The sequence below is a fragment of the Caulobacter sp. GW821-FHT09B08 genome (assembly GCF_059418225.1).
This window is the reverse complement of sequence record NZ_JBWKPL010000012.1, coordinates 1-54,762: the sequence shown is the minus strand read 5'-3', so window position 1 is coordinate 54,762 and position 54,762 is coordinate 1. Positions and strand designations below refer to the sequence as shown.

Genomic DNA, 54,762 nt, shown 5'->3' with positions numbered 1-54,762 from the left:
TGAACGAGCGTCAGCTTGAATATTTCAAGCAAAAGCTGAACGCCTGGAAAGATGAGATCCTTCGCGAATCTCGCGAAACGGTCGCCCATCTCCAGAAAGAAACAGAAAACCATGCCGACCTCGCCGACCGGGCGTCGTCGGAAACTGATCGGGCGCTGGAGCTTCGCACCCGGGATCGTCAGAGAAAACTCATCTCGAAAATCGACCAGGCGTTGCGCCGAGTCGAAGACGGTTCCTACGGCTACTGCGAAGAGACCGGTGAGCCCATCGGTTTGGCTCGACTGGACGCGCGGCCCACCGCGACGCTCAGCCTGGAAGCCCAGGAACGTCACGAGCGTCGCGAGCGGGTTCACCGCGACGACTGAGGTTTAGGGACCTCGACTACATGTGTTTCGAACGGCCTCGCCCCTGACAGGGCGGGGCCGTTTTCGTTTGCTCACCAGAGGCTGGCCGCCGCCCGTTCGGGCCAGGCCTTGTCGTAGGTTTCGCCGCCGACCTCGCCGGCGCTCATCGCCGCCAGCATGGCGCCGGGCGAGGGCAGGGCTCGGGGATCCACCTGGTTTTCGGCCTTCCACAGGCCCGAGCGCACGACGGCCCGGGCGCACTGGAAATAGGCCTCGACCACGGTGACCACCAGGCAGGTGCGCGGCGCCTTGCCGTCGACCGCGAAGCTTTCCAGCAGGTCGGGATCGGCGCTGACCACCGCCCGGCCGTTGACGCGGAAGGTCGTGCCGGAGCCCGGGATCAGGAACATCAGGGCCACGCGCGGATCGCGGACCACGTTGCGCAGGCTGTCGATGCGGTTGTTGCCCCGGCGGTCGGGCAGGATCAGCGTGCGGTCGTCGGCGATGCGGACGAAGCCGGGCTGATCGCCGCGCGGGCTGCAGTCCAGGCCTTCGGGGCCCACTGTGGCCAGGGCCAGGAACGGCGAGGCCTCGATCAGGGCGCGATAGTGCGGGGTGATGCGGTCGGCCACCTTGACGGTCGAGGCCGGCACGGGAGCGGGCGTGTAGAGGGCTTCCAGCGCCTCCAGGCTGTCGATGATCATGGCGACGGCTCCCCTGCGGGCCGCCAGCATAGCCGGACTTGAGCGTGAAGGCCTAGGCGCCGGCGCCCTGGACCATGGCGCAGGCCTCGGCCAGGCGGTGGGGCGAGATCGGCTTGTCGACCACGGCCCGGGTGCGGGCGCCCAACTGGTCGGCGTTGCCGGTCACATAGACCACCGGGATCGGACCCAGCCGCGCGAGGATGGCCGTGACGGCCTCGACCCCGGTGCCGCCGATGATCCGATAGTCGGCCGTGATCAGATCTGGCGGCCGCCGCAGGGCGCAGTCGAGCGCTTCCTGAGGGCTTTCCGCGATGTCGAAGGTGTCGAACCCTTGCTCCTCGAGCAAAGCCTCGACTTCCATCGCGATGAGGATTTCATCCTCGATGATCAAAGCATGTCTGTGGGACATGTGCACTGCACGCCACCGCTTCTCAAAAACGTCCCTGCGCCTAGTAGAAGCCTATGATTCTGTTCCGCGCTAACGGTTTTTACGGCTCAGCTTGTCTAAAATGTCGCAGGGTCGCTGTTGCGTCTTGTTCGCGATTTCCAGGGGTGTTTCCAAGTCTTGTGTGTGATCACAAAGACAGCCGCAGAGTCTTGTCTTTTTGGCGAAGAGATCAGGGTTTTACCTAGGTTTGCAAAACGTTGTCCGCCGAGCGCGGGTCTCTTGAGTCCGCGGCGGCGATTTGCGCTATGCAGGCGAAAACAACAGGAGCGCCGCATGTCGCAGGACACCCCCCCGAACCCTTCGCCCCTGGTGCTGACCGAGAAGCGCGGCCACGTCGCGATCCTGACCCTGAACCGTCCCGACGCCCTCAACGCCCTGGGCGCGCCGGGCGACGGCGACCAGGTGGCGGCGGCCTGCGAGGCGATCAACGACGACCAGGAGATCCGATGCGTGATCCTGACGGGCGCGGGCCGGGCCTTTTCGGCGGGCGGCGACGTCAAGGCGATGAAGGCGCGCGAGGGGGCGTTCGGCGGCAACGGCGTCAAGGTGCGCGACGGCTACCGCAAGAACATCCACCGCATCGTGCGGGCCATCTACGGCCTGGAGGTTCCGTCGATCGCGGCGGTCAACGGCGCGGCCATCGGCCTGGGCTGCGACGTGGCCTGCATGACCGACATCCGTATCGCCGCCGACACCGCCAAGTTCGGGGTGACCTTCCTGAAGCTGGGCCTGATCCCCGGCGACGGCGGCGCCTGGCTGATGCCGCGCACGATCGGCATGAGCCGCGCGGCGGAACTGCTGTTCACCGGCGACGTCATCGACGCGGCCAAGGCGGCCGACTGGGGCCTGGTCAGCAAGGCCGTGCCGGCCGACACCCTGATGGACGAGGCCCTGGCCCTGGCCGAGCGGATCGCCCAGCAGCCGCCGCACGCCCTGCGCATGGCGAAAAGCCTGCTCAAGCACGGTCAGACCGCCAGCTACGACACCCTGATGGAGATGAGCGCCGCGGCCCAGGCCATCGCCCACCACACCGACGATCACATGGAAGGCGTCGAGGCGATCCTCGAGAAGCGCCAGCCGACGTTCAAGGGCTCCTGATCATGGGCAAGGAAGCCAAGGGCGTCTGGGGTCAGCTGCGCGAGGGCGACGGACCGGGCAAGCTGCTGTGGGAACCGCCGAAGCTGATCTTCCGGGGCGCGGTGACCGACAACTTCCAGGGCCAGGCCCTGCGCGGCCTGCGGGTCGAGGGCGACGACCTGGTGCTGAGCGACGGCACGCGCTTCACGCTCGACGCCGGCCAGGCCGCCAAGTGGCTGCACGCCATCCAGAACCCGCCCGGGCGCCTGGACAAGCTGGGGGTGAAGCCCGGCCAGACGGTGGTGATCGAGAACCTCGACGACGCGGAGTTCGTGGAGGAGCTGTCGAGCCGCGTGGAGCCCGTCGAGGCCTATGAGAACGTCGACCTGCTGTTCCTGGGCGTCGAGGACCTGGCCGATTTCGACCGGCTGGAGGACCTGATCGGCGGCCTGGGCCCCAAGGGCGCGATCTGGATCGTGGCCCAGAAGGGCAAGGGCGCGCCGCTGAAGGACACCGAGATTCTGGCCGAGGCCCGCGCCCAAGGGCTGGTCGACACCAAGGTCTGCGCCTTCTCCAAGACCCACACGGCCCTGCGGTTCGTGAAGCGCAAGGGCGAGGCCCCCAAGCCGCCGCCGGTCGAGGACGACGAGGGCTTCGACGACGAGGACTGATCCCAACAGCCATTGCCCCCGGTCCCGCCGATTTGTACGAGTAATGGTAGCGGTACAAAAGGCGGGGAAATGGGATGGGACAGCTTCGACGGCGCAGGCTTGCGATCCCCTTGGCGGCCCTCCTGGCGCTCGGCGCCTGGACCGTCCAGGCGGCCGAGCCCATCCCCCGGATCGTCCGCGACGGCGACCGGCACGCCCTGATGGTGGACGGGGCGCCGTTCCTGATCCTGGGCGTCCAGGCCAACAACTCCAGTTCGTGGCCTGACGTCCTGCCCAAGGTATGGCCGGCCGTCGAGCGGATCGGGGCCAACACCCTGGAGATCCCGGTGGGCTGGGAGCAGATCGAGCCGGAGGAGGGGCGGTTCGATTTCTCCATCGTCGACACCCTGTTGGCGCAGGCCCGGGCCCACGACAAGCGGCTGGTGCTGCTGTGGTTCGCGACCTGGAAGAACAACGGCCCCAACTACGCGCCGCGCTGGGTCAAGACCGACGGCAAGCGCTTTCCCCGCGTGGTCAACGCCAAGGGCGAGGTGCGAAACTCGCTGTCGCCGGTCTTCCCCGCCACCCTGGAGGCCGACAAGAAGGCCTTCGCCGCCCTGATGGCCCACCTGGCCAAGGCCGATCCCCAGCGCACGGTGCTGATGGTCCAGCCCGAGAACGAGGTCGGGGTCTACGGCGCCGTCCGCGACTTCTCGCCGACGGCCCAAGCGCTTTTCGAAAAGCCCGTGCCCGAGGCCCTGATCAAGGCCCTGGGCAAGCCGGCCGGAACCTGGACCCAGGTGTTCGGCAAGGACGCCGACGAGGCCTTCAACGCCTGGCACACGGCCCGCTTCGTGGATGCGGTGGCCCAGGCCGGCAAGGCCCAGTATCCGCTGCCGATGTACGCCAACGCCGCCCTGCGCGATCCGTGGAAGGACCAGGACCCCTACACCTATTCCAGCGGCGGCCCGACCTGGAACATGCTGGATGTCTGGAAGGCCGCGACCCCGCATCTCGATGCGCTGGGACCCGACATCTACATGCCCGACTACGCCGACTACACGCGGACGCTGGAACAGTACGCGCGGCCCGACAATCCGCTGTTCGTGCCCGAGACCGGTCGGGGCGAGGACTATGCTCGCTACGTCTACGAGGTGGTCGGGCGGCGGGCCATCGGCTTCGCGCCGTTCGGGATCGACTTCACCCACTATGCCGGGCTGGACCGGCCCGGCGAGCCGCGCACGACCAACGCCCAGCTCGACGTGCTGGGGCGGATCTACAAGGTCCTGGACCCGATCCAGCGCCAGATCGCCGCCCTGTCGTTCAAGGGCCAGGTCTGGGGCGCGTCCGAGCCGACCAAGACCCATGCCCAGACCCTGGAGGTGGGCGACGGCTGGCGCGTGAAGCTGACCTACGGTCAGGGCGCGTTCGGCGACGGGCCGGCCAACGGCAACGCCAAGCCGGTGGGCGGGGCGCTGATCGCCCGGCTGGGGCAGGACGAGTATCTCGTCACCGGCTCCTATGTGCGGGTGGCGTTCGAGCCGACGGCGCCCGGCCAGCATCTGCTGTTCGACCGGGTCGAGGAGGGGCGCTACGTGGACGGCCGCTGGGTGATGAGCCGCGTATGGAACGGCGACCAGACCGATTGGGGCCTGAACTTCGCCTCCGGCCCCGAGGTGCTGAAGGTGACGCTGGCGCGGTACTGATCCTTAAGCCGCCGCCTTGGCCTTCGCCGCCGCCCTCGGTTTCGAGAATTCCATCACCCCGTCCTCCACCGCGCCGAAGCGCAGGGCCATCATGTCCAGGGCGTAGTTCTGGTGGACCTTCCACGGCTTCTTGGCGCCTTGCCGGGGCAGGATCGCCAGGGCGCGCTGGACGTAGCCGGACGAGAAGTCCAGCCACGGCTCGACCTCCAGGTCCGGCTCGTTCAGGTGCGGGGTGCAGATGCGCGTGCCCGTGCGGTCCATGTGCTTGAGCAGGCGGCAGACATATTCGGCCGTCAGGTCGGCCTTCAGGGTCCAACTGGCGTTGGTGTAGCCGAAGGTCGAGGCCAGGTTGGGCACCTCGCTGAACATCATGCCCTTGTAGCTGGTGGTCTGGGGCAGATCGATCTTCCGGCCGTCGACGATCAGCTCCATGCCGCTGAGCAGCTGCATGCGCAGGCCCGTGGCGGTGACGATGATGTCGGCGTCCAGATGCGCGCCCGACTTCAGCTGGACGCCGGTTTCGGTGAAGGTGTCGATGTGGTCGGTCACCACCGACGAGGACCCGGCGCGGATCGACTCGAACAGGTCGGCGTCCGGCACCAGGCACAGCCGCTGGTCCCAGGGATTGTAGCGCGGGGTGAAGTGGGTCTCGATGTCGTAGTCCGGCCCCAGGTGCTCGCGCACCAGGCCCAGCAGGCGCTCCTTGGTCTTCTCGGGCTTCTTGCGGGCGATGTTGAAGAACAGCATCTGGAACAGCACGTTCTTCCAGCGGGTGATGCCGTAGGCCAGCTTGATCGGCAGGTTGTCGCGCATCCAGTTGGCGACGCCGTCCTGCGCCGGCCGCGAGACCACGTAGGTCGGCGAGCGCTGCAGCATCGTCACGTGGGCGGCCTTGCGGGCCATCTCGGGCACCAGCGTCACGGCCGTCGCGCCGCTGCCGATCACGACCACCTTCTTGCCGGCGTACTCGAGGTCTTCCGGCCACAGCTGCGGATGGATGACCTGGCCCTTGAATCGTTCGGCGCCGGGGAAGTCGGGCGTATAGCCGGCGTCGTAGGCGTAGTAGCCGCTGCACATCGACAGGAAATTGCAGCTGACCTGCACGGTCTTGCCGTCGCGCTCGGCGTCCACCGTCCAGGTGGCGGTCTCCGACGACCAGACCGCGCGCCTCACCTTGTGGCCGAAGCGGATGTGGCGCTCGATGTCGTTCTCGGCGGCGGTCTCGCGCACGTAGTTCAGGATCGACGGGCCGTCGGCGATGGCCTTGGAGTCCAGCCATGGCTTGAAGCTGTAGCCCAGGGTGAACATGTCGCTGTCGGACCGGATGCCCGGATAGCGGAACAGGTCCCAGGTGCCGCCGATGGCGCCACGCGCTTCGAGGATGGCGTAGGTCTTGCCGGGGCAGTCGCGCCGCAGGTGATAGGCCGCGCCGATGCCCGACAGGCCCGCGCCCACGATTAGTACGTCGAAATGCTCGATGGCCATCGCGCTTCCACCCTGGCGTCACCCGGCCCGGCGGCTCCGGGCGCTTGTAGTATGTGAACGCTGTTCACCAACAAACGACCGTTTAGACCCGACGTCAACTGCGACGTGATGACGGAGCGCGGCCGGGGACATGCGCATGCGCGTGTCCCCAGACTTGTTTCGGTGCGACGCCGTGCGGGCGATGGGGACACGCACAAGTGCATGTCCCCGGCCGTTTTCGTTGCAAACAGGCGTTCGACCCGCGTATGCGATCGTCCCATGTCCCCGCGCGACTTCGGGTTGCTGGTCCTGGTCTGTCTGGTCTGGGCCACCAACAACATCATCTCCAAGATCGTGGTCGCCCACTGGGGCGTGCCGCCGCTGTTCTACGCGGCGGTGCGCTTCGCCATCGTCGCGGCCGTGACCCTGCCGTGGCTGCTGCCGGCTCCGCGCCCGGCCTGGCGGATCGTGGTGGTGGGCCTGCTGATGGGCGTGGGCAATTTCGCCCTGCTGTTCATGGGTTTCCGCACCGCCTCGCCCTCGGCCGCCGCCGTGGTGATCCAGCTGGCCGTGCCGTTCACCACCATCCTGTCGATGCTGCTGCTGGGCGAGAAGGTCCGCTGGAAGCGGGGCCTGGGCATCGCGCTGACCCTGACCGGCGCCCTGGTGGTGATGTGGAATCCGCACGGCCTGCAGCTGTCGCCGGGTCTGTGGTTCATCGTCGGCTCGGCCTTCACCGGCTCGCTGGGCTCGGTGATGATGAAGCAGATCGAGGGGGTGAAGCCCCTGCAGCTCCAGGCCTGGGTCGGGTTCACCGCCGTCGCGCCCCTGGCCGTGCTCAGCGCCCTGTTCGAGCCGGGCGCCGTCGGCCTGGCCCTGCACGCCGGCTGGCCGTTCCTGGCGGCGCTGCTGTTCTCGGCCCTGGTGGTCTCGGTCATGGCCCACACGGCCTATTACGGCCTGATCCAGCGCCACGAAGCCAACCTGATCGCGCCGCTCACCCTGATGACCCCGCTGATGACCATTGGCCTGGGCGTCGCGATCACGCACGATCATTTCGACATGCGGATGGGAATCGGGGCGATCCTCGCGCTAGTGGGGGTGCTGATCATCGCCCTGCGCAAGAACCAGGTGATGGCGCTGCTGACGAGGACCCGTTTCCAATGATCTTCATCGACGCTCCGTCGCCGAACTTCGACGCGCGCAAGGCCGTGCCCGACTGCGTTGTCCTGCACTACACCGGCATGGAGACCGGCGAGGCGGCCCTGGCGCGGCTGTGCGATCCGGAGGCCAAGGTCTCGTCGCACTATCTGGTCGAGGAGGACGGCCGCGTCTTCCGCCTGGTGCCCGAGGAGCGCCGCGCCTGGCACGCCGGCGCCGCCTTCTGGAAGGGCGCCAAGGACATCAACTCCGCCTCCATCGGCATCGAGATCGTCAATCCCGGCCACGAGTTCGGCTATCGCCCGTTCCCCGACGCCCAGATCGCCGCCGTCATCAACCTCCTGGCCGACATCCGCTCGCGCTGGACCATCGACGACGACCGCATCATCGGCCATTCCGACATCGCCCCCGGCCGCAAGATCGACCCGGGCGAGCTCTTCCCCTGGAAGCGCCTGGCCGAAGCCGGTCACGGTCTGTGGGTCGAACCGCCCCCGTCGCCCGGCGCGCCGCTGGGCCGGGGCGAGGAGGGGACCGGCGTCTTCGCCCTGCAGGCCGGCCTGACGCGCCTGGGCTACAACTGCGCCCCGTCCGGTCAGTACGACGAGTGGACCGAGACGGTCGTGGCCGCCTTCCAGCGCCACTGGCTGCAGACCCGCTTCGATGGCGTCGCCGACGGCGAGACCCGCGCCCGGCTCGTGGCCCTGCTGCGGGCGGCGGGCTGATGCATCCGGACGCCCGGTTCCAGGTCGAGGACCGCGAGACCCTGCTGGCCTTCCTGGCCGAGCATCCGTTCGTGACCCTCGCCGCCGCCGTCGGCGGCCGGCCGTTCGTGGCCCAGACGCCGGTGGTGATCCGCCGGCTCGACGGCATCGCGGGCGAGGGCGAGATCGCGCTCGACTTCCACCTGTCGCGCGGCAACGTGCTGGCGCCGCACCTGGTCCAGGGCTTTCGGGCGGTGGTGCTGGCCACGGGGCCGGACGCCTATGTCAGCCCCGACTGGTACGGCGCGCCCGACCAGGTGCCGACCTGGAACTACGTCTCGGTCGAGGCCGAGGGCTCGGTCGCCCCGCTGGCGCCCCACGAGACCGTGGCCCTGCTCGACGACCTCTCGGCCCAGGAGGAGGCGCGCCTCGCCCCCAAGAAACCCTGGACCCGCGCCAAGATGAACCCCGCCCGCTTCGACGCACTCCAGCGCGGCATCGTCGGCGGCCGCCTGTTCGTCGAGCGGCTGGAGGGGACTTGGAAGCTGGGCCAGAACAAGGACGCGGCGATGCGCGCCGGCGTGACCGATGCGCTGGGGGATCATCCGGTCGCGGACCTCATGAAGACGCACGGCGCTTGACCCCAGGCGCGCGGACCGTCACTTAGGCCCCGGACCAGATGGTCGGGCGGCCGCGGCATCGTAGGATGTCGAGGAAAGTCCGGGCTCCACGGTGACAAGGCGGCGGGTAACGCCCGCCGGGAGCGATCCCAGGGATAGCGCCACAGAAAGCAAACCTCCTCCCCACGGGGCGGGAAGGGTGAAAGGGTGGGGTAAGAGCCCACCGCGGACCTGGCAACAGGGACGGCATGGCAAGCCCCGCCTGGAGCAAGACCGAATAGGGACCCCGCGCCGGCCTCGCGTCGGATAGGCCGTCACTGGCCGAGAGGGTCCGGGTAGGTCGCGAGAACCGTCCAGCGATGGGCGGTCCAGAGGAATGGCCGTCTCGCGGTCGTCTTTCCTTCGGGAGGGGCGGACGTAGACAGAACCCGGCTTACAGACCATCTGGTCCATTCGCGCTCCCGGAGGAGGGAGCGCCAAAAAACTGGGTTTCAGCCCCACTTTTCCCCATGCCGGCGCCGGCCGCGCCGCCCAATCCCTTGCCCATAAGGCCTCGCGTCGAGTCTAGCGGCCGCGAAGTCTTAACAGGTTCCATGTATGTTCTGTTGATAGATTCAGTTGGTCTGTGAAAGAGGCCTGCGACACCTTTGTTTTGACGGCAAAACGGCCGTTGGTGTCATTGTCTCCCAATCAATCCCATGTTAACCCACTTCTGCCGGAGCGATCGTGGCAGGGCGTCCGGCGGCGGGCTTTATCAGGGGTAGTGGGGTGTTTCTCTCGACGTTCGAGAAGCAGCTGGACAGCAAGCGGCGCATCGTCGTGCCGCAGGACTTCCGCGCCGCGCTCTCGGGCCCGTTCGACGGGATCTTCTGCTTCCCCTCCATCGAGGCCGACTGCCTGGAAGCTGGCGGAAAAAGCCTGTTCGACCGTTACCAGGGCGTGATCGACGAACTGCCGTTCGGCGATCCCCTGCGTTCGGCCCTGGAGACCAGCGTCCTGGGCGGCGTGGCGCGGCTGTCGTTCGACACCGCCGGCCGCATCACCCTGCCCGACACCCTGTGCGAGATGTTCGGCCTGACCGACTGGGTGGCGGTGGTGGGTCTGGGCGAGCGGTTCCAGATCTGGTCGCGCGAGGCCTTCCAGGCCCACCGCGCGGCCCAACGCGAACTGGCCCGCGACGGCCTAGCCGCGATGCGCGCCCAGCAGCGCACCGTGCGGATCGGGGGCGTGGCGTGAGCGACCTCGAAGCTGCCCAAGGCGCCGCCGCGCCGCACGTCTCGGTCCTGCTCGACGAAGTGGTCGGTGCGCTGTCGAGCGGCCCCGGCGACATGGTCATCGACGGCACCTTCGGGGCGGGCGGCTATACCCGCGCGATCCTGGCCTCGGGCGCTTCGGTCACGGCCTTCGACCGTGATCCGACCGTGCAGCGTTTTACGGCTGAGTTTTCCGCGGCTGATGGTCGCTTTCGGCTGATTCAGGACCGTTTTTCGCAAATCAGCGCGTATCTGGAGGATGCGTCGGTCGACGGCGTCACCCTGGATCTCGGCGTATCTTCCATGCAGCTCGACGAGGCTGAGCGCGGCTTTTCGTTCATGCGCGACGGTCCCCTGGACATGCGCATGGGCGCCGACGGCCCCACCGCCGCCGACCTGGTCAACACGCTCGACCACACCGAGCTGGCCCGCATCCTCTATGTCTATGGCGAGGAGCACGCCTCGCGGCGTATCGCCAGCTTCCTGATCAAGCGTCGGGAAGAGCGGCCGTTCACCCGGACCCTCGACCTGGCCCATGTGATCGAGCGCGCCCTGGGTGGCCGCAAGGGCGCCAAGGTGCATCCGGCCACCCGTTCGTTCCAAGGCCTGCGGATCGCGGTCAACGCCGAGCTGGAAGAGCTGGAAGAGGGCCTGCTGGCCGCCGAGCGCGTGCTCAAGCCTGGCGGCCGCCTGGCGGTGGTCACCTTCCACTCGCTGGAAGACCGCATCGTCAAGAACTTCCTGGCCGAGCGGGCCGGGCGCACCCCGGGCGGATCGCGCCACCTGCCCGCCGTCGAGGCCGGGGCTCCGGCCAGCTTCCGCCTGACCTCGTCCAAGGCCATCGCGCCGGGCGAGGCCGAGCTGGCCGTCAACCCGCGCGCCCGCTCGTCCAAGCTGCGCGCGGCCGTGCGCACCGACGCTCCCGTCTGGAGCGCCGCATGAGCCTGTCGGCCATCTTCGACCGCCGCGTGCGGGGCTTCCGGGTCGTGGAAGTGGTGTGCCTGGGGATCCTGCTGGTCCTGGTGCTGGGCGTCTACATGGCCAAGACCTTCGCCGGCCGCGAGCGGGCGCAGATCGCTTCGGTGGAACGCCAGATCGACGACGAGAAAATCCGTATCCGCCTGCTGAAGGCCGAGGTGGCCTTCCTGGAGCAGCCCAGCCGCATCGAGCAACTGGCGCAGGACAAGGGCCTGGCGCCGATCAAGCCCGAGCGCGAGACCACCGAGGACGCCCTGATCGACGTGGCGCGCCACGCGCCCGTGCCGCACGCCCCGGCCGCCCCGACGGCCGCCGCCAACGGCGACGCCGCCTCGGCCGAGCAGCCCGAGGCCACGCCCGACGACTATCCCTCGCCCGGGGAGGCTCCGCGATGAGCCTGTCCAATCTCTCTCCCGGCGGCATGCCCGCCGCCTGGCGCTGGCTGATCGAGCGGGTCTGGCGGCTGGAGCACGCCTTCGAGCGCTCGCGCGCCGCCGCGCGGCCCGAGGACGACACCCGCATCCGCATCTTCTTCGTGATGGCCATCTTCGGCCTCGGCTTCACCCTGCTGGCCCTGGGCGCCACCCGGGCGGCGGTGTTCGCCAAGGTCGGCGGCGGCGGACTGGCCACGCCCGTCGGTGGGGCGCGCGGCGACCTGCTGGACCGCAACGGCCAGCTGCTGGCCGTGGACCTGACCCACTACACGATGTTCATCGATCCCCGCGACCTGTGGGACCCCAAGGCCACCCGCAAGGCCCTGGCCAAGGCCCTGCCGCAGGTGCCGGCCTCGCGCCTGGACCAGGCGGTGTTCTCCGGCCGCCGCAGCTTCGTGGTGGGCGGCATGACCCCGGCCGAGAAGGACGCGGTGTTCGAGCTGGGCCTGCCGGGCGTGGTGTTCGAGGAGGAGGCCCGCCGGGTCTATCCGCTGGGCGCCAGCGCGGCCCACTTCATCGGCTTCGTCGACAAGGGCGGAGTGGGGCTCTCCGGCGCCGAGAAGGCGCTGGACAAGCAGGTGCGCGACGCCTCGACCCAGGGCCCGGACGGGGCGATCCCGCTGTCGATCGACCTGCGGGTCCAGGCCGCCCTGGAAGACGAGGTCCGCAAGGCCGCCATCGAGTTCCAGGCCAAGGACGCCGTGGGGCTGGTGACCAACGTCCATACCGGGGAGATCCTCGGCATGACCAGCTATCCCGACTACGACCCCAACCGGCTGGACCTGGCTTCGTCGGACCAGATGGTCAACCACGCCGCCGCCTCGGTCTACGAGATGGGCTCGACCTTCAAGGCCTTCACCGTGGCCATCGGCCTGGACACGGGCGCGGCGACGCCGTCCTCGACTTTCGACGCCCGCGAGCCGTTCAAGCTGGGCTACCGCACGATCCACGACTTCCATGCCGCCAAGAAGATCCTGACCCTGGTCGAGGTGTTCCAGCACTCGTCCAATATCGGCACGGCCATGCTGGCCGAGCGGATCGGCGGCGAGCGCCTGTCGCGCTACTTCACCGCCCTGGGCCTGACCAAGCCGGCCAAGGTCGAGCTGCTGGAGTCCGCCCGGCCGCTGACGCCCAAGAAGTGGGACGACGACGCGGTGGCCTCCACCTCGTTCGGTCACGGCATCAACGTCTCGCCGCTGGCCCTGGCCCAGGCGATGGGCGCGCTGCTGAACGGCGGCACCGTGGTGCCGATGACCATCCACAAGCTGGCGCCGGGCGTGCGGCCCGAGGGCGCGCGCGCCCTTTCGGAAGAGACCTCGCAGCAGATGCTGCAGATCATGCGCGCCAACGTCACCGGCGGCAGCGGCAAGTCGGCCAACATCCCGGGCCTGTCGGTGGGCGGCAAGACCGGCACCGGCGAGAAGTACGATCCGGCTATCAAGGGCTATAATCACCAGCGCCAGGTCTCGTCGTTCGCGGCGGTGTTCCCCACCGAGGGCGCGCTCGAGGCCGACCGCTACTTCGTGCTGGTGCTGCTGGACGAGCCCAAGGGCAACGCCAAGACGCACGGCTTCTCGACCGGCGGCTGGGTGTCGGCGCCGGCCGCGGGCCGGGTGATCGACCGCATCGCGCCGTTCCTGGGCGTGCGCCGCCAGAGCGACATCTTCACCGTGGCCCAGTCGCCGCAAACCGCTCCGGAGGCGGGACTTTGAGCAAGACCCTTTCCCAGATCCTGAACCGGCCGTTCGAGGCGAATCCCGTCATCACCGGGGTCACCGCCGACAGCCGCAAGGTGCGCGAAGGGTTCCTGTTCGCGGCCCTGCCGGGCAGCAAGGTGGACGGTCGCGCGTTCATTCCCGGCGCGGTCGAGTCCGGCGCGGCCGCCGTGCTGGCCCCCGACGACGTGGCGGGCCTGCAGGTCCCCGTGGTCCACGCCGGCGACCTGCGCCGCGCCTACGCCCTGGCCGCCGCCCAGTTCTGGGGCGAGCAGCCGGCCACCTGCATCGCGGTGACGGGCACCAACGGCAAGACCTCGGTCGCCGGCTTCGCCCGTCAAATCTACGCCAGGCTGGGCCGCAAGGCCGCCAGCATGGGCACCCTGGGCGTGGTGGTCAGCGAGGCGGGCAAGCCCGACCTCCAGCTGACCCCGCCCGGCCTGACCACGCCCGACGCCGCCGACGTCGCCGAGATGATGGCCAAGCTGGCCGGCATGGGCGTGACCCATCTGGCGGTCGAGGCCTCGTCGCACGGCATCGACCAGCGCCGCCTGGACGGCGTGCGCCTGGCCGCCGCCGGCTTCACCAACTTCACCCAGGACCACCTGGACTATCACGGCACCATGGGCGCCTATCGCGCCGCCAAGCTGCGGTTGTTCGAGACCCTGCTGCCGCGCACCAAGACCGCCGTGCTGAACGCCGACAGCGACGCCTTCCCGGCCTTCGCCTCGGCCGCCGTCACCTCGGGCCAGACGATCCTGTCGGTGGGCCATGAAGGGCAGGGGATCAAGTTGGTCGAGCGCACGCCCGTGCCTCAGGGCCAGCGCCTGAAGATCGCCGCCCAGGGCCGCGAATTCGACATCCTGCTGCCCCTGGCCGGCGACTTCCAGGCGTCGAACGTCCTGGTCGCGGCCGGTCTGGTCCTGGCCACGGGCGAGGATCTGGACGCCACCATTGCCGCGCTCGAAAGTCTGGAAGGCGCGGCCGGCCGGCTGCAGCGCGTCGGAACCGGCGCGCGCGGCGGCGAAGCCTATGTCGACTACGCCCACACGCCCGACGGCCTGGAGACGGTGCTGGCCGCCCTGCGTCCGCACACGCGTGGCAAGCTGATCGTGGTGTTCGGGGCCGGCGGCGACCGCGACCGGGGCAAGCGGCCCCTGATGGGCGAGATCGCCGCGCGCCTGGCCGACGTGGCCATCGTCACCGACGACAATCCCCGCTCCGAGGAGCCCGGCTCGATCCGCGCCGCCATCCTGGCCGCCGCGCCCGGCGCCAAGGAATACGGCGACCGCCGCGAGGCCATCCGCTTCGGGGCCGGCCTGATGGCCGACGGCGACGTGCTGGTGGTGGCCGGCAAGGGTCACGAGCAGGGCCAGCTGGTGGCCGGGGTGAACCACCCGTTCGACGACGTCAGCGAGACCGCTCAAGCCCTGGAGCTGGCCCATGTCTAGCGCGCTCTGGACCGCCGACGAGATCGCCGCCGCCACGGGCGGTCAGGTGCTGGCCGACTTCGAGGCCACGGGCGTCTCCATCGACAGCCGCAGCATCGAGGCCGGCGACCTGTTCGTGGCGCTCACGGGCGCCCGGGACGGGCACGAGTTCGTGGTCCAGACCGCCGACAAGGGCGCGGCCGGGGCGCTGATCTCCAAGCCGGTGGCCGTTCCCGCCGTGCTGGTGGACGACACCTTCGCGGCGCTGGAGCGCCTGGGCGTGGCCGCCCGCGAACGCGCGCCCCAGGCCCGTCGCGGCGCCGTCACCGGCTCGGTCGGCAAGACCAGCGTCACCCGCGCCGTCGAGGCCGGCCTGCGCCGGGCGGGCAAGGCCCACGCCTCGGTCAAGTCGTACAACAACCACATCGGCGTGCCCCTGACCCTGGCGCGGATGCCGCGCGACACCCAGCGGGCGGTGTTCGAGGTGGGCATGAACCACGCCAACGAGATCACGCCGCTGTCGGGCTTCATCCGTCCGCACGCGGTGGCCATCACCACCGTCGGCCCGGTGCACCTGGAGAACTTCGCGGACGGCGAGGAGGGCGTCGCCCGCGCCAAGGCCGAGATCTTCGCCGGGCTGGAGCCCAACGGCGTGGCGGTGCTGAACGCCGACAATCCCTGGTTCCCGCTGCTGAAGGCCCAGGCCGAGGCGGCCGGCGCCCAGGTGTGGAGCTTCGGTACGGGCGAGGGCGTCACCGCCCGCCTGGTGGTGTTCGCCGCGGGCGCCCACGGGGCCCAGATCACCGCCGAGGTGCATGGCGAGACCCTGCACTTCCCGATCCTGCAGACCGGCGTGCACTGGGGCCTCAACAGCCTGTGCGTTCTGCTGATGCTGGAGGCCCTGGACGTCGATCGCGAGACGGCCCTGGCGGCCCTGGCCGAGTTCGAGCCCATCGAAGGGCGCGGCGCCGAGAAGACGGTCCACGTGCCGGGCGGCGCCTTCACCCTGGTGGACGAGAGCTACAACGCCAATCCGGTCTCGATGCAGGCGGCCCTGGCCACCCTGGGCGCGCGCAAGGTCGCGGGTCGGCGGATCGTGGTGCTGACCGACATGCTGGAACTGGGGCCGCAGAGCGCCCGCTTTCATGCCGACCTGGCGACCCCGATCGCCGCCGCCGACATCGATCTGGTGTTCTGCGGTGGATCGTTAATGAAATCTTTATGGGATGCGCTTCCGCCGACTCGGCGGGGCGGGTACGCCGAGAGCGCAGCCGAGCTCGCGCCCCAGGTCGTCTCGGCGATGCGGGCGGGTGACGTGGTGATGGTGAAGGGTTCGAACGGATCCAAGGCGGGCCTCGTGGCCCAGGCCTTGGGGGCGCTCGACCTCGTGGGACAGGGCTGATGCTGTATCTTCTCTATAACTGGCTCTCGCAGGGCGGGCACGAGCATGTGCCGGTCCTCAACCTGCTGAAATACCTGACGTTCCGCACCGGGATGTCGATGCTGACGGCCTATATCGTGGCCGTGGCCATGGGCTCGCGCTTCATCCGCTGGATGAAGGCCAAGCAGGGCAAGGGCCAGCCGATCCGCACCGACGGCATCGCCCGTCACGTCACCGAGAAGGCCGGCACCCCCACCATGGGCGGCTTCATGATCCTGGCCGGCCTGTTCGTCGGCTCGCTGCTGTTCGGCGACCTGCGCAACGTCCACGTCTGGGTGGTGCTGGGCATCACCGCCGCCTTCGGCGTGCTGGGCTTCATGGACGACTACGCCAAGGTCACCAAGCAGACCACCGCCGGCCTCTCCAGCGGCCAGAAGCTGATCGCCCAGTTCGTGGTCTCGATCCTGGCGGCCGTGGCCCTGATCCTGATCGCGCCCAAGTCGCCGACGACGGCGGGCCTGGAGACCTCTGTCGTCTTCCCGATCCTGAAGAACCTGGTGATCAATCTGGGCTGGTTCTACGTGGCCTTCGCCGCGGTCACCATCGCCGGCTTCTCCAACGCCGTGAACCTGACCGACGGCCTGGACGGCCTGGCCATCGTGCCCGTCATGTTCGCCGCCTCGACCTTCGGCCTGATCGCCTACCTGGTCGGCAACGTGAAGTTCGCCGACTACCTGAACCTGCACTACGTGCCCAGCGTCGGCGAGCTGGCCGTGGTGTGCGGCGCCATCATCGGCGGGGGCATGGGCTTCCTCTGGTACAATGCCCCCCCGGCCAAGATCTTCATGGGCGACACCGGCTCGCTGGCCCTGGGCGGGGCCCTGGGCGCCATCGCCGTCTGCGCCAAGCACGAGCTGGTCCTGGGCATCGTCGGCGGCCTGTTCGTGGCCGAGGCGCTGAGCGTGATGATCCAGGTCGCCTACTTCAAGAAGACCGGCAAGCGGGTCTTCCTGATGGCGCCGATCCACCACCATTTCGAGAAACTCGGCTGGGCCGAGAGCACCGTCGTCGTCCGCTTCTGGATCGTGTCGATGATGCTCAGCTTCGTCGGTCTCGCCACCTTGAAACTGCGATAGGAGAGGGCGCGCCATGATCCCGGTCCGCGGTTTCGAGGGCAAGACCGTCGCCGTGTTCGGCCTGGGCCGGACGGGGCTGACGGCCGCGCGCGCGCTGATCGCCGGCGGGGCCAAGGTGGCGCTGTGGGACGAAAAGCCCGCCAGCCGCGAGGCCGCCGTGGCCGAGGGGCTGAACGTCGTCGACCTGGAGACGGCCGACTGGAGCCAGTTCGCCGCCCTGATGCTGTCGCCGGGCGTGCCCCTGACCCATCCCAAGCCGCACTGGACCGTGGTCAAGGCCAAGGCCGCCGGGGTCGAGGTGCTGGGCGACATCGAGCTGTTCGCCCGCACGGTGAACGCCGCCCCCGAGCACAAGCGCCCCAAGATCATCGCCATCACCGGCACCAACGGCAAGTCGACCACCACCGCCCTGATCGGCCACCTGTGCCGCCAGGCCGGGCGCGACACCCGGGTGGGCGGCAATATCGGCGAGGGCGTGCTGGGCCTGGAAGACATGCACGGCGGCGCGGTCTACGTGCTGGAGCTGTCGTCGTACCAGCTGGACCTGACCTCCAGCCTGCACCCCGACGCGGTGGTGCTGCTGAACATCTCGCCCGACCACCTGGACCGCCACGGCGGCATGGACGGCTACATCGCCGCCAAGCGCCGGATCTTCCTGAACCAGGGCAAGGGCGACACCGCCATCATCGGGGTGGACGATCCCTGGTGCCAGCAGATCTGCACCGAGATCACCGCCGCCAACCGCCGCACCATCTGGCCGATCAGCGCCGGCAAGGCCATGGGCCGGGGCGTCTACGCCCTGCAGGGCGTGCTGTACGACGCCACGGGCGAGCGCGTGACCGAGATGGTCGACCTGCTGCGCGCCCGCAGCCTGCCGGGCCGTCACAACTGGCAGAACGCCGCGGCCGCCTATGCCGCCGCGAAAGCCATCGGCATCCCCGCCGCCCAGGCCGTCGACGGCCTGATGAGCTTCCCGGGCCTGGCGCACCGGATGGAGACGGTGGGCAAGCTGGGCAAGGTCCGCTTCGTCAACGACAGCAAGGCCACCAACGCCGACGCCGCCCGCCAGGCGATGTCCAGCTATCCCAAGTTCTACTGGATCGCCGGTGGCGTGGCGAAAGCCGGCGGCATCGACGACCTGACCGACCTCTTCCCGCGCGTGGCCACCGCCTATCTGATCGGCCAGGCGGCCGAGGACTTCGGCAAGACGCTGGAGGGCAAGGCCCCGGTGCGCCAGTGCGGCGACATCGAGACCGCCGTGACCGCCGCCTATGCCGACGCCCTGGCCTCTGGCGAGGAGGCCATCGTGCTGCTGTCGCCCGCCTGCGCCTCGTTCGACCAGTTCGCCGACTTCGAGCAGCGCGGCGAAGCGTTCCGCGCGGCGGTCAACGGGCTGGGCAAGGCGCCGACGGCTAAGCGGGCATAGATTCTTCGGGCCAGCACTTGCCCCCACCTGACCGCTTCGCGGTCTGTCCGCCCCCATAGGGGGCGGAGCCACGTGGCGCCGACCAAGCTCCGCCCCCTATGGGGGCGGACAGGCGACGCGAGGAGCCAGGTGGGGGCAAGAGTCGATCTGCCGCATATCCGCCAACCTGCGCCGCAACATTCGCTTAACCCTAAACGCCGACCCTCCGCCCATGGCCTACCAGACCACCCACGCCTTCGCCCGCACCGACCGCTCGCGGCTCGGCGTCTGGTGGTGGACGACCGATCGCTGGCTGCTGGGCGCCACGGCGATGCTGGTCACGCTGGGCGTTCTGCTGTCGTTCGCCTCCAGCCCGGCCGCCGCCGCGCGGATCGGCCTGGACGACCAGTTCCATTTCGCCATCCGTCAATGCGTGTTCGGCCTGGGCGCGGCGATGATCGTGCTGTCGGTGTCGATCCTCAGCCCCAAGGGCATCCGGCGACTGGCCTTCTTCATCTATCTGCTGGCCATCGGGGTGATGGCGGCCCTGCCGTTCATCGGCCACAGCGCCAAGGGCGCGGCCCGCTGGCTGCTGATCGGCGGCTTCACTTTCCAGCCCTCGGAATTCATGAAGCCGGCCCTGATCGTGCTGGTCTCGTGGATGTTCGCCGAGGGCCAGAAGGGCGAGGGCGTGCCGGGCGTCTCCATCGCCTTCTTCCTCTATTTCGTCGCCGTGGGCCTGCTGCTGGTCCAGCCCGACGTCGGCCAGACCGTGCTGATCACCATCGCCTTCGGGGCCGCCTTCTGGATGGCCGGGGTGCCGATCTCGTGGATCATGGGCCTGGGCGCGGTGGCCCTGGCGGGGCTGGGCTCGACCTATTTCCTGTTCGACCACGTGCACGACCGGGTGCAGAAGTTCCTCAGCCCCGACACCGCCGACACTCACCAGATCACCCGCGCGGCCGAGGCCATCCACGCCGGCGGCCTGTTCGGGCGCGGCCCGGGCGAGGGCGTGATGAAGCGCCACGTGCCCGACCTGCACACCGACTTCATCTATTCGGTCGCGGCCGAGGAATACGGCCTGGTCTTCTCCCTGGCCCTGATCACCCTGTTCGCCTTCATCGTGGTGCGCGGGCTCTACAAGTCGATGAAGCTGAACGATACCTTCGAGCAGGTGGCCGCCGCGGGCCTGTTCGTGCTGGTGGGCCAGCAGGCCTTCATCAATGTGGCCGTGAACCTCAACATGATCCCGACCAAGGGCATGACCTTGCCGTTCATCAGCTATGGCGGCTCGTCGATGCTGGCCATGGGATTGACCCTGGGCATGGCCTTGGCGTTGACGCGCAAGCGTCCGGGGGCCTATGGCGGGGCCGGAGAGTTCGATCAGGCGGGGGCCTTCGGGTCGTAGCTCTCCCAGAGGAGAGTCGCCTTGCCCACTACCCGCTCGCGTACCGGAGCTGCTGACCTATGAGCAAGCTGGCTGTCGTCGCCGCCGGAGGCACCGGCGGACACCTGTTCCCCGCCCAGGCCCTGGCCGAGACCCTGGCCGCGCGCGGCTGGCGCATCGTGCTGGCCACCGACGAGCGCGGCGCGCTCTATGCCGACAAGTTCCCCGCCGAAGAACGCCTGGCCCTCTCGGCCGCCACCGCCAAGTCGGGCGACCCCATCGGCATGGCCAAGGCGGGCCTGGTGGTCTGGCAGGGCGTGAACCAGGCCAAGGTCGCCTTCAAGCGCCTGGACCCGGCCGTGGTGGTGGGCTTCGGCGGCTATCCCGCCCTCCCGGCCCTGCTGGGCGCCCTGGCCCAGAAGCGCCCCACGGTGATCCACGAGCAGAACGCGGTGCTGGGCCGGGTGAACCGCTTCCTGGCCCCCCGGGTGAACGAGGTGGCCTGCGCCTTCCCGACCCTGGAGAAGGCCAAGCCCGCCGTGAAGGCCCGCGCCCGCGTGGTCGGCAACCCCGTGCGTCCGCCGATCCGCGCCCTCTACGACGTGCCGTACCTGCCGCCGGAAGTGCAGCTGCGCATCCTGGTCACCGGCGGCAGCCAGGGCGCGCGCCTGCTGTCCGAACTGATCCCCGAAGCGGTGGCCAAGCTGCCCGAGGACATGCGCTCGCGCCTGAAGGTCTTCCAGCAGGCCCGCGCCGAGAGCATGGAGGGCGCGCGCAAGATCTACCGCAACGCCTTCGTCGACTGCGAGGTCGCGCCGTTCTTCCGCGACATGGCCGGCTATCTGCGCCAGGCCCACCTGGTGATCGGCCGCTCGGGCGCCTCGACCTGCACCGAACTGGCCGTGGCCGGCCGCCCGTCGATCCTGGTGCCCCTGAAGATCGCCGCCGACGACCACCAGCGCTTCAACGCCAGGCTCCTGGAAGAGGCCGGCGCGGCGGCCGTCTGCCTGGAGGACGAACTGACCGTCGACGCCATGGCCGGCGCGCTGAACGCCCTTCTGAAAGACCCCGAGCGCCTGGGCCGCATGGCGGCGGGCGCCCGCAGCGTGGCCAAGCCGAACGCGGCGGAAGAACTGGCGGATCTGGTGGAGAAGACGGCGCGGTAGCTTTCTCCTCACCCGTGAAACGGGGGAGGTGGCGCGACGCGTAACGTCGTGACGGAGGGGCGTTTTCAGAGGTTGAACGCCCCCTCCGTCTCGTCGCCTACGGCGCCGATCCACCTCCCCCGTTTCACGGGTGAGGAGATCAGGGTTCGAGCCCGGTCGCGATCAGCGGCCGGCCGATCTTCACCGCCTCCTCGACGCTGGTCGCCACCGGCGCACTCGCATAAGGCCGCCAGCTATCGCACACCACCCTGGCCACCGCGTCGTCGGCGCCGCCCTTGGGGATCGCCGTCGCCGGGCGCAGGTCGCCGCTGAGCGGGCCTTCCTTGCCGCCGGCGCGGATGCTGGAGAAGCCGGCGTGGGCGATGGTGCGGGCGTCGCAGTCGATCACCTCGTGACGCCAGCCGCCCCAGAAGGCTTCGGTCCCGGCCGTGAAGCCGTCTTCGGCCACCTGCAGCACGCGCAGGCGCGCCGTGCGGCCGGTCCAGGCGGTCCCGCCCATGTCGACGAAGCTGGCGAAGCGGCCGACGTCGGCCAGGCGCAGTTCGAGCGGAGCTTGCGCAAGGGCGGGCGAGGCGAGGGCGGTCAGGCCCAGAACAAGTCCGGCCAAGCTGGCTCGACGGCCAAAATCCACGGCTTCTGCACCAAACATCCCGTTCCACCCCGCCGCCAAATCGTCTAATCGAGCCGGATGATCCAGCGTCGACGCCCCGTACCCTTCGAACTCGGCCCCGTGCACTTCATCGGCATCGGCGGCATCGGCATGTCCGGCATCGCCGAGATCATGATCCGCATCGGCTACACCGTGCAGGGCAGCGACGCCAAGGCCAGCGCCAATACCGAGCGGCTGGAAAAGCTGGGCGCGCGCATCTTCATCGGCCACGACGCGGCCAATGTCGAAGGCGCTTCGGCCATCGTCTATTCGACGGCGGTCAAGGGCGACAATCCCGAGATGGTGGCCGGCCGCGACAAGCGCCTGCCGCTGGTGCGCCGCGCCGAGATGCTGGCCGAGCTGATGCGGCTCCAGTTTTCGGTGGCCGTGGGCGGCACGCACGGCAAGACCACCACCACCTCGATGGTCGCGGCCCTGCTGGACGCCGGCGCGCTGGACCCCACCGTCGTCAACGGCGGCATCATCAACGCCTACGGCACCAACGCCAAGGTCGGCGAGGGCGACTGGATCGTGGTCGAGGCCGACGAGAGCGACGGCTCGTTCCTGAAGCTGAAGTCCACCGTGGCCATCGTCACCAATATCGACGCCGAGCACCTGGACCACTGGGGCGACTTCGACGCGGTGAAGAAGGGCTTCCAGGACTTCATCGAGAACATTCCGTTCTACGGCTTCGCGGCGGTCTGCACCGACCATCCCGAGGTCCAGGCCCTGACCTCGCGGATCGAGAACCGCCGCCTGGTGACCTATGGGACCAACCCGCAGGCCGAGGTCCGCGTCTCCAACATCGAGATGGGGCCCGACGGCGCCCAGTTCGACATCGTCGTCTCGCCGCTGTCGGGCGAGCAGGTCCGCTACGAGGGCCTGAAGATGCCGATGGCCGGCCATCACAACGTGCTCAACGCCACCGCCGCCGTGGCCGTGGCCCGCGAGCTGGGCGTGGACGCCGAGGCGATCCGCGCGGGCCTGGCCGGCTTCGGCGGGGTCAAGCGCCGCTTCACCACCACGGGCGTGGCCAACGGCATCCGCGTGGTCGACGACTACGGCCACCACCCGGTCGAGATCGCCGCCGTGCTGAAGGCCGCCCGCGCGGTCTCGACCGGCAAGGTCATCGCCGTGGTCCAGCCGCACCGCTACACCCGCCTGCGAGACCTGATGACCGAGTTCAGCTCGTGCTTCAACGACGCCGACACCGTGATCGTCGCCGACGTCTACACCGCCGGCGAACAGCCCATCGAGGGCGTCGACCGCGACCACCTGGTGGAAGGCCTCAAGAAGTTCGGCCACCGCCGCGCCCTGCCGCTGGAAAGCCCCGCCGCCCTGCCGGCCCTGATCGCCGCCGAAGCCCAGCCGGGCGACCTGGTGGTGCTGCTGGGCGCGGGCGACATCACCAGCTGGTCGTACGCCCTGCCGGGGCAGCTGGAAGCGCTGGCGAAGTGAGCTGGAAGGTTTCGCTCCCCGCCGTTCGCGGCAAGCTGCTGGTCGACGAGGCCCTGGCGCCGTTCACCTGGTTCCGGGTCGGTGGCCCGGCCGACGTGGTGTTCCTGCCGGCCGACGAGCAGGACCTGTCGGACTTCCTCAAGGCTCTGGACCCGGCCGTGCCGGTGCTGGCCATCGGGGTGGGCTCCAACCTCCTGGTCCGCGACGGCGGCGTCGAGGGCGTGGTGATCCGGCTGGGCAAGGGCTTCAACACGGTCGAGCCCCTGGGCGATAACCGCATCAAGGCCGGCTCGGCGGTGCCTGACGCCATCCTCGCCCGCAAGGCGGCCGAGGCGGGCATCGCGGGGCTTGAGTTCTACGCCGGCATTCCCGGCACCATCGGCGGCGCGGTGATCATGAACGCCGGCTGCTACGGCTCCGAGACCGTCAATGTCGTCAAGTCGGTCCGCGTCATGGACCGCGCCGGCCAGGTGCGCGAGCTGTCGGTCGAGGACCTGCACTACACCTACCGCCACAGTGCGCTGCAGGACGGCGAGACCGTGATCGTGCTGGACGCGGTCTATGAAGGGACCGCCGACGAGCCCCCCGCCATCAAGGCCCGCATGGCCGAGATCACGTCGCGGCGCGAGACTACCCAGCCCATCCGCGAGAAGACCGGCGGCTCGACCTTCAAGAACCCGCCGGGCCACTCGTCCTGGAAGCTGGTCGACGAGGCTGGTTGGCGCGGCAAGCCGTATGGCGGGGCGATGTTCAGCCCGCTGCATTCCAACTTCCTGATCAACACCGGCGAAGCCACCGCCGCCGACCTGGAAGGCCTGGGCGACACCGTCCGCGCCGATGTGCTGGAGAAGACCGGAATCCAGCTGGACTGGGAAATCAAGCGGATCGGGCGGGCCGGCTAGGCGCGGCCGGGGACATGCGCTCGCGCGTGTCCCCAAACGCCGGCGCGGCGCCTGGGATGCGGCTGGGGACACGCACAAGTGCATGTCCCCGTCTCAGCCTCGAAGGTTACGGATAGTTCATCCGGATGTTGCCTATCCGCCGGCAGGAGCGGTGCTATGAAAACCACCCAAACGAGGGAGTTTCCATGCGCCTGTTCCGCACGCTGCTGACCGCCGCCGCCACCGCCGCCCTGATGGCCGGGGCGGCTCACGCTCAAGACGCCAAGACCGCCGAGAAGCTGGCCGACAAGGCCCAGTTGGACCGCACCGCCTGGGACATCACCGAGGACCTGACCACCAATATCGGCCCGCGCCTGGTGGGCTCGCCGGCCATGGCCCGCGCCAAGGACTGGTCGGTGGCCAAGTTCAAGGCCCTGGGCTTCACCAACGTCAAGGTCGAGGAGTTCGCCAAGCCGTCGTGGACGCGCGGCGAGGAGAGCGCCGAGCTGGTCGCGCCCTATCCGATGAAGCTGTCGATCGTGGGCCTTGGCCGCACCGTGCCCACCGGTCCGAACGGGATCGAGGCCGAGGTCGCCCTGTTCAAGACCTTCGCCGAGATGACCGCCGCGCCGGAAGGGGCGCTGAAGGGCAAGATCGTGGTGATCACCCAGCCGATGGTCCGCGCCCAGGACGGCGCCGGCTACGGCGTGGCCGGCATCTCGCGCCGCGCCGGCCCGGTCGAGGCGGCCAAGCGCGGGGCCGTGGGCCTGCTGATCCGCTCGGTCTCGACCTCGGACTCCACCGTGCCCCACACCGGCGTCACCGCTTTCGGCGACCAGGTGGCCACCATCCCCGCCGCCGCCATGGGCGTGCCGGAAGCCGAGCAGCTTGAGCGCCTGGCCGCCAAGGGGCCGCTGCGCGTCAAGCTGAAGCTGGACTCCAGCGTCGATCCCAACGACGTGGCCTGGAACATCTCGGGCGAGATCAAGGGCTCGGAAAAGCCCGACGAGGTGATCGTCATCGGCGGCCACCTGGACAGCTGGGACGTCGGCACCGGCGCCCTGGACGACGCCACGGGCATCGCCATCACCACGGCCGCCGCCAAGCTGATCGGCGACCTGCCCAAGCATCCCAAGCGCACCATCCGCGTGGTGATGTGGGGCTCGGAAGAGAGCGGCGGCTCGTCGGAGGCCTATCTGGCCGCCCACAAGGACGAGGTCCCCAAGATCGTGCTGGCCGGCGAAAGCGACAGCGGCGCCGACCGCGTCTACAGCCTGCAGATCCCCAAGGGCTCGGCCGGTCACCCCGCCATGCAGACCGCCGCCCGCGTGCTGGCCGGCCTGAAGGTCTATGTCGACCGCGCCCCCCCGTCCCACGCCGGGGCCGACATCGAGGGCCTGGAGGAGGCCGGCGTGCCGGTGGTAGCCCTGAACCAGGACGCCAGCCGCTACTTCGACTACCACCACACCATGGACGACACCCTCAACAAGGTGCGCCCCGACGAACTGGCCCAGAACGTCGCCGCCTGGGCCAGCTTCATCTACCTGGTGGCCGACAGCGACATCGACTTCCGCGCCCTGAGCGCGGCCGCGCCGGCTCAGGCGGGGCACTAGCAGGACGAAAGGGGACACGCCGCAAGGGCGCGTCCCCGGCCCAGGATCGGGGACATGCCCTTGCGGCGTGTCCCCAAGCCCTGCACCGAACTCCCAAGACCGCTCCCTCAGGTCTCGATGCGCCCTCGCTAGCCAGGACGCATGACCTCAGCGCCCCTCACCAACCGCCACGTCGCCGTCCTGCTGGGCGGACCTTCCTCCGAACGCGAGGTCAGCCTCGTCAGCGGCGAGGCCTGCGCCGCGGCCCTGGAGCGGCTGGGCGCGCGGGTCTCCCGCGTCGATCCGGGGCCGCGCCTGCCGTCCGACATCGCCCGCACCCTGAGCGCCCTGAAGCCCGACGTCGTCTTCAACGCCCTGCACGGCCGCTGGGGCGAGGACGGCGTCGTGCAGGGCGTGCTGGAGACCCTGGGCCTGCCCTACACCCACTCCGGCGTCCTGGCCTCGGCCCTGGCCATGGACAAGGCCAAGTCCAAGGCCGTGCTGGCGGCGGCCGGGATCGCCGTGCCCGGCGGCGGGCTGTTCGACCGCCACGACGTCGCCCGCGACCACGTCATGGCGCCGCCCTATGTGGTCAAGCCCAACGCCGAGGGCTCGTCGGTGGGGGTGTTCATAGTGCCGCAGGGCGCCAATTCGCCGCCGCGCGATTTGGCCGCGGAAAGCTGGGCCTTTGGCGACCAGGTGATGGTCGAGCCATATATCGCCGGTCTCGAACTGGCGGTCGCCGTGAGGGGTGAGTCAAATGGTCCCAAGGCCTTGGCGGTAACCGAAATCCGCTCATCCACAGGTTTCTATGACTACGCGGCCAAGTACGCCGAGGGCGGCTCGATCCACGTGATTCCGGCCCCGATTCCCGACGCCGTAAGGGACCGGGCGATGCGGATGGCCGAGCTTGGCCATGCAAGTCTTGGTTGCCGAGGTGTGACCCGGTGCGACTTCCGTTATGACGGAATTAACGACCTTCTGGTCCTTTTGGAGGTCAATACGCAGCCTGGCATGACACCCACTTCGCTCGTTCCCGAGCAGGCGGACCACGTCGGCGTCTCGTTTGATTTGTTGGTGTTCTGGATTTTGGAGGACGCTTATGCCCGCTGTAGTGCGGGGGGGACCGCGTAAGCCTACGCGCCCCCGGGCCGAAGCGCCCGCAAGTCCGAAGGCTCGAACGGCGCAGCGCAGCCCCGCGCCGCCGGCCGGGAAGCTGCAAGCCGCGCGCGGCGGCGTGGGCGTGTCGCCCCGCCTGGCCCTGAGCGTGACCGGCGGCGCGCTGGTCGTCGCCCTGATCGCCACCCTGGCCACCGGCCATCGCCTGGAGCGCCTGGGCGCGGCCATGATGCGCGGCGTCGACGGCGAGTTCGCCGACCTGGGCTTCAAGCTGAAGACCGTCCACATCGAGGGCGCCTCGCCGATGGCGAAGGCCGACATCCTCAACGCCACCCAGCTGTATCTGGACCAGCCGACCCTGGGCATGGACCTGGCCGACCTGCGGACCAAGGTCGAGGGCGTGGGCTGGGTCAAGAGCGCCAAGGTCGTGCGCCTGCTGCCCGACACCGTGTTCATCTCCGTCGAGGAGCGCCCGGCCCTGGCCGTCTGGCAGCACTCCGGATCGATGCGCGTCATCGACGGCGAGGGCCGGATCATCCGCGAGGCCGACGCCGCGCGCTTCCCGCAACTGCCGCTGGTGGTGGGGCAGGGCGCCGACCAGGCCGCCGGCGCCATCCTGCCGGCCGTCAATGCGCGCCCCCGCCTGCGCGACCGCCTGGAGGCGCTGGTGCGCGTCGACGACCGCCGCTGGGACCTGCGTTTGAAAGATGGTTCGCTGATCCAGCTTCCGGCCATTGACGAAGAGTCCGCGCTGATTCAATTGGATCAGCTCGATCAACGACAACGAATCCTCGATCTCGGTTTCGCGCGCATCGATCTGCGCGACCCCGAAATGGTGGCCGTTAGGCCTCGCGACACGATGCTGCCCGGGCAGCCCGTGGCCGGCGGGGCGTGATCATGATTGTGTGTGTGAGGTGACTGTAGCGATGTCGCGCTTGGATGACCGGAAGCAAGCCCGTGAAGGCTTGAAGGCGACGCTCGTGCGTCAGCCCGCGGTCGCGGCCGTCGACCTGGGCGCGTCCAAGGTCACGTGCTTCATCATGAAGGCCGACGGGATCCATCGCGACAACCGCACCCTGACCACGGCCGGCGTCGGCTATGTGCAGTCGCGCGGCGTGCGCGGCGGGGCCATCGTCAATCTGGACGAGGCGGCGCAAGCCATCGCCCAGGCCGTCGAGCGGGCCGAGACCGTGGCCGGCGTCAACGTCCAGGGCGTTTCGGTCTGCACGGCCGGCGGCCAGCTGGCCAGCAACCGCGTCCACACCCAGGTCTCGCTGGGCGCCCGTCCCATCGCGGACGGCGACCTGTCGCGCGCCATCGCTTCGGCGCTCGCGCAAGTCCGCATTCCCGGCCGCAAGCCGATCCACCTGCTGCCCATCGCCTGGTCGGTGGACGGCCAGAAGGGCATCCGCGACCCGCGCGCCATGTTCGGCCGCGCGCTCGGGCTGGAGCTGCTGGTCGTCTCGGTCAATGAGAACATCTTCCACACCCTGGCCCATTGCGTGGAACGCGCCCACCTCAGCTTCGAGGGCGTGGTCGCCGCGCCCTTCGCCTCGGCCCTGGCGGCCCTGGAAGAGGACGAGATGGACCTGGGCGCGGTCTGCATCGACATGGGCGGCGGCTCGACCTCGGTGGCCGTGTTCAACAACGGCGCCCTGTGCCACGTCGACAGCCTGGCCGTCGGCGGCGGGCACGTGACTCAGGACATCGCCCGCGGCCTGCAGACCTCGGTCGCCGGCGCCGAGCGGATCAAGACCCTGCATGGCAGCGCCATCGCCTCGGCCAACGAGGACCGCGAGATGATCGAGGCCCCGCCCCGCGGCGACGATCCCGGCGCCGGTCCGGTGATCGCGCCCCGCAGCCTGCTGAAGGGCATCATCCAGCCGCGCGTCGAGGAGACGCTGGAACTGCTGCGCGAGCGCCTGAAGGCCTCGGGCGCGCCGGTGGAGCCGGGCGCGGGCATCGTCCTGACCGGCGGCGCCAGCCAGCTGGCCGGCGTGCGCGAAGTGGCCGTGCGGGTGTTCGACCGTCCCGTGCGCCTGGGCCGTCCGCGCCGGGTGCCGCACCTGGCCGACGCCGCCTCGGGTCCGGCCTTCTGCGCCGCCGCCGGCATCCTGCACCGCACGGCCTTCGGCCCGCGCGAGGTGGTCTCGCCCAAGGCCCTGGCCGGCGCGGCCATCCGCAAGCGCCCGATGGACCCCAACGCCAGCCCGATGGCCAAGGCGGCCGCCTGGCTGCGGGATAATCTGTAGATCCTTCCTCCTCACCCGTGAAACGGGGGAGGTGTCCGCGTAGCGGACGGAGGGGGCGTCGAGGCGTTGGCCGGACGCCCCCTCCGTCACGCTGCGTATCCGCAGCGCGCCACCTCCCCCGTTTCACGGGTGAGGAGGAAGCTTCGCTGAATCACCCCCGCCCGGCCGCGACTGTAATTTTTTGTGAACGTCACAATTTTTTCGTCTTGCGACGCTTCGCAAGAACAGCCGCCAAGTCTTACCAGACCTTAAGCATAAACGTTTATGATCTAAGTGTCGGAAACACCTGAAAGCCTAGTTTCCAGAGGCTCGAAATCGGCTTTTCCCAAGGCTTTTTCGGTCAGCGGCGTTCCGCCGCACGGGGGTTTTGGGTACCCTCGGGAACCCAAGGAATCCCTAGTGATTCCTTTGGATAACTGGATTTTTCCGCCCTCTTTGGGATCGACCTCGAGCCGACTCACTTTATGGAGTTAACCACCGATTAAGGTTGGTGGTTGTTCTGTTAACCCGATCGTCGAGATGACTCCCGGCGGTTGATCCGCTCGGTAGTTGACGAATTCGGCGTTTAGGACGCGAGGGTCCCATGGCTATTTCTCTTTCCGCGCCGCGTACCACTGAACTGAAGCCGCGTATCGTGGTGTTCGGGGTCGGTGGCGCCGGTGGCAATGCTGTCAACAACATGATCGAGGCTGGCCTCGAGGGTGTTGAGTTCGTGGTGGCCAACACCGACGCGCAGCAGCTCCAGTTCGCCAAGACCGACCGTCGCATCCAGCTCGGCGTCCAAGTGACCCAGGGCCTCGGCGCCGGCGCGCACCCCGAAGTGGGCATGAGCGCCGCCGAGGAAAGCTTCCCCGAGATCGGCGAGCACCTGGACGGCGCTCACATGGTGTTCATCACCGCCGGCATGGGCGGCGGCACCGGCACCGGCGCGGCCCCGATCATCGCCAAGTGCGCCCGCGAGCGCGGCATCCTGACCGTCGGCGTGGTCACCAAGCCCTTCCACTTCGAAGGCCGCCACCGCATGCGCCTGGCCGACGCCGGCATCGGCGAGCTGCAACGCTATGTCGACACCCTGATCGTCATTCCGAACCAGAACCTGTTCCGCGTCGCCAACGAGCGCACGACCTTCGCCGAAGCCTTCGGCATGGCCGACCAGGTGCTGCACTCGGGCGTCCGCTCGATCACCGACCTGATGGTGCTGCCGGGCCTGATCAACCTCGACTTCGCCGACGTCCGCACGGTCATGACCGAGATGGGCAAGGCGATGATGGGCACCGGCGAGGGCACCGGCGAAGACCGCGCCCTGATGGCCGCCCAGAACGCCATCGCCAACCCGCTGCTGGACGAAGTCTCGCTGAAGGGCGCCAAGGCCGTGCTGGTCAACGTGACCGGCGGCATGGACATGACGCTTCTCGAAGTCGATGAAGCGGCGAACGCCATCTCGGATCAGGTCGATCCGGAAGCCAACATCATCTTCGGCGCGGCCTTCGACCCGTCGCTGGACGGCGTGATCCGCGTGTCGGTGGTCGCCACCGGCATGGACGGCGCCTCCATCGCCCAGATCGAGCCCAAGCCCGTTTCGCGCAACACCACGGCCCAGCCGCTGATCGCCGAGACCCGGCCCGCCGCGCCGCAAGCCGCTCCTGCTCCGACCCCGACCACCGCCGAGACCACCCGTCCGGGCATGCGCTACGAGCCGCGCCCGATCGAGCGTCCCGCTCCGGCCCCCGTCGCCTCCTACGCGCCGGAACCGGTCTATGAAGAGCCCGAGCCCGTCGTCGAGGCCCAGGAAGACCTGCACTTCGAAGAGCCGGTCATCGAGGAGCCCCGCGTCGCCGCCCCGGCCCCGCGCGTCACCCGCATCGTCGACCCGATGGTCGCCGAGGCCGAGGACGAGCCGCTGTACAGCGAGAACTACGACGACCGCCGGCAGCAGAAGTCGGGCGGCTGGATGAGCCTGTTCGGCGGTGGCCGCCAGCAGCGCTACGACCAGCAACCGGCCCAGCAGCCGCAACGCGGCTCGGCCCGTCCCCAGCTGCAGCCGATCGAGCAGCCGACCACCGACGAAGGCGAGGATCTGGAGATCCCGTCGTTCCTGCGTCGCCTGGCCAACTGAAAAGAGCCCAAGGCTCCACGTTAGTAAGCGTACCGAGTAAGCGTAACCGAGACCCCCGGGGCGAAAGCTCCGGGGGTTTTGTTTTTGGGTTCTGGGCCGTGCGAGCACACTTGCCCCCACCTGGCGACTACGTCGCCTGTCCGCCCCCATAGGGGGCGGAGCCGCGCTGAGCTAGCGGCGCCATGATTCCGCCCCCTATGGGGGCGGACAGACCGCGAAGCGGTCAGGTGGGGGCAAGTCGGCTCGCATTGCGCTTCCGATCCACTATAAGGTCACATCCTGCCAACTCACCGCCCAATCAGGTCACGATGAAGCTCACTCGCGCCGACCGGAAGATCCTGGAGATCCTCCAGCAGGACAGTTCGGTCACGAACGTCGAGTTGGCCGAGCGCGTGGGCCTGTCGCCCAGTCCGTGCCTGCGCAGGGTCAAGCAGCTGGAGGCCTCGGGCCTGATCGCGGGCTACGTGGCGCTGCTGGATCGCCGGAAGGCGCGGCTGGACCTGCTGGCCTATGTCGAGGTCCAGGTCGACCGCCACAGCGAGACCGCCGCCGAGGCCTTCGCCGACGCCGTGCGGCGCGAACCGATGGTGGTGGGCTGCCACGCCATGACCGGCGGCTACGACTACCTGCTGCGGGTGGTGGCGCCGAGCCTCGACGCCTATGCCGACTTCACCATGAAGCGCCTGCTGAAGATGCCGGCCGTCAAGGATATCCGCTCCAGCTTCGTGCTGGAGACCATCAAGGACGCCACGGCGCTACCTTTGGACTATCTGGAATAGCCGTCTGACATCGGAGGGCGGGTATTTCGATAAGATTGGCATAAAGTGACCTAATGTGGATTGTTTCGGGTCATCATAACCACATCCTGTTTTAGGTCCTGACCTATCCTGCCCGTTCCTCGGTTCAAGGAGCGCGGCGCATGCTGGTTGTCGATCAAAAGTCCCTGGCCCCCGCCCAGGCGCTGCCCGTGCGTCCCGCCCTGGAAGGCGTGGTCGCCTACAAGGCCGGCATGACCCTGGCCGAGGCCGGTCGCCTGGCCGGTCGCACCGACCTGTCCAAGCTGGCCAGCAACGAGAACCTGCTGGGCCCCAGCCCGCGCGTGGCCGAGGCCGTCGCGGCGGCGGCCATGAACGCCGAGATCTATCCCGACCCCTATTGCGAGACCCTGCGCGCCGCCATCGGCGAGCGGCTGGACTTCGACCCGGCTCGCATCGTCATGACCCCGGGCTCCGAAGCCCTAATCGACTACCTGTTCCGCGCCGTGCTGCACCCGGGCGACAGCATCCTGCTCTCCTCGCCGACCTTCCCGGCCTACGAGATCTTCGGCCGCTGCGCCGAGGCGACCTTCGTGGACGTGCCGCGCCTGGCCAATTTCGACCTCGACGTCGAGGCCTTCAAGGCCGAGGCCGCCAAGGGCCCCAAGCTGCTGGTGCTGTGCACCCCCAACAACCCGACCGGCAATGCGATGACGCAGGCCGAGCTGGTCGACATTCTGGCCGTCACCCCGCACTCGACCGTCGTCTTCGTCGACGAGGCCTATCGTGAATACTGCCTTGAGCTGGACGTGCTGGGCGCGCTGAAGGCCTGGGGCGGGACGTGGGTGTCGGGCCGCACCTTCTCCAAGGCCTATGGCCTGGCCGGCCTGCGGGTGGGCTACGGCCTGTGCTCGTCGGCCGAGCTGGTCGGCTACCTGGACCGCATCCGCCCGCCGTTCAACGTCACCGCCATCAGCCAGGCCGCCGCCCTGGCCGCCTGGAACGACGTCGATCACCTGGAGCGCACCGTGGCCCTGACCATCGCCGAGCGCGGCCGGGTCGAGGCCGTGCTGGACGCCATGGGCGTGGAGCGCACCGCCAGCGCCGCCAATTTCGTCTTCCTGCGCAGCCCGGCCGGTCCGGAAGCGACCGCCGCGCGTTTGTTGCGGGAAGGGATCATCATCCGTCCCACGCCCGTGCCCGGCGGCTGGGTCCGCATCACCATCGGCCGCTCGGCCGACAACGACCGCCTGATCGCCGCCCTGCCGGCCGCTCTCGCTCTCTGATCCTTCGGAGCCATCGCCATGTCCATGACCCCCGAAAACCCCCTCGGCCTCGACGGCTTCGCCTTCGTCGAGTTCACCAGCCCCGAACCGGCCGCCATGAAGGCGCTGTTCGAGCAGATGGGCTTCGTGGCCGCCTCGACCCATCCGACCAAGGCCGTGACCCGCTACAAGCAGGGCCGCATCAACCTGCTGGTCAATGACGAGTCCACCGGCCAGGTCGCCGAGTTCCGCGCCGCCCACGGCCCCTCGGCCAACGGCATGGCCTTCGGCGTCGCCGACGTGGAAGCCGCCTATGCCGAGGCCCTGAAGCGCGGCGCCGTGGCGGCCGACGCCTCGGCCACGGTGCTGGGCGAGGGCGCGCGGGTGTTGGAAGGCATCGGCGGCTCGATGCTGTATCTGGTGGAAGGCCCCGAGGCGGTGTTCGCTAGCTGGACCGCCGTGCCCGGCGCGGCCGAGGCCGAAGCGGCCAACAACGTCGGCCTGGACCTGCTGGACCACCTGACCCACAACGTCCGCCGGGGCCAGATGCGCACCTGGTCGACCTTCTATCGCGACGTCTTCGGCTTCGAGGAGCAGAAGTATTTCGACATCAAGGGCCAGGCCACGGGCCTGTTCAGCCAGGCGATGATCGCCCCCGACAAGGCCATCCGCATCCCGCTGAACGAGAGCCAGGACGACAAGAGCCAGATCGAGGAGTTCATCCGCCAGTACAACGGCGAAGGCATCCAGCATCTGGCCCTGACCACGGACGACATCTACGACACCGTCGAGCGCCTGCGCGCCCGGGGCGTGAAGCTGCAGGACACCATCGAGACCTATTACGAGCTGGTCGACAAGCGCGTGCCCGGCCACGGCGAGGATCTGGAGCGCCTGAAGAAGAACCGCATCCTGCTGGACGGCAATGTCGGCGAGGAAGGCCTGCTGCTGCAGATCTTTACCGAGAACCTGTTTGGCCCGATCTTCTTCGAGATCATCCAGCGCAAGGGCAACCAGGGCTTCGGCAACGGCAACTTCCAGGCCCTGTTCGAGAGCATCGAGCTGGACCAGATCCGCCGCGGCGTGATCACGGTCGAGGCGTAAGGCCTTCCACAAATCCCTTCCGTGTCATCCCGGCCGAAGCGTAGCGTAGGGCCGGGACCCAGGGGACTGGGCTGACGCGGTGCGGTTCTCCTGGGTCCCGGACAGCCTCTGCGAGGCTTCCGGGATGACAACGATAATGATGGCCAGAGGGTCTCGGGAACGCTGATGGACCTCACCTACCAATCCGGCTTCGGCAATCACTTCAGCACCGAGGCCGTCCCCGGCGCCTTGCCGGAAGGTCAGAACTCGCCGCAGAAGCCGCCGTTCGGCCTCTATGCCGAGCAGCTGTCGGGTACGGCCTTCACCGCGCCGCGTCACGAGAACCGCCGTTCCTGGCTCTACCGCTTGCGGCCCAGCGCGGGCCACGGCCCCTATGCGCCCTACGCCCAGGATCGCCTGAAGAGCGCTCCGTTCGACGGCCCGCCCACGCCCAACCGCCTGCGCTGGGACCCGTTGGACATCCCGGCCGCGCCGACCGACTTCGTGGACGGCCTGACGACCATCGCCGGCAACGGCGACGTGGCGACCCAGTCCGGCATGGCCGCGCACCTCTATCTCGCCAACACCTCGATGACCGACCGGGTGTTTCAGAACGCCGACGGCGAGCTGCTGATCGTGCCCCAGCAGGGCGCCCTGCGTTTCGTCACGGAACTGGGCCTGATCGACGCCGCGCCCGGCGAGATCGTGGTCATCCCGCGCGGCGTGCGCTTCCGGGTCGAGGTCGACGGACCGGTGCGCGGCTATGTCTGCGAGAACTATGGCGCGATGTTCCGCCTGCCGGAGCTGGGCCCCATCGGTTCGAACGGCCTGGCCAACAGCCGCGATTTCCTGACCCCAGTCGCCGCCTTCGAGGACGTGGACCGTCCCACCCAGGTGATCCAGAAGTTCCAGGGCGGGCTGTGGGCCGGGACCTGGGATCACAGCCCCTTGGACGTGGTGGCCTGGCACGGGACGCTGGCGCCCTACAAGTACGACCTGGCGCGGTTCAACACGATCAACACCGTCAGCTACGACCACCCCGACCCGTCGATCTTCACCGTCCTGACCGCGCCCAGCGAGATCCCCGGCACGGCCAATTGCGACTTCGTGATCTTCCCGCCACGCTGGATGGTGGCCGAGCACACTTTCCGTCCGCCCTGGTTCCACCGCAACGTCATGAGCGAGTTCATGGGGCTGGTCCACGGCGCCTACGACGCCAAGGCCGGCGGCTTCTCGCCGGGCGGCGCATCCCTGCACAATATGATGAGCGACCACGGCCCCGACGTGGCCAGCCACAAGGGCGCCACCGAGGCGGATCTGAAGCCGCACAAGATCGACGGCACCATGGCCTTCATGTTCGAAAGCCGCTGGGTGTTCCGCCCGACGAAATACGCACTGGAGACTTCCGCGCTTCAGGCCGACTATGACGCGTGCTGGACGGGCTTCCCCAAGGCCGTGCTGCCGTAAAACAACGATAGCGAAGAGGAAGCGCCCATGAAGCTTGCGTCCCTGAAGGGCGGCCGCGACGGCCGGCTGGTGGTGGTCTCCAACGACCTGGCCTGGTTCACCGACGCCGGAACGATCGCCCCGACCCTGCAAGCCGCCCTCGACGACTGGGAGCGCTGCGGGCCGATGCTCGAGGCCCTGGCCAGGAGCGTCGAGGACGGCGGCGTGCCGCTGGAGCGTTTCCACGAGCATGACGCGGCGAGCCCCCTGCCGCGCGCCTACCAGTGGGTCGACGGCTCGGCCTATGTGAACCACGTGCAGCTGGTGCGTCAGGCGCGGGGCGCCGAGATGCCCGAGAGCTTCTGGACCGATCCCCTGATGTACCAGGGCGCGTCGGACGGCTTCCTGGGCCCGCGCGACGCCATTCCGCTGGCCGACGAGGCCTGGGGCTGCGACCTGGAGGGCGAGGTGGCCGTGGTCGTCGGCGACGTGGCGCTGGGCGCCAGCCGCGAGGAGGCCCTGGCGGCCATCCGCCTGGTCATGCTGGTCAACGACGTTTCCCTGCGCGCCCTGATCCCGGCGGAACTGGCCAAGGGCTTCGGCTTCGTGCAGTCCAAGCCGGCCAGCGCCTTCTCGCCGGTGGCCGTTTCGGTCGACGCCCTTGGCGAGGCCTGGAAGGACGGCAAGCTGCACGGCGCCCTGCTGGTCGAGCTGAACGGCCAGGACTTCGGCAAGGCCGACGCCGGCGTCGACATGACCTTCGATTTTGGGACCCTGGTGGCCCACGCCGCCAAGACCCGTTCGCTGACCGCCGGCACCATCGTCGGCTCGGGCACGGTCAGCAACCGCGACGCCGACGGCGGGCCGGGCAAGCCGGTGGCCGACGGGGGGCTGGGCTATTCGTGCCTGGCCGAGGTGCGCACGGTCGAGACCATCCTGACCGGCCACCCCAAGACCCCGTTCCTGAAGGCCGGCGACACCGTCCGCATCGAGATGCGCGACGCCAGGCACCACACCATCTTCGGCGCCATCGAGCAGACGGTGGGCGGTTGACGGACAGCGCCGCCGTCGGCCGGCTCTGGGCCACGCCGCCCGGGGTGAAGCTGGGTCCGCTGGACCAGATCGCCGATCCCGGGGCGCGCAACTACGTGCTCCAGATCGGCGACAAGCGCTTCCATGGCTTCGTGGTGCGCCGGGGCGGGCAGGCGTTCGGCTATGTCGACCGCTGTCCGCACGCGGGCCTGCCCCTGGCCCAGGCGCTGGACCAGTACCTGACCCAGGACGGCGGGCTGATCACCTGCTCCTGGCACGGAGCGCTGTTCGAGGTGGAGACCGGCGCCTGCGTCGGCGGTCCCTGTACGGGCGGCAAGCTGTCGCCCTGGCCGGTGAGGGTCGAGGACGGCCGGATCGTGACGGCCTAGGGCGCGTCGATATTCGGTCGCGGCCCATTCCCAAAACGGTCGTCATTCCGGGCCTTGTGCCCGGAACCCCTGGTTCAGCTTACACGTGAGGCGCAAGCGGACCGCCAACGGTCCGCCCCATCCGCGCCTGCGGCGGACAGAGGGGTTCCGGGCACAAGGGCCCGGAATGACGGTATTTAAGGGCGTGGCGTGGCTGAAGGTCGATCCGACCTAAGCGGCGGCTCGGGCCAGCCTCGTCCGGGCGGTCTGGAAGCCCAGATAGACCCCCGCTGCAACGATGAAGGCCGGCAGGGTCGCGCCTAGGTTCGGAGCCAGCCGGCTCAGCGCCTGATAGGCCGCGATGCCGACGACCCAGGCCAGGACGCCGGGCAGGTTCAGAGCGCCCGTGACGCCGGCCTGTCGCCGCCGCACCACGAAGTGGTCGGTCAGCAACACGCCGAACAGCGGGGCGAAGACCGAGCCGATCAGCAGCAGGAAGCCCTCGTACCGGGCCAGCGGCGCCAGCAGGGCGACCAGGGTGCAGACCGCGCCGAAGGCCACGGCCAGGACGGTGGGCTTCACCGGCGCCAGGGTGGCGGTCGAGACGGCGGCCGAATGGATGTCGGCGAAGGTGTTGTCGGTCTCGTCGATGACGATCAGCAGCAGGGCGATCCCGCCGCCGCTGGCCGCCAGGGCCGTCAGCAGCAGGCTCTCGCCGCCCGCCGCCAGGGCGTAGGCCGCGCCCAGGGCCATGAACCAGATATTGGCCAGCAGGTAGCCCAGGCCCGCGCCTCGGAACATGCCGCCGGGCGTGCGGCCAAAGCGCGTGTAGTCGGCGATCAGCGGCAGCCAGGACAGCGGCATGGCCACCACCAGGTCGACGCCCGCGCCGAAGCTCATCTCGCCGGTGCCGGCCTTGGCCAGCATGGCGGGCAGGTCGAAGTCGGCCATCAGCTTCCAGGTCAGCCAGCCTGCGCCGGCCAGCAGCAGCCACAGGCCCCAGGCCCGCAGGAAGCGCCGCACGAACGACACCGGCCCCATCACCGCCAGGCCCGTGGCCAGGGCGCCGAACAGCAGGGTCCAGGCCAGCGGGTTGGAGATCCCGAAGGTCTGCCTGGCCAGGGCGTCGGCGGAATCGCGCATGGCGATGATCTCGAACGCGCCCCAGCCGGTCAGCTGGACGGCGTTGAGCAGGGCCGGGATCGCCGCGCCGCGCGCGCCCAGGGCCAGCCGCAGCGAGCCCATGGCCGACAGCCCGGTGTCGGCGCCCACCATGCCGGCGGCGGCCAGCAGCAGGGCGCCCAGCACCGATCCGGTGACGATGGCGGCCAGGGCCGCGCCCAGGCTCAGGCCCGGCACGAGGAAGGCGCCGGCCTGCAGCACCAGAAGACCGATCCCCAGGCTGAACCACAGCGAGAAGGCGTCCAGGGCGCTGAACACCCGGCGGTCTTGCGGCACGGGCGTCAGGGGATCGTAGGTGTCGTCGGAAGGGGCCATGAGCCTCTGTCTAGCGGGGCTGCACCAAAACTCCACCGTTCTTCCGCCGCCCGTGGAAGGCCCGGCCACGATGCGGTGAAACGGGGCGCCTAGGCTGCGGGGAGCCGTCCAAGGAGCCGACCCTCATGCCTTTCGATCCGATCCAGGTGCGCGACTATGCCGTGGTGATCCATCCGGGCAATGACGAATGGACGTGGCAGGTGATGGACTTCGACGCCCGCATCGCCGCCCAGGGCGCGGCGCCGGACCGCGAGAGCGCCTGGCGCAGCGGCATGTTCGCGGCGGGAGCGGTGGGGGCTCTGGCCCGTATCGGCCGGCGGGGATAACGCGCAAAAGAAAGGCCGCCTTCTCAGGAGAAGAAGACGGCCGGAAGTCGCATAGGAGGAAACGCCCACGAAGGGCTGACCTCTCTATAGCCCAGGTCGACGCCTGTGACAACGTTGTCATGGAATTTATTTCGCGCAGCGTGGAAATCCTTGATTTCACAAGGGGGCAGGGGGTTGGACCCGGGCCCAGTCGTCGCCAATTTCGAGGTCCACAGGAGAATCGCCGCGTGAGCCTGACCCTTCGCCTTGCCGTCCCCGAAGACCTGCCCGCCCTGCGCGACCTGATGAACCTGGCCATCGCCGAGCTGCTCAAGCCCTTCCTGCCGCCCGACGGCGTGGCCGCCTCGTTCGACATCATGGGGCTGGACACCCAGCTGGTGACCGACCGGACCTATTTCGTGGTCGAGGATGATGGAATCCTGGCCGGCTGCGGCGGCTGGAGCCGGCGCGCCACCCTGTTCGGCGGCGACCACTCGGCCGGGCGCGACGCGGCCCTGCTGGATCCGGCCAAGGACGCGGCGCGGGTGCGGGCGATGTACACCCACCCCGATCATGTCCGCAAAGGCGTGGGGCGGATGATCCTGGCGGCCTGCGAGAGCGCCGCCGGCGCCGAGGGGTTCTCACGGGTCGAGATGGCCGCGACCCTGGCGGGCGAGCCGCTGTACCGCGCCTGCGGCTACGAAGAGATCGAGAAGTTCACGGCCGCCACGTCCAGCGGGGTCGAGGTGCCGCTGGTGCGCATGGGCAAGCCCGTGGCGCCATAGAAAAAGGGCGGGTCCGAAGACCCGCCCTTTCTTACGCTACTGGCTCGGCTGGTCCGATTAACGGAACAGGCTGAGGATCGAGGACGACGACTGGTTGGCGATCGAGAGCGCCTGGATGCCCAGCTGCTGCTTGGTTTGCAGCGACTGCAGCTTGGCGCTTTCCTTGGCCAGGTCGGCGTCGACCAGGTTGCCCACGCCGGCGTCCAGGCTGTCTTGCAGCTTGCCGACGAAGGTCAGGTGGGTGTCCAGGCCCGTCGAGCTGGTGCCCAGCGAGGCCAGCTTGTTGGTGGCGGTGCCCAGAGCGGTCGAGACCGAGGTGATCATCGACTTGGCGGCCGCGGCCGAGGTGAACGACGAGGTCGACGACAGGCCCAGGCCCGCCAGCGACAGCGTCTTGGCGCTGACGGTGAACTGCGAGCCATCCGCGTTGGCCAGGAAGGCCAGCTTGGTGGTCGAGCCGTCGGCGATCGACACGCCGTTGAACTTGGCGTTGGTGACGGCCTTGGTGATCTGGTCACGCAGGCTGTCGAAGTCCGACTTCAGCGCGTTGAACGAGGCGGTGTTCAGCGAGGTGTCGGAAGCGGCCAGGGCCTTTTCCTTCATCTTGCCCAGCAGGTCCGTCACGGTGTCGCCGGCGGCCAGGGCCACGTCGATGGTCGACTGGCCGCGTTGCAGCGAGTCCTTCACCGAGTTCAGCGAGCTGGCGGTCGACGATTGGTTCTTGGCCATCGCCCAGATCGCGCCGTTGTCCTTGGCGTTACCGACCTTCTTGCCGGTGTTGATCCGTTGTTGCGTGACCTGCAGCTCCGAGTTCGTGGAGTTCAGGTTTTGCAGGGCGATCATCGCGCCCGAGTTCGTATTGATGCTGTTCAGAGCCATTTCGGCGAGTTCCCATTCAAGGTTGCCGACGTCGTTTTGACGGTCGGGAGCATTTTGCTCATCGCCAGTATCCACGGTCGTGCTTTCGAGATTGTAAAAGTGTCGCAGCTATTTTCGGCGAATGGATAATGTCTCGTTAGTCATTCCGATTCGAGTTCGCGCCGGACTTGAATCGAGTTCTTGGCGTCCAGAGTCTTGAAGTCCGATCTTAATCTGTCGTTGACTCTGTCGGGCGTCCGGCTGTGCCTGAAAATACAAGATGTGGTGGCGGCGCCCTGCAGGGTGGGTGAATCTTGATTCAGCCGGGCGGCGGCCAAAGAAAAAGGGCGGGTCCGAAGACCCGCCCTTCAAGGTGATGAACTCGAAGACCGAACCGCTTAGCGGAACAGGCTGAGCACCGACTGCGACGACTGGTTGGCGATCGACAGCGCCTGCACGCCCAGCTGCTGCTTGGTTTGCAGCGACTGCAGCTTGGCGCTTTCCTTGGCCAGGTCGGCGTCGACCAGGTTGCCCACGCCGGCGTCCAGGCTGTCTTGCAGCTTGCCGACGAAGGTCAGGTGGGTGTCCAGACCCGTCGAGCTGGTGCCCAGCGAGGCCAGCTTGTTGGTGGCGGTGCCCATGGCGGTCGAGACCGAGGCGATCATCGACTTGGCCGCGGCGGCCGAGGTGAACGACGAGGTCGACGTCAGGCCCAGGCCGGCCAGCGACAGGGTCTTGGCGTTGACGGTGAACTGGGTGCCGTCCGAGTTGGCGAGGAACGCCAGCTTGGTGGTCGAACCGTCGGCGATCGACACGCCGTTGAACTTGGCGTTGGTGACGGCCTTGGTGATCTGGTCACGCAGGCTGTCGAAGTCCGACTTCAGGGCGTTGAACGAAGCGGTGTTCAGCGAGGTGTCGGAAGCGGCCAGGGCCTTTTCCTTCATCTTGCCCAGCAGGTCGGTGACGGTGTCGCCCGCGGCCAGGGCCACGTCGATGGTCGATTGTCCGCGCTGAAGAGAGTCTTTGACGGCGTTCAGCGAGCTGGCGGTCGAGGATTGAACCTTGGCCGTGGCCCAGATGGCGCCGTTGTCCTTGGCGCTGCTGATCTTCTTGCCGGTATTGATGCGTTGTTGCGTGACCTGAAGTTCCGAATTGGTGGTGTTCAGGTTCTGCAGGGCGATCATGGCGCCCGAGTTCGTGTTGACGCTATTCAGCGGCATTCGACTTATTCCTATTCAAGGTGTCCGACGTCATTTTGACGGTCGGGAGCATTTTGCTCGCCACCAGGGTGTCGCCCGCTGGTTTAAAATGGATGAACCCGGAAGTTTTTGCTCAAGCACAACTGTAGAGTCGGCAAATAATGCAGGGTTGTATTTACAGTCTAGGGTGGTTGTGACGTTTTGACGCAATATTGGCTGATGCCCAGCAAACATTGAGGGGCGGGCCGCCGGGCGGGTCAAATCGTGCGATGCGAGGTTGTATCCGGCCTGCGGCCAAAGGTCCGGCGACCGGTCTTACGCGCACAGGCGCTGCGGCGCCGGGTCGCGGTCGTCGGTGTCGAAAAGATCGAAGGCCTCTTCCCAGGCGGCCAGCCGCGAGGCGCGCAGGGCGGCGTCGTCGATGATTCTGACGATCTGGTCCTCGCGGTCGTTCCACACCAGGCCGATGTCGGCGGCGCGCTCGGCGTCGCGGCCCAAGAGCAGGATGATGTCGGCCTTCAGCACCCGCTCGGGGCTCAGCCGCATCAGGGTGCGGCCGCCGCCCAGGTCGCGGTGGATGTCGGCGAAGTCGAGCACGGCCGAGATCATGGCGGCGTTGACCGGGGCGGTGTGCCAGTCCTGGGCGAGGAGGCGGTTCATGAGCGGGCTCCGAGGGGGCGTTCTGCCGGCGGGTTTCTGAGCCTCGCTTTTGAAGGTGCGCTACGTCAAAAACGGTCGTATAGAAACGGCATGCGACACGACAAGGCGACCCGACTGCTGGAATTGGCCCGGATGCTGGCCGGATCGTCCGAGGGGCTGACCCTGGACGAGATGGCCCGCGCCATGGACGTGGGCCGGCGCACGGCCGAGCGGATGCGCGACGCGGTCTGGGCGGCCTTCCCGCAGATGGAGGCCATCGACGACCCGCCCACCAAGCGCTTCCGCATCCCCTCGGGCCTGGACAGCCTGTTCCAGACGCCCACCGCCGAGGAACTGGCGGCCCTGCGCACCGCCGCCGACGGCTATGCGGCCAGCGGGGCCGAGGGGCGGGCGGCCGCGCTGCACGCGCTGGAGCGCAAGCTGATGTCGTCCCTGCGCGGCTCGGCCCGCCGCCGGGTGGCGCCCGACCTGGAGGCCCTGATCCAGGCCGAGACCATCGCCATCCATCCGGGTCCGCGACCGTTCGAGGACGAACAGGTGTTGGCCGCCATCCGGGCGGCGGTGAAGGGGTTGCAGGCCCTGTCGTTCCGCTACGAGGGCGGCAGCGCGCCGGGGCGCACCCGCAAGGTCACGCCGCTGGGCATACTGTTCGGCCATGCCAACTATCTGGTGGCGATGGAAGGGCAGGGTCCCGAGCCCCGCACCTTCCGCCTGGACCGTATGCACGCGGTCACGGCGCTGGACGAGCCCGCGCCGCCGCCGGAGGACTTCTCGCTGCAGGCCTTCGCCAACGAGAGCTTCGGCATCTTCCACGACGAGATCCAGGACGTGGCCCTGCGCATCGCCCCCGGCCGGGCCGAGGACGCCCTGCGTTGGCGCTTCCACCCCAACCAGACCGTGGCCCAGGAGCCGGACGGCTCGGTGCTGGTCGCCTTCCGGGCTGGCGGCATGCGCGAACTGGCCTGGCACCTGTTCACCTGGGGCGCGGCGGTCGAGATTCTGTCGCCGCCCAGCCTGCGCCGGAAGATGGTCGAGGAACTGCGCATCGCGCTGGAAGCCCACGAGGGCGAGCTTCACGGCTGAGGCGTCTCCTCAACGAAGGCGCGGACGATCTCGGCGAAGGTCCCGGGCCGCTCGACATACATCAGGTGGCCGCTGGCGGGCACGACCATGCGCTGGGCGTGGGGCATCAGGGTCTCCAGCGCCTTGGCCTGGTCCTGGACGTCCTTGATGTCGACCTCGCCGACCAGCACCAGGGTCGGCGTCTGGATCTCGCCCAGGCGCGGCTTGGCGACGATGGGCGAGCGCTCCTTCGAACCGGCCCCCAGATTGCCGGGATTGGCCTTCAGCCAGGCCACGACCTTGGCGCGCGAGGCGTCGGCGGACTTGGTCAGGATGTAGGGGTCCTTCACCGCGCCCTCGAGGTCGCCGGTCTTGACCTTGGCCACCAGCTTCAGGCTGCGGGCGATGAAGCCGAACGAGACGTCGAAGCCGCTGACCCACGGCCCCACCAGCACCAGACGGTCCACCGTCTCGGGGTGTGTCAGGGCGTAGTCCACCGCGATCCCGCTGCCCGAGGACGAGCCCACCAGGGTGGCGTGGTCAAACCCCGCCGCCTTCATGACGGCCTCCAGGTCCGCGACCGGATCGTAGTTCCCCTTGGCCGGCGACGAGGCGCCGTAGCCGCGGCGGTCGTAGCGCACGACCCGGAAGCGTTGGCACAGGACCGGCCAGACATCGTCATAGGCGGCCGAGTGCAGGATGCCGTCGTGCAGCAGCACGATGGCTTTCGGACCGGTCCCGCAGGTCTCGTAGGCCAGCTTGCCGCCGTCGATATCCAGCGTGGCGGTCTGGGCTTGGGTCTGGGCCTGGGCCGCGCCGCCGAGCAGCAGGCAGCCGGCCGCGATCGCCCAGGCGGGCGTCGAAAACAGTCTCATGGTGGTCTCCGGGGTTTAGGCGGCCGTCAGCCGGTTTGCTTGAGGTCGTCGGTCTCGCGGTCGGGCGCTTCGTCCGGCGCGTATTCCAGGATGTCGCCCGGCTGGCAGTCCAGATAGGCGCAGATGGCCTCCAGGGTGTCGAACTTCATGCCCTTCACCTTGCCGGACTTCAGTAGCGACAGATTGGCTTCGGTGATGCCGATGGCGCGGGCCAGGACGTTGGAGCGCACCTTGCGCCTGGCCAGCATCACGTCGAGACGCAGGATGATGGGCATCAGACGAAGGCCTCGCGGTCTTCCTCGATCTCGCGGCCCACGCGCATGACCTCGCCGATCACGAAGACCAGCAGGCCCAGCACGAAGGCCTGGAGGCTGGCCATGTGCGCCCAGTTCTTGTCGATCTCGTAGCCGGTGGCGCTGAGCACCAGGTGGCAGGCGAACGGCGAGATGGCGTAGGCGCACAGCCAGCCGCCAATCCGGCGAAAGCCCTGGCCGTTCGCGGGCGTGAATACCTTTCCCCTGGTGTAGAGGCTGAACAGCGACCGCAGGCTCCAGAACAGCATGATGATGGGCGTCGCCCGCACGATCGCCACCAGGCAGTAGACCAGCCGATGGACCAGCGGCAGCGAGCCGAACGCCACCGAGTTGGGCGGACCCTCGCCGATGTAGCAATTGTCCGGCCCGATCCGCACCAACTCGCCCTTGTAGAAGATCATGGTCACGAGGGCGGCGGCCAGGATGGCGCACGACAGGGCCAGCAGGCCCGTGAACAGCCAGGCCAGGCCTCGGCTGCCCAGGCGCACCCGGCGCTGGGCCGGGGTCTCGGGCGCGGTCAGGGTCTCGGCGCGCGGCTTCAGTTTGACGACGGTGCTCATGGCGTCCTCCGATGACGCCAAGCTCGTTCCGAAATTTCTTTCTGTCAAACGATAATATTCTGCCTCAAATGATCAGCAGGCCGGCGCCCGACGGTCCGCTGACGAAATGGGTCCGAACCCGCACGTAATATTTGCGCCCCTTGATCAGCTTGGCGACGATCGCGCCGTTGGCCTCGACGCCGGAGTCGTCCTCGGCCGCCAGGTGGCGGGGCTCGTTGTCGCGCTCCTCGAAGAGCACGATCTTGACGTCGGACGCGCCCACGGCCTGGATCCGGTAGTCGCGGGTCGCGTCGGGCTCGAACACGAAGTCGCGCTGGGCGCCGACCTCGGCGGACAGCGGCTGTAGGTCCATCACCGAAATCGCCTGGGCCTTTTCCTTGGGCGGATAGAACTTCCGCACCCACGCCTTGTCGTTGGGGGACAGGGCGACGTTCTCGCCGATGCCGTCCGCGTCGTAGGGCTTGGGCGCGGTGATCAGGCCCTTCTCGAAGGGGTAGTGCATGATCGAGTGGGGGTCCCAGGCCGAGCCCTCGACCTCGGCGCGCGGGATCTTGCGCAGGATGTTGGCGAAGATGGTGTCCCGGGGCCAGTTGTTGGGCGAGGCGGAGAAGGTGGTGTAGACGGCCTCCTCGTTCCAGACGATGCCGGCCAGCGGGTTCTGATGCTCGTGCGGCATGCCCAGGGCGTGGCCGATCTCGTGCAGGGCGGTGGCGCGGCCCCAGGTGCTGGTCAGGTCCCAGCCGTAGTTCATGGTGCGGCCGCGCGACTCGTAGTGCAGCACGTCGGTGCCGACATAGGACCACGAGCCGTCGGTCTGGTCGAAGCCGATGCGCAGTTCGGCCTCGCTGGCCGTCGCGACCTCGACGAAGGTCAGGCCGATGCCGACCTTCTTCCAGATCTTGAAGGCCCCGCGCACGACCTCCTTCTGGGCCTTGGTCCACGGCCATTGGGGCTCGTCGAGGAAGAAGTAGTGCAGCACCGTGCCGTTTACCCACTTGTTCTTGACCAACCGTATCGCGGACTCCCGGCCGGGCGAGATGTCGGCCGGCAGGATGATGGGACGCTGCGGCGGCTGCGCGCACATCGCCGGCTTATCGGCTTGGACCTCGGCCATGGGTTCACCTCGGACGGTCTGACGGACAGGGATGCGCGTCGTCGGGCGAGGACGGCGCGGACAGGTCACATTTGACGCGAACGGCGTCGCCGGACCGCCGCGGGGCGTCGGCATGGCGAACGGCCTCGACCTTGCCCACGCACAAAAGGTGAGTCAATCAGTGATGGAATTGACGGATATGCGTACCCTGGGCGTGTATCGCGCCTCAGCGCGTCACCAGCCTCAGCAGCGCCAGTTCCCGCGCCCGGGGCGAGGACGGGCGGCGCTTGGGCAGCTGGCTGGCCTCGAAGGCTTCCAGCACCTTGGGGTGAATATAGGCCGCGCGGCAGACGGCGGGGGTGTTGCCCAGCAGGCCCGCCACCGCCTTGACGCAGGTGTTCAGCGTGCGCTTGGCCTCGGTCTTGGTTTCCGGCTTGGGGCTCATGCTGAGCGCTTCCAGCGCCGCCAGCGAGCCGGACCAGGTGCGGAAGTCCTTGGCCGAGAAGTCGTCGCCGCAGGCGGCGCGGATGTAGTCGTTGACGTCGCTGCTCTCGATGGCGCGCCGGTGGCCCTCGTCGTCCAGATACTGGAACAGGCGCTGGCCGCGCAGCTCCTGGCAGGCGGCCACGATCCGCGCCAGGCGGCGGTCGCGAAAGCCGGTGCGGTGCTTCTTGCCGCTCTTGCCGACGAACTCGAACACCGCCCCGCCGCCGGCCAGCTTCAGGTGGCGCTTGCGCATGGTGGTCAGGCCGAAGCTCTTGTTGGTCTTGGCGTATTCGTCGTTGCCGACCCGGATCAGGGTCAGCTCTAGCAGGCTGACCACGGCGGCCAGCACCTTCTCGCGCGGCAGGCCCCGGCGGGACAGGTCGGCGGCGATCCGCTTGCGCAGGCGGGGCAGGGCGCGGCCGAAGTCGGCCATGCGGTCGTACTTGCGCGCATCGCGGTCGGCCCGCCACTCGGGGTGATAGCGGTACTGCTTGCGGCCCTTCTGGTCGCGGCCGACCGCCTGGATGTGGCCGTTGGGGTCGGGGCAGATCCAGACGCTGGTCCAGGCCGGCGGGATGACCAGGGCCTTGATCCGCGCCAGGGTGGGCTCGTCCTCCACCGGCTGGCTGTCCTCGTCGACATAGGAAAAGCCGTCCTTGCCGGGAAGGCGGCGGATGCCCTGCTCCTGGTCGTTGACATAGGCCAGCAGGGTGCGTTCGGCGGGTGTGGTTTCCAGGGTGTCGCGGGCCATGCTCATCGCCTCGTGGGGCGGGCGGCGCCGTCGCGTGCCGAATTATCCGGGACCATCGTTTCGCTCCCAACCCTAATCTCCGCCAACGTGGTAGACGGAGCGCCGGTTCCGGGGACGACACGCGCAGATGAACTACCGACACGCCTTCCACGCCGGCAATTTCGCCGACCTGCAGAAGCACGCGATCCTGCTGGCCCTGCTGAAGGCCCTGACCGCCGACGCCGCGCCGCTGTCGGTGGTCGACACCCATGCCGGGGCCGGGGCCTACGACCTGGGCGGCGACATGGCGGTGCGCTCGGGCGAGGCGGCGGCGGGGATCGGGCGGCTGCTGGCCATGGCCGACCTGCCGGCGGTGTTCGCGCCCCTGGTCGCGGCGGTGAAGGCGCTGAACGGCGGCGGGGAGGGTTCGCTCTATCCCGGCTCGCCCCTGCTGGTGGCCGGCGTTCTGCGCAAGTCCGACCGCTACACGGCCTGCGAGCTGCGGCCCGACGATTTCGACAGCCTGCGCCGCACGCTCGCGCCCTACGCCTTCGCCCAGGCGGTGAACGCCGACGGCTACGCGACGGCGGCCGCGCGGGCGGGGAAGGGCGGGCGCACCTTCGTGCTGATCGACCCGCCGTTCGAGCGCGCCGACGACTACGCCCAGATCGTCGCCACGACCAAGGCCGTGCTGGCCAAGGACAAGGACGCGGTGATCGCCGCCTGGATGCCGCTGAAGGACCTGGAGACCTTCGACGCCTTCATGCGCGCGATGGAAACCGTCACGAACGACGCGCTAGCTGCGGAACTGCGCCTGCGGCCTTTGACGGATCCCATGAAGATGAACGGCTGCGCGATGGTGATGGTCGGGGCGCCCAAGTCCACGGAAGGCGCGATCACCGAGATCACCAGCTGGCTGGCCAACAATCTCGGCCAGGCCGGGGCCAAGGCCAGGATCTGGCGCGCGTGACGTCTGGCCGGCCCAGCTTTCGCGAAGCGTTCTGGGTCTGGCTGAAGGTCGGCTGCCTGGGCTTCGGCGGTCCGGCGGGGCAGATCGCCCTCCTGCATCGCGAGGTGGTCGAGCGGCGCGGCTGGGTCGACGAGGCCCGCTTCGCCCATGCCCTGAGCTTCTGCATGCTGCTGCCGGGGCCCGAGGCCCAGCAACTGGCCACCTGGCTGGGCTGGCGGCTGCACGGGGTGCGCGGCGGGATCGCGGCGGGGCTGCTGTTCGTGCTGCCGGGCCTGCTGGTGATGCTGGGTCTGTCGGCGCTCTATGTCGCGCACGGACGATCGGCCTGGGCCGGTCCGGCCCTCCTGGGACTGAAGGCGGCGGTGGTCGCCCTGGTGTTGCAGGCTCTGCTGCGTATGGGCGGGCGGGCGATCAAGGGTACGGCGGCCTGGTGGGCCGCGGGCCTGGCCTTCGCGGTCCTGACCTTCACCGTGTTGCCGTTCCCGCTGATCATCCTGGCGGCCGGCGCGGTCGGCTGGGCGCTGGGTGGCGGTCCGGTCGTCGAGATGGAAGCCGAAGTCACGACGCGTCCGGCCTGGCGCACCGCCCTGGTCTGCTTGGCCGTCTGGCTGGCCCCCGTGCTGCTGGCCCTGGCCTTCGCGCCGGGATCGGCCCTGGCCAAGATGGGCGGGGTGTTCAGCGTGCTGGCGGTGGTCAGCTTCGGCGGCGCCTATGCGGCCCTGGCCTATCTGGGGCAGGCGGCGGGGGCGTTCGGCTGGCTGGCGCCCGGCCAGATGCTGGACGGCCTGGGCCTGGCCGAGACCACGCCCGGACCGCTGGTGCTGGTGTTCGTCTTCGTCGGTTTCGTCGGCGCCTACCAGACCGCCCCGCCGGAGTGGGCCTGGATCGCGGGCCTGGCGGGTGGGCTGATGGCCGCCTGGACCACCTTCGCCCCGTCGTTCCTGTGGATCTTCGCCGGCGGACCGTTCGTCGAGCGGCTGCGCGCCCGGCCCCGTCCCGCTCGCGCCCTGGCCCTGGTTTCGGCCGCCGCCGTCGGGGTGATCGCCAATCTGGCGGTGTGGTTCGCGATCCACCTGCTGTTCCGCGCCGGGGCGATGAAGGCCTGGGGACCGTTCCGCGCCGAACTGCCGGACGTCTCCAGCCTGAACTTCGCGGCCGTGGGACTGACCGCCCTGGCCTGCGGCCTGGTCTTCGCCCTGCGCGCCCCGATCCTGGCGGTGGTGGGGGCGATGGTGGTCGCCGGGCTGGCCATGGGCGCGATCGGCCTGACCTGATCGAGGTTGACCTGGGGTCAACAATTTCGCGGGTGCGATATCTGAAACCGTGTTATGCTGCATCGCAACAAAACGGTTGTTGGAGCCCCCTGCCATGACCCTGTCGTTCCCCGAATTTCCCAAGCTCGATCCCGAAAAGGGCCCCAACCTGTTCGCCGGCGCGGCCTCGCCGCTGTGGGCGGTGTTCGGCGGGGCGGCCGTGGCCGGAGCGACTTGGTGGTGGTGGTCGGCGCGCTGGCGCGAGGCGGTCAATGTCGAGGCGATGATGGCCCCGGCCCTGAAGACGCTGCCCGCGCCGGAACCCGTCGTGGAGGCCGCGCCGGTCGTCGATCCCGTCACCGAGGCCCCGGTCCTGGCCGCCGTCGCGCCGGAAGTCCCCGAGCCCGTGACCGCCGCCGCTGTCGCCGCGACCGAGGCCGTCGCCGAGGCGGTGCGGGAAACCCTCGACATCGCCGAGACCGTGGTCGCCGAAACCACCGAGACCCTCGAAGCGACCGCCGAACCGGTCGTCGAGGCGGTAGTCGAGCAGGCCAAGTCCGTCGCCGACGACCTCACCGTTGTGGTCGGCATCGGCCCCAAGCTGGCCGCCTCCCTGGCCGAGCTGGGTGTCACGCGGTTCGAGCAGATCGCCGCCTGGGGACCCGAGGAGCTGTCCAGCTTCGACGCCCTGCTGAACCTGAAGGGCCGCGCCGAACGCGACGCCTGGATCGCCCAGGCCAAGCGGCTGGCCGGCGCCTAAGCCCACACTTTTCAACCGTCATCCCGGGCCTTGTGCCCGGGACCCCTCTGTCCGCCGCAAGTGCGGAAGAGTGGCGCGCCGGCGCGCCAATGCCTCTCACGTGGAAAGCTGAACCAGGGGGCCCGGGCACAAGGCCCGGGATGACGGCTGTTGGGTAGGTGCGAGCCTATTCCAGCCCGAACGCCGCCAGCAGCCGGTCGGCCGCCGCCGAGGCGGGCAGGTCGCCGGCCCGCACGGCGCGTTCCACCTCCTCGGTCAGGGCCGCCACGGCCGGAGCCTCGCGGAACGCGGCGGCCAGGCGGTCCTGGACCATGGCCCACATCCAGCGGCTGTCCTGGTCGGCCCGCCGTTTCGCGCGGTCGCCGTTGGCGGTCATGATCTCGCGGTGGCGCTGGATCTGGGTCCACAGCACGTCCAGCCCGCCGCCCGTCAGGCCCGAGGCGGTCAGCACCGGCGGCGTCCAGTCGCGCGAGGCGGGCGTCAGGATGTGCAGGGCGTTGCGATAGTCGCGGGCCGAGCGCTCGGCCTTGGCCGGATCGGCGTCGGCCTTGTTGATCACCAACAGGTCGGCCAGCTCGATCAGGCCCTTCTTGATGCCCTGCAGCTCGTCGCCGCCGCCGGGGATCAGCAGGGCCAGGAAGATGTCGACCATGTCCGACACCACCGTCTCGGACTGGCCCACCCCCACGGTCTCGACGATGATCACGTCGAACCCGGCCGCCTCGCACAGCAGCATGGCCTCGCGGGTCTTGCGCGCCACCCCGCCCAGAACGCCGCCGGACGGGGAGGGCCGGATATAGGCGTTGGGATCGACGCTGAGCCGTTCCATCCGCGTCTTGTCGCCCAGGATCGAGCCGCCGTGGCGTCCGGACGAGGGATCGACCGCCAGCACCGCCACCCTGTGGCCGGCGGTGGTCAGCATGGTGCCGAAGGCCTCGATGGTGGTCGACTTGCCCGCCCCCGGCACGCCGGTGATGCCGATCCGCTGGGCGCGGCCGGTGCGGGGCATCAGCCGTTCCAGCAGGGCGCGAGCGGCCTGTTGGTGGTCGCGGCGGCGGCTCTCGACCAGGGTGATGGCGCGGGCCAGGGCGGCCCGGTCGCCGGCCAACAGGCGCGTTTCGAGGTCGGCGATGTCGATGGGCTGGCTCACAGGAGCTAGCTAGAGGACGACGGCCGTCCCGGAAACCGAAACCATCATCATCGAGCCGTGCGGGCCCACGGTATTGTAGTCCAGGTCGACGGCCAGGATGGCGTTGGCGCCCAGCTTCTCGGCTTCCTTGACCAGGTTCTTCATGGCGTCCTCGCGGGCCCGGGCCAGCACGCGCTCGTAGGACTTGGAGTGGCCGCCGATGAAGTCGCGGATGGCGGCCATCAGGTCCAGCACCACGTTCGCGCCAAGGATCGACTGGGCGTAGATCGCGCCCTTGTAGTCCTGGACCGGCCGTCCTTCGATGAAGGGGGTGGTCGAGATCAGCATCGACAGATCCTCGTCAGCCGCACCTTCCCCTCGCTTGGGGCGGCGCTCGCCGTTAACTTAAGCACAAACGGCCTGGATCGCGAGGGGCTCCCTCCCAGCGCGAGCGATTTGCGTTTCAAGTTCTCCTGGCGCGGGAAACTGCGCTTCAGGCCCTTCCTGCGCGCCCATGGTTAAGGCAGATTGGCCGCCGTCGCGTTCTGGGGGCCGCCGGGTGATCTTCGCCAAATCGCATCTCGACCTGCACAACATCCGCAACAATGTGGCGCGGGTGAAGAAGCTGTCGGACAACGTGGTGGGCGTGGGTCCGCTGGGCATCGGGCTGGACGGCCTGCTGACCTGGATTCCGGGCGCGGGCGAACTCTACAGCCTGGGCGCGGGCGGGCTGATCGTCTGGGACGCCGTGCGGGCGCGCTCGGCGCCGATGATCGTCGTGCAGATCATGGCCATCATCATCATCGACACCGTGGCCGGCGCCGTGCCGGGCGTGGGCAAGGTGGCCGACATGCTGTTCACCGGCCACAAGTGGTCGGCCGACATGCTGATCTCCCACATGGACGACACGATCTATTTCGAGGGCACGCGCAAGGAGGTGCAGGGCACCGCCGAATACCGCGACCTGTTGGAACGGATCCGGGCGGGCAAGGAAAAGCGCCGGGTCGTGTTCCTGGGCTGACGTTCGACAAAGCGTGCACACAACCATCGGGGCGCAGGTGCGTTGAGCCAGTCATGACCGAACGCACCGCCGAAACCCTCGAGGGCTACGTCGTCGACGAAGGCTCATCCAGCCGCCGTCACAAGGCGCATCGCGCTTGGCGTCACGCCGAGACCATCAAGCGCCTATCCGACCGGCTGATCGGCATCGGCCCGTTCGGCCTGGGGCTGGACGGCGTGCTGGCCTGGGTGCCGGGCGTCGGGCCGGTCTACAGCGTCGCGGCGGGCGCGCTCCTGATGTACCACGCCATGATGGCCGGAGCCTCGGCGGCCACTCTGGCGCGGATGCTGGCCTATGTGGCCATGGACACGGCCACCGACGCCGTCCCCGTGGCCGGCTGGGCCATCGACACCCTGTTCCCCGGCCACCTGATGGCGGCCAAGGCCCTGCAGAAGGACATCGAGTCCCGCCATGGCCTGCCCGACGAGATCGACGCCAAGACCCGCAAGAAACGCAAGGTCAAGAAGGGCAAGCGCTAGGCGGGATCGCCATCCAGCCGCGCCAGATCTTTTTAACGCCCGTCATTCCGGGCCTTGTGCCCGGAACCCCTCTGTCCGCCGCAGGTGCGGGAGGGGCGGACCGCCGGCGGTCCGCTGGCCTCTCACATGCAAGCTGAACCAGGGGTTCCGGGCACAAGGCCCGGAATGACGGCTGTTATGGGGGATGGGCCGCGGCTGAACGCTTTCACGCCAGGGCCGCCTTGCGCGCGGGCGAGGCCTTGCGCCGCCCGTAGGCGATCCGCCAGACGCCCAGGCCCGTCAGCAGACCCAGCACGGCGCTGAGCGGCCACAGCAGGATGACGTCGGCGCCGTGCCAGCCGGTCAGCTTGACCGCCACCGCCGCGCCGGTCGCCGCGCCGACCAGGGCGGCGAGGCTGGGGTGGTGTCGCCGGAACTGATGCAGGCAGGCCCAGGCGCAGCCGGCGCAGAACACATAGGGCCAGCCCAGCACCGCCCCGAAGGGCAGGGCGGTGACCGCCGCCGAAGCCGCGCTCGCCGCGCGCTGGGCCAGGGCGCTGGCGTCGTCGGTCCAGATGATCGCCTGAGACAGCACCAGGGCCGGAAAGGCGAAGGCGAAGACCAGGGCGGCGACGATGCGGGAAAAGCTGGTGGTCTCGCGGGCGGGCGGCGGGAGCATGGGCGGGGCCTTGATGAGGATGGCGGAGAGGCCCCATCAGGCGCGGCGTTGATGCGGTTGAGATCGCGGTCTTGGAGAAGAACGCGTCAAGAGGTCGTGCAGGTGAAGAGGCGCGGCGTGTCTAGGACAGCTCGCCCGGCCATTCCTGAGCGCCGTGAAGAACACGCAGAATGCGTACGGCGGTATCGGTCACGCGGTAGGCCACCGATGACCAGCTCACGCGTGCCCTCGACTCGCCTCGATGTAGTCGAAATCGCCTCGCGATCGGCCATCGCCAGGACAGACCACTCCAGCCTCACGGCTAGCCCTTGTCCGCCTTGAGGCGCGCGGCGGCGCGGCGTTGGGCAAAGTGGCTCTCGACAACGTCGTGGGCGAGCGCTGGCCGCGGATCATCCAAGGCTTCCTGGACCTTGGCCCGGAACCACGCGTCGTGGGCTGCAGGATCGGTGGTGAGGCCGACTGGCAGAGCGCCCTCCTTGGCGACCCTGGTCAGCAGGATGCGCACGGCGTCCGAGAGCGTCAGACCCATGTTCTCCAGCACGGCGCTGGCCTGTTCCTTGATCTCGGCGTCGATGCGCGCTTGCACGATGGCGTTCGCGGTCATGGCCAGCCTCTCGAGAATGAGGCATCGTTGTACTTCATATGAATGACAATGACGAGCTCTGAGCCATCTTGCCGGGCTCCATCCTTAGCGGATAGCGAGCGGAGTTCAGCGATTTCAATCACTTGAACTTTTTCGACCTAACTTATCCCCCTTCTCCAGACCTCCCGTATCCTGATCTCACCTGAAAGCACGGGAAGGGCGCACGTACGGCGACCGTTGCGGCTTTCGGGGGTGGTCGAGCGGGGAGCGTCC

55 protein-coding genes and 1 other RNA gene (1 of these 56 only partly in view) are annotated in these 54,762 nt (G+C 68.9%); 39 read left to right on the top strand and 17 right to left on the bottom strand.

Annotated features, from left to right (window positions below; all coding sequences use genetic code 11):
• On the top strand, positions 1 to 365 hold the 3' portion of the coding sequence (gene dksA / locus AC07OA_RS24160) for an RNA polymerase-binding protein DksA (protein ID WP_494666380.1). It extends 64 nt beyond the left edge of the window; only the last 365 of its 429 coding nucleotides appear in the window; its start codon lies off the left edge, out of view; its stop codon occupies positions 363 to 365.
• Positions 366 to 436: 71 nt separating this feature from the next.
• Here the strand turns inward: dksA and AC07OA_RS24155 are convergent, their stop codons facing one another.
• Together AC07OA_RS24155 and AC07OA_RS24150 are read right to left on the bottom strand one after the other, a co-directional pair.
• Positions 437 to 1,048 (bottom strand): pyridoxamine 5'-phosphate oxidase family protein, encoded by a 612-nt coding sequence (locus AC07OA_RS24155; protein WP_494666379.1) that lies wholly within the window; start codon positions 1,046 to 1,048, stop codon positions 437 to 439.
• 52 nt (positions 1,049 to 1,100) lie between these two features.
• Positions 1,101 to 1,457, bottom strand: coding sequence for a response regulator (locus AC07OA_RS24150; protein ID WP_494666378.1), 357 nt, complete (start codon positions 1,455 to 1,457; stop codon positions 1,101 to 1,103).
• Positions 1,458 to 1,769: 312 nt separating this feature from the next.
• Between AC07OA_RS24150 and AC07OA_RS24145 the strand changes: the two genes are divergently transcribed.
• The 3 genes from AC07OA_RS24145 to AC07OA_RS24135 all read left to right on the top strand — a co-directional run bounded on the left by AC07OA_RS24145 (position 1,770) and on the right by AC07OA_RS24135 (position 4,929).
• Complete coding sequence (locus AC07OA_RS24145; protein WP_494666377.1) at positions 1,770 to 2,594, top strand: crotonase/enoyl-CoA hydratase family protein; 825 nt, start codon at positions 1,770 to 1,772, stop codon at positions 2,592 to 2,594.
• Between the two features lie 2 nt (positions 2,595 to 2,596).
• Complete coding sequence (locus AC07OA_RS24140; protein WP_494666376.1) at positions 2,597 to 3,244, top strand: DUF3052 domain-containing protein; 648 nt, start codon at positions 2,597 to 2,599, stop codon at positions 3,242 to 3,244.
• A 110-nt stretch (positions 3,245 to 3,354) separates the two neighbouring features.
• Complete coding sequence (locus AC07OA_RS24135; protein ID WP_494666375.1) at positions 3,355 to 4,929, top strand: DUF5597 domain-containing protein; 1,575 nt, start codon at positions 3,355 to 3,357, stop codon at positions 4,927 to 4,929.
• 3 nt (positions 4,930 to 4,932) lie between these two features.
• Here the strand turns inward: AC07OA_RS24135 and AC07OA_RS24130 are convergent, their stop codons facing one another.
• On the bottom strand, positions 4,933 to 6,414 hold the full coding sequence (locus AC07OA_RS24130) for a flavin-containing monooxygenase (RefSeq protein WP_494666374.1): 1,482 nt from the start codon (positions 6,412 to 6,414) through the stop codon (positions 4,933 to 4,935).
• 258 nt (positions 6,415 to 6,672) lie between these two features.
• Between AC07OA_RS24130 and AC07OA_RS24125 the strand changes: the two genes are divergently transcribed.
• The 14 genes from AC07OA_RS24125 to murG all read left to right on the top strand — a co-directional run bounded on the left by AC07OA_RS24125 (position 6,673) and on the right by murG (position 21,160).
• The gene (locus AC07OA_RS24125; RefSeq protein WP_494666373.1) at positions 6,673 to 7,560 is read left to right on the top strand and encodes a DMT family transporter; all 888 of its coding nucleotides are present in this window, start codon (positions 6,673 to 6,675) and stop codon (positions 7,558 to 7,560) included.
• Entirely contained in the window at positions 7,557 to 8,276 is a 720-nt protein-coding gene (locus AC07OA_RS24120) for an N-acetylmuramoyl-L-alanine amidase (protein ID WP_494666372.1), read from the top strand. Before AC07OA_RS24125 ends, AC07OA_RS24120 begins: the two co-directional genes overlap by 4 nt.
• A complete protein-coding gene (locus AC07OA_RS24115) occupies positions 8,276 to 8,896 on the top strand; it encodes an FMN-binding negative transcriptional regulator (protein ID WP_494666371.1) in 621 nt (206 codons plus the stop codon). Before AC07OA_RS24120 ends, AC07OA_RS24115 begins: the two co-directional genes overlap by 1 nt.
• Before the next feature lie 34 nt (positions 8,897 to 8,930).
• Positions 8,931 to 9,327, top strand: an RNA gene (gene rnpB, locus AC07OA_RS24110) — RNase P RNA component class A.
• 316 nt (positions 9,328 to 9,643) lie between these two features.
• Positions 9,644 to 10,111, top strand: coding sequence for a division/cell wall cluster transcriptional repressor MraZ (locus AC07OA_RS24105; protein WP_494666370.1), 468 nt, complete (start codon positions 9,644 to 9,646; stop codon positions 10,109 to 10,111).
• A complete protein-coding gene (rsmH, locus tag AC07OA_RS24100) occupies positions 10,108 to 11,070 on the top strand; it encodes a 16S rRNA (cytosine(1402)-N(4))-methyltransferase RsmH (protein ID WP_494666369.1) in 963 nt (320 codons plus the stop codon). Before AC07OA_RS24105 ends, rsmH begins: the two co-directional genes overlap by 4 nt.
• Positions 11,067 to 11,501 carry a cell division protein FtsL gene (ftsL, locus tag AC07OA_RS24095; RefSeq protein ID WP_494666368.1) on the top strand — a complete coding sequence of 145 codons (435 nt, stop codon included), beginning with the start codon at positions 11,067 to 11,069 and terminating at the stop codon, positions 11,499 to 11,501. Before rsmH ends, ftsL begins: the two co-directional genes overlap by 4 nt.
• Complete coding sequence (locus AC07OA_RS24090; RefSeq protein ID WP_494666367.1) at positions 11,498 to 13,252, top strand: peptidoglycan D,D-transpeptidase FtsI family protein; 1,755 nt, start codon at positions 11,498 to 11,500, stop codon at positions 13,250 to 13,252. The genes ftsL and AC07OA_RS24090 overlap by 4 nt, the downstream gene beginning before the upstream one ends.
• Positions 13,249 to 14,706, top strand: a complete 1,458-nt coding sequence (locus AC07OA_RS24085) for a UDP-N-acetylmuramoyl-L-alanyl-D-glutamate--2,6-diaminopimelate ligase (protein WP_494666366.1) — start codon at positions 13,249 to 13,251, stop codon at positions 14,704 to 14,706. The genes AC07OA_RS24090 and AC07OA_RS24085 overlap by 4 nt, the downstream gene beginning before the upstream one ends.
• Complete coding sequence (locus AC07OA_RS24080; RefSeq protein ID WP_494666365.1) at positions 14,699 to 16,087, top strand: UDP-N-acetylmuramoyl-tripeptide--D-alanyl-D-alanine ligase; 1,389 nt, start codon at positions 14,699 to 14,701, stop codon at positions 16,085 to 16,087. The genes AC07OA_RS24085 and AC07OA_RS24080 overlap by 8 nt, the downstream gene beginning before the upstream one ends.
• Positions 16,087 to 17,202, top strand: coding sequence for a phospho-N-acetylmuramoyl-pentapeptide-transferase (gene mraY / locus AC07OA_RS24075; RefSeq protein WP_494666364.1), 1,116 nt, complete (start codon positions 16,087 to 16,089; stop codon positions 17,200 to 17,202). The genes AC07OA_RS24080 and mraY overlap by 1 nt, the downstream gene beginning before the upstream one ends.
• A 13-nt stretch (positions 17,203 to 17,215) precedes the next feature.
• Positions 17,216 to 18,628: a UDP-N-acetylmuramoyl-L-alanine--D-glutamate ligase gene (murD, locus tag AC07OA_RS24070; protein WP_494666363.1), complete on the top strand. Its 1,413-nt coding sequence runs from the start codon at positions 17,216 to 17,218 to the stop codon at positions 18,626 to 18,628.
• A gap of 211 nt (positions 18,629 to 18,839) precedes the next feature.
• The gene (ftsW, locus tag AC07OA_RS24065) at positions 18,840 to 20,015 is read left to right on the top strand and encodes a putative lipid II flippase FtsW (protein ID WP_494666362.1); all 1,176 of its coding nucleotides are present in this window, start codon (positions 18,840 to 18,842) and stop codon (positions 20,013 to 20,015) included.
• 59 nt (positions 20,016 to 20,074) lie between these two features.
• Positions 20,075 to 21,160, top strand: coding sequence for an undecaprenyldiphospho-muramoylpentapeptide beta-N-acetylglucosaminyltransferase (gene murG / locus AC07OA_RS24060; protein WP_494666361.1), 1,086 nt, complete (start codon positions 20,075 to 20,077; stop codon positions 21,158 to 21,160).
• A gap of 139 nt (positions 21,161 to 21,299) precedes the next feature.
• On the opposite strand, the gene AC07OA_RS24055 is transcribed toward murG, so the two are convergent.
• A complete protein-coding gene (locus tag AC07OA_RS24055) occupies positions 21,300 to 21,809 on the bottom strand; it encodes a hypothetical protein (RefSeq protein ID WP_494666360.1) in 510 nt (169 codons plus the stop codon).
• A gap of 39 nt (positions 21,810 to 21,848) precedes the next feature.
• Between AC07OA_RS24055 and murC the strand changes: the two genes are divergently transcribed.
• The 13 genes from murC to AC07OA_RS23990 all read left to right on the top strand — a co-directional run bounded on the left by murC (position 21,849) and on the right by AC07OA_RS23990 (position 37,194).
• Positions 21,849 to 23,267, top strand: a complete 1,419-nt coding sequence (gene murC, locus AC07OA_RS24050) for a UDP-N-acetylmuramate--L-alanine ligase (protein ID WP_494666359.1) — start codon at positions 21,849 to 21,851, stop codon at positions 23,265 to 23,267.
• Positions 23,264 to 24,169 carry a UDP-N-acetylmuramate dehydrogenase gene (gene murB / locus AC07OA_RS24045; RefSeq protein WP_494666358.1) on the top strand — a complete coding sequence of 302 codons (906 nt, stop codon included), beginning with the start codon at positions 23,264 to 23,266 and terminating at the stop codon, positions 24,167 to 24,169. Before murC ends, murB begins: the two co-directional genes overlap by 4 nt.
• 185 nt (positions 24,170 to 24,354) lie before the next feature.
• Entirely contained in the window at positions 24,355 to 25,761 is a 1,407-nt protein-coding gene (locus AC07OA_RS24040) for a M20/M25/M40 family metallo-hydrolase (protein WP_494666357.1), read from the top strand.
• A 141-nt stretch (positions 25,762 to 25,902) separates the two neighbouring features.
• Positions 25,903 to 26,874, top strand: coding sequence for a D-alanine--D-alanine ligase (locus AC07OA_RS24035; RefSeq protein ID WP_494666356.1), 972 nt, complete (start codon positions 25,903 to 25,905; stop codon positions 26,872 to 26,874).
• Positions 26,843 to 27,754, top strand: a complete 912-nt coding sequence (locus AC07OA_RS24030; protein ID WP_494666355.1) for a cell division protein FtsQ/DivIB — start codon at positions 26,843 to 26,845, stop codon at positions 27,752 to 27,754. Before AC07OA_RS24035 ends, AC07OA_RS24030 begins: the two co-directional genes overlap by 32 nt.
• Before the next feature lie 31 nt (positions 27,755 to 27,785).
• A complete protein-coding gene (ftsA, locus tag AC07OA_RS24025) occupies positions 27,786 to 29,111 on the top strand; it encodes a cell division protein FtsA (RefSeq protein WP_494666354.1) in 1,326 nt (441 codons plus the stop codon).
• A gap of 583 nt (positions 29,112 to 29,694) precedes the next feature.
• Entirely contained in the window at positions 29,695 to 31,227 is a 1,533-nt protein-coding gene (ftsZ, locus tag AC07OA_RS24020) for a cell division protein FtsZ (RefSeq protein WP_494666353.1), read from the top strand.
• Positions 31,228 to 31,535: 308 nt separating this feature from the next.
• Positions 31,536 to 32,006 carry an Lrp/AsnC family transcriptional regulator gene (locus AC07OA_RS24015; protein ID WP_494666352.1) on the top strand — a complete coding sequence of 157 codons (471 nt, stop codon included), beginning with the start codon at positions 31,536 to 31,538 and terminating at the stop codon, positions 32,004 to 32,006.
• Positions 32,007 to 32,146: 140 nt separating this feature from the next.
• The gene (locus AC07OA_RS24010) at positions 32,147 to 33,268 is read left to right on the top strand and encodes a pyridoxal phosphate-dependent aminotransferase (protein ID WP_494666351.1); all 1,122 of its coding nucleotides are present in this window, start codon (positions 32,147 to 32,149) and stop codon (positions 33,266 to 33,268) included.
• An 18-nt stretch (positions 33,269 to 33,286) separates the two neighbouring features.
• Positions 33,287 to 34,348: a 4-hydroxyphenylpyruvate dioxygenase gene (gene hppD, locus AC07OA_RS24005; protein WP_494666350.1), complete on the top strand. Its 1,062-nt coding sequence runs from the start codon at positions 33,287 to 33,289 to the stop codon at positions 34,346 to 34,348.
• Positions 34,349 to 34,513: 165 nt separating this feature from the next.
• The gene (gene hmgA / locus AC07OA_RS24000; protein WP_494666349.1) at positions 34,514 to 35,794 is read left to right on the top strand and encodes a homogentisate 1,2-dioxygenase; all 1,281 of its coding nucleotides are present in this window, start codon (positions 34,514 to 34,516) and stop codon (positions 35,792 to 35,794) included.
• A 27-nt stretch (positions 35,795 to 35,821) separates the two neighbouring features.
• Positions 35,822 to 36,826, top strand: coding sequence for a fumarylacetoacetate hydrolase family protein (locus tag AC07OA_RS23995; protein WP_494666348.1), 1,005 nt, complete (start codon positions 35,822 to 35,824; stop codon positions 36,824 to 36,826).
• Positions 36,823 to 37,194, top strand: coding sequence for a Rieske (2Fe-2S) protein (locus AC07OA_RS23990; protein WP_494666347.1), 372 nt, complete (start codon positions 36,823 to 36,825; stop codon positions 37,192 to 37,194). The genes AC07OA_RS23995 and AC07OA_RS23990 overlap by 4 nt, the downstream gene beginning before the upstream one ends.
• 210 nt (positions 37,195 to 37,404) lie before the next feature.
• Here AC07OA_RS23990 and cytX read toward each other — a convergent pair whose 3' ends face one another.
• Positions 37,405 to 38,670, bottom strand: a complete 1,266-nt coding sequence (cytX, locus tag AC07OA_RS23985) for a putative hydroxymethylpyrimidine transporter CytX (RefSeq protein ID WP_494666346.1) — start codon at positions 38,668 to 38,670, stop codon at positions 37,405 to 37,407.
• 125 nt (positions 38,671 to 38,795) lie between these two features.
• Between cytX and AC07OA_RS23980 the strand changes: the two genes are divergently transcribed.
• Positions 38,796 to 38,996, top strand: coding sequence for a hypothetical protein (locus AC07OA_RS23980; protein ID WP_494666345.1), 201 nt, complete (start codon positions 38,796 to 38,798; stop codon positions 38,994 to 38,996).
• Positions 38,997 to 39,280: 284 nt separating this feature from the next.
• Entirely contained in the window at positions 39,281 to 39,760 is a 480-nt protein-coding gene (locus AC07OA_RS23975) for a GNAT family N-acetyltransferase (RefSeq protein WP_494666425.1), read from the top strand.
• A 57-nt stretch (positions 39,761 to 39,817) separates the two neighbouring features.
• Here AC07OA_RS23975 and AC07OA_RS23970 read toward each other — a convergent pair whose 3' ends face one another.
• The 3 genes from AC07OA_RS23970 to AC07OA_RS23960 all read right to left on the bottom strand — a co-directional run bounded on the left by AC07OA_RS23970 (position 39,818) and on the right by AC07OA_RS23960 (position 42,477).
• Complete coding sequence (locus AC07OA_RS23970; protein WP_494666344.1) at positions 39,818 to 40,639, bottom strand: flagellin; 822 nt, start codon at positions 40,637 to 40,639, stop codon at positions 39,818 to 39,820.
• 377 nt (positions 40,640 to 41,016) lie between these two features.
• Positions 41,017 to 41,838, bottom strand: a complete 822-nt coding sequence (locus AC07OA_RS23965) for a flagellin (protein ID WP_494666343.1) — start codon at positions 41,836 to 41,838, stop codon at positions 41,017 to 41,019.
• A gap of 294 nt (positions 41,839 to 42,132) precedes the next feature.
• Positions 42,133 to 42,477: a hypothetical protein gene (locus tag AC07OA_RS23960; RefSeq protein WP_494666342.1), complete on the bottom strand. Its 345-nt coding sequence runs from the start codon at positions 42,475 to 42,477 to the stop codon at positions 42,133 to 42,135.
• Positions 42,478 to 42,567: 90 nt separating this feature from the next.
• Here AC07OA_RS23960 and AC07OA_RS23955 point away from each other — a divergent pair, with 90 nt between their 5' ends.
• Positions 42,568 to 43,560, top strand: coding sequence for a helix-turn-helix transcriptional regulator (locus AC07OA_RS23955; protein WP_494666341.1), 993 nt, complete (start codon positions 42,568 to 42,570; stop codon positions 43,558 to 43,560).
• Here the strand turns inward: AC07OA_RS23955 and AC07OA_RS23950 are convergent.
• The 5 genes from AC07OA_RS23950 to AC07OA_RS23930 all read right to left on the bottom strand — a co-directional run bounded on the left by AC07OA_RS23950 (position 43,551) and on the right by AC07OA_RS23930 (position 47,618).
• A complete protein-coding gene (locus tag AC07OA_RS23950) occupies positions 43,551 to 44,414 on the bottom strand; it encodes an alpha/beta fold hydrolase (RefSeq protein WP_494666340.1) in 864 nt (287 codons plus the stop codon). The genes AC07OA_RS23955 and AC07OA_RS23950 overlap by 10 nt on opposite strands.
• Before the next feature lie 26 nt (positions 44,415 to 44,440).
• The gene (locus AC07OA_RS23945; protein WP_494666339.1) at positions 44,441 to 44,689 is read right to left on the bottom strand and encodes a helix-turn-helix domain-containing protein; all 249 of its coding nucleotides are present in this window, start codon (positions 44,687 to 44,689) and stop codon (positions 44,441 to 44,443) included.
• Complete coding sequence (locus tag AC07OA_RS23940; protein ID WP_494666338.1) at positions 44,689 to 45,288, bottom strand: DUF2975 domain-containing protein; 600 nt, start codon at positions 45,286 to 45,288, stop codon at positions 44,689 to 44,691. Before AC07OA_RS23940 ends, AC07OA_RS23945 begins: the two co-directional genes overlap by 1 nt.
• A 64-nt stretch (positions 45,289 to 45,352) precedes the next feature.
• On the bottom strand, positions 45,353 to 46,402 hold the full coding sequence (locus AC07OA_RS23935; RefSeq protein ID WP_494666337.1) for a M12 family metallopeptidase: 1,050 nt from the start codon (positions 46,400 to 46,402) through the stop codon (positions 45,353 to 45,355).
• Between the two features lie 205 nt (positions 46,403 to 46,607).
• A complete protein-coding gene (locus tag AC07OA_RS23930) occupies positions 46,608 to 47,618 on the bottom strand; it encodes a DNA topoisomerase IB (RefSeq protein WP_494666336.1) in 1,011 nt (336 codons plus the stop codon).
• A 127-nt stretch (positions 47,619 to 47,745) separates the two neighbouring features.
• Between AC07OA_RS23930 and rlmJ the strand changes: the two genes are divergently transcribed.
• From rlmJ to AC07OA_RS23915, 3 genes are all read left to right on the top strand, one after another.
• Positions 47,746 to 48,567, top strand: a complete 822-nt coding sequence (gene rlmJ, locus AC07OA_RS23925) for a 23S rRNA (adenine(2030)-N(6))-methyltransferase RlmJ (protein ID WP_494666335.1) — start codon at positions 47,746 to 47,748, stop codon at positions 48,565 to 48,567.
• Positions 48,564 to 49,841 (top strand): chromate efflux transporter, encoded by a 1,278-nt coding sequence (chrA, locus tag AC07OA_RS23920; protein WP_494666334.1) that lies wholly within the window; start codon positions 48,564 to 48,566, stop codon positions 49,839 to 49,841. The genes rlmJ and chrA overlap by 4 nt, the downstream gene beginning before the upstream one ends.
• A gap of 94 nt (positions 49,842 to 49,935) precedes the next feature.
• Entirely contained in the window at positions 49,936 to 50,580 is a 645-nt protein-coding gene (locus AC07OA_RS23915) for a helix-hairpin-helix domain-containing protein (RefSeq protein ID WP_494666333.1), read from the top strand.
• A 166-nt stretch (positions 50,581 to 50,746) separates the two neighbouring features.
• Here the strand turns inward: AC07OA_RS23915 and meaB are convergent, their stop codons facing one another.
• Positions 50,747 to 51,730: a methylmalonyl Co-A mutase-associated GTPase MeaB gene (meaB, locus tag AC07OA_RS23910; protein WP_494666332.1), complete on the bottom strand. Its 984-nt coding sequence runs from the start codon at positions 51,728 to 51,730 to the stop codon at positions 50,747 to 50,749.
• Positions 51,731 to 51,739: 9 nt separating this feature from the next.
• Complete coding sequence (locus AC07OA_RS23905) at positions 51,740 to 52,057, bottom strand: YbjQ family protein (RefSeq protein ID WP_012287655.1); 318 nt, start codon at positions 52,055 to 52,057, stop codon at positions 51,740 to 51,742.
• Between the two features lie 211 nt (positions 52,058 to 52,268).
• Here AC07OA_RS23905 and AC07OA_RS23900 point away from each other — a divergent pair, with 211 nt between their 5' ends.
• Together AC07OA_RS23900 and AC07OA_RS23895 are read left to right on the top strand one after the other, a co-directional pair.
• Positions 52,269 to 52,730 (top strand): DUF4112 domain-containing protein, encoded by a 462-nt coding sequence (locus AC07OA_RS23900; RefSeq protein WP_494666331.1) that lies wholly within the window; start codon positions 52,269 to 52,271, stop codon positions 52,728 to 52,730.
• 53 nt (positions 52,731 to 52,783) lie between these two features.
• Positions 52,784 to 53,248, top strand: a complete 465-nt coding sequence (locus AC07OA_RS23895) for a DUF4112 domain-containing protein (protein ID WP_494666330.1) — start codon at positions 52,784 to 52,786, stop codon at positions 53,246 to 53,248.
• Positions 53,249 to 53,453: 205 nt separating this feature from the next.
• Here the strand turns inward: AC07OA_RS23895 and AC07OA_RS23890 are convergent, their stop codons facing one another.
• Both AC07OA_RS23890 and AC07OA_RS23885 read right to left on the bottom strand, forming a co-directional pair.
• Complete coding sequence (locus AC07OA_RS23890) at positions 53,454 to 53,906, bottom strand: hypothetical protein (RefSeq protein ID WP_494666329.1); 453 nt, start codon at positions 53,904 to 53,906, stop codon at positions 53,454 to 53,456.
• A gap of 301 nt (positions 53,907 to 54,207) precedes the next feature.
• Positions 54,208 to 54,510, bottom strand: coding sequence for a type II toxin-antitoxin system RelB/DinJ family antitoxin (locus AC07OA_RS23885; protein ID WP_494666328.1), 303 nt, complete (start codon positions 54,508 to 54,510; stop codon positions 54,208 to 54,210).
• Positions 54,511 to 54,762 lie beyond the last annotated feature (252 nt).

Coding starts and splice junctions, on each gene's coding strand:
- AC07OA_RS24125 (WP_494666373.1), top strand. CDS start 6,673: ATGTCCCCGCGCGACTTCGGGTTGCTGGTCCTGGTCTGTCTGGTCTGG.
- AC07OA_RS24130 (WP_494666374.1), bottom strand. CDS start 6,414: ATGGCCATCGAGCATTTCGACGTACTAATCGTGGGCGCGGGCCTGTCG.
- AC07OA_RS24120 (WP_494666372.1), top strand. CDS start 7,557: ATGATCTTCATCGACGCTCCGTCGCCGAACTTCGACGCGCGCAAGGCC.
- AC07OA_RS23970 (WP_494666344.1), bottom strand. CDS start 40,639: ATGGCTCTGAACAGCATCAATACGAACTCGGGCGCGATGATCGCCCTG.
- ftsA (WP_494666354.1), top strand. CDS start 27,786: ATGTCGCGCTTGGATGACCGGAAGCAAGCCCGTGAAGGCTTGAAGGCG.
- AC07OA_RS23950 (WP_494666340.1), bottom strand. CDS start 44,414: ATGAGACTGTTTTCGACGCCCGCCTGGGCGATCGCGGCCGGCTGCCTG.
- AC07OA_RS23995 (WP_494666348.1), top strand. CDS start 35,822: ATGAAGCTTGCGTCCCTGAAGGGCGGCCGCGACGGCCGGCTGGTGGTG.
- AC07OA_RS24015 (WP_494666352.1), top strand. CDS start 31,536: ATGAAGCTCACTCGCGCCGACCGGAAGATCCTGGAGATCCTCCAGCAG.
- AC07OA_RS23930 (WP_494666336.1), bottom strand. CDS start 47,618: ATGGCCCGCGACACCCTGGAAACCACACCCGCCGAACGCACCCTGCTG.
- mraY (WP_494666364.1), top strand. CDS start 16,087: ATGCTGTATCTTCTCTATAACTGGCTCTCGCAGGGCGGGCACGAGCAT.
- AC07OA_RS24145 (WP_494666377.1), top strand. CDS start 1,770: ATGTCGCAGGACACCCCCCCGAACCCTTCGCCCCTGGTGCTGACCGAG.
- AC07OA_RS24035 (WP_494666356.1), top strand. CDS start 25,903: ATGACCTCAGCGCCCCTCACCAACCGCCACGTCGCCGTCCTGCTGGGC.
- AC07OA_RS23915 (WP_494666333.1), top strand. CDS start 49,936: ATGACCCTGTCGTTCCCCGAATTTCCCAAGCTCGATCCCGAAAAGGGC.
- ftsL (WP_494666368.1), top strand. CDS start 11,067: ATGAGCCTGTCGGCCATCTTCGACCGCCGCGTGCGGGGCTTCCGGGTC.
- AC07OA_RS24055 (WP_494666360.1), bottom strand. CDS start 21,809: ATGTTTGGTGCAGAAGCCGTGGATTTTGGCCGTCGAGCCAGCTTGGCC.
- AC07OA_RS23895 (WP_494666330.1), top strand. CDS start 52,784: ATGACCGAACGCACCGCCGAAACCCTCGAGGGCTACGTCGTCGACGAA.
- AC07OA_RS24040 (WP_494666357.1), top strand. CDS start 24,355: ATGCGCCTGTTCCGCACGCTGCTGACCGCCGCCGCCACCGCCGCCCTG.
- AC07OA_RS23890 (WP_494666329.1), bottom strand. CDS start 53,906: ATGCTCCCGCCGCCCGCCCGCGAGACCACCAGCTTTTCCCGCATCGTC.
- hmgA (WP_494666349.1), top strand. CDS start 34,514: ATGGACCTCACCTACCAATCCGGCTTCGGCAATCACTTCAGCACCGAG.
- AC07OA_RS23935 (WP_494666337.1), bottom strand. CDS start 46,402: ATGGCCGAGGTCCAAGCCGATAAGCCGGCGATGTGCGCGCAGCCGCCG.
- murD (WP_494666363.1), top strand. CDS start 17,216: ATGATCCCGGTCCGCGGTTTCGAGGGCAAGACCGTCGCCGTGTTCGGC.
- AC07OA_RS24140 (WP_494666376.1), top strand. CDS start 2,597: ATGGGCAAGGAAGCCAAGGGCGTCTGGGGTCAGCTGCGCGAGGGCGAC.
- AC07OA_RS23945 (WP_494666339.1), bottom strand. CDS start 44,689: ATGCCCATCATCCTGCGTCTCGACGTGATGCTGGCCAGGCGCAAGGTG.
- AC07OA_RS23885 (WP_494666328.1), bottom strand. CDS start 54,510: ATGACCGCGAACGCCATCGTGCAAGCGCGCATCGACGCCGAGATCAAG.
- AC07OA_RS23940 (WP_494666338.1), bottom strand. CDS start 45,288: ATGAGCACCGTCGTCAAACTGAAGCCGCGCGCCGAGACCCTGACCGCG.
- AC07OA_RS23975 (WP_494666425.1), top strand. CDS start 39,281: ATGAACCTGGCCATCGCCGAGCTGCTCAAGCCCTTCCTGCCGCCCGAC.
- cytX (WP_494666346.1), bottom strand. CDS start 38,670: ATGGCCCCTTCCGACGACACCTACGATCCCCTGACGCCCGTGCCGCAA.
- AC07OA_RS24155 (WP_494666379.1), bottom strand. CDS start 1,048: ATGATCATCGACAGCCTGGAGGCGCTGGAAGCCCTCTACACGCCCGCT.
- AC07OA_RS24030 (WP_494666355.1), top strand. CDS start 26,843: ATGCCCGCTGTAGTGCGGGGGGGACCGCGTAAGCCTACGCGCCCCCGG.
- AC07OA_RS24080 (WP_494666365.1), top strand. CDS start 14,699: ATGTCTAGCGCGCTCTGGACCGCCGACGAGATCGCCGCCGCCACGGGC.
- murG (WP_494666361.1), top strand. CDS start 20,075: ATGAGCAAGCTGGCTGTCGTCGCCGCCGGAGGCACCGGCGGACACCTG.
- hppD (WP_494666350.1), top strand. CDS start 33,287: ATGTCCATGACCCCCGAAAACCCCCTCGGCCTCGACGGCTTCGCCTTC.
- AC07OA_RS23965 (WP_494666343.1), bottom strand. CDS start 41,838: ATGCCGCTGAATAGCGTCAACACGAACTCGGGCGCCATGATCGCCCTG.
- ftsZ (WP_494666353.1), top strand. CDS start 29,695: ATGGCTATTTCTCTTTCCGCGCCGCGTACCACTGAACTGAAGCCGCGT.
- AC07OA_RS24150 (WP_494666378.1), bottom strand. CDS start 1,457: ATGTCCCACAGACATGCTTTGATCATCGAGGATGAAATCCTCATCGCG.
- AC07OA_RS23905 (WP_012287655.1), bottom strand. CDS start 52,057: ATGCTGATCTCGACCACCCCCTTCATCGAAGGACGGCCGGTCCAGGAC.
- AC07OA_RS23960 (WP_494666342.1), bottom strand. CDS start 42,477: ATGAACCGCCTCCTCGCCCAGGACTGGCACACCGCCCCGGTCAACGCC.
- ftsW (WP_494666362.1), top strand. CDS start 18,840: ATGGCCTACCAGACCACCCACGCCTTCGCCCGCACCGACCGCTCGCGG.
- rlmJ (WP_494666335.1), top strand. CDS start 47,746: ATGAACTACCGACACGCCTTCCACGCCGGCAATTTCGCCGACCTGCAG.
- AC07OA_RS24090 (WP_494666367.1), top strand. CDS start 11,498: ATGAGCCTGTCCAATCTCTCTCCCGGCGGCATGCCCGCCGCCTGGCGC.
- AC07OA_RS23955 (WP_494666341.1), top strand. CDS start 42,568: ATGCGACACGACAAGGCGACCCGACTGCTGGAATTGGCCCGGATGCTG.
- AC07OA_RS24010 (WP_494666351.1), top strand. CDS start 32,147: ATGCTGGTTGTCGATCAAAAGTCCCTGGCCCCCGCCCAGGCGCTGCCC.
- AC07OA_RS24115 (WP_494666371.1), top strand. CDS start 8,276: ATGCATCCGGACGCCCGGTTCCAGGTCGAGGACCGCGAGACCCTGCTG.
- murC (WP_494666359.1), top strand. CDS start 21,849: ATGATCCAGCGTCGACGCCCCGTACCCTTCGAACTCGGCCCCGTGCAC.
- AC07OA_RS23980 (WP_494666345.1), top strand. CDS start 38,796: ATGCCTTTCGATCCGATCCAGGTGCGCGACTATGCCGTGGTGATCCAT.